This is a genomic window from Nevskia soli DSM 19509 (assembly GCF_000711955.1).
GTDB classification, from domain to species: domain Bacteria; phylum Pseudomonadota; class Gammaproteobacteria; order Nevskiales; family Nevskiaceae; genus Nevskia; species Nevskia soli.
On record NZ_KL543999.1, the window covers coordinates 113,957 to 171,120 of the forward strand.

51 protein-coding genes and 1 tRNA gene (2 of these 52 running past the window's edge) are annotated in these 57,164 nt (G+C 65.1%); 18 read left to right on the forward strand and 34 right to left on the reverse strand.

Going from position 1 to position 57,164, the window contains the following annotated elements; translation table 11 throughout:
• A protein-coding gene (locus tag BP26_RS0124760) for a zinc-dependent alcohol dehydrogenase family protein (RefSeq protein WP_029923232.1) crosses the window boundary here: on the reverse strand, positions 1-920 show its 5' portion. 220 nt of this gene lie to the left of the window's left edge; only the first 920 of its 1,140 coding nucleotides appear in the window; its start codon is at positions 918-920; its stop codon lies beyond the left edge, outside the window.
• Positions 917-1,351 (reverse strand): acyl-CoA thioesterase, encoded by a 435-nt coding sequence (locus BP26_RS0124765; protein WP_029923233.1) that lies wholly within the window; start codon positions 1,349-1,351, stop codon positions 917-919. The genes BP26_RS0124760 and BP26_RS0124765 overlap by 4 nt, the downstream gene beginning before the upstream one ends.
• 232 nt (positions 1,352-1,583) lie before the next feature.
• On the opposite strand from BP26_RS0124765, the gene BP26_RS0124770 reads away from it, so the two are divergent.
• A complete protein-coding gene (locus tag BP26_RS0124770) occupies positions 1,584-2,654 on the forward strand; it encodes an AraC family transcriptional regulator (protein WP_084183429.1) in 1,071 nt (356 codons plus the stop codon).
• A gap of 242 nt (positions 2,655-2,896) precedes the next feature.
• Here the strand turns inward: BP26_RS0124770 and BP26_RS0124775 are convergent, their stop codons facing one another.
• The 13 genes from BP26_RS0124775 to BP26_RS0124840 all read right to left on the reverse strand — a co-directional run bounded on the left by BP26_RS0124775 (position 2,897) and on the right by BP26_RS0124840 (position 19,621).
• Positions 2,897-5,713, reverse strand: coding sequence for an efflux RND transporter permease subunit (locus tag BP26_RS0124775; protein WP_051749451.1), 2,817 nt, complete (start codon positions 5,711-5,713; stop codon positions 2,897-2,899).
• A gap of 105 nt (positions 5,714-5,818) precedes the next feature.
• Positions 5,819-6,901, reverse strand: a complete 1,083-nt coding sequence (locus BP26_RS28090; RefSeq protein WP_169740781.1) for a WD40/YVTN/BNR-like repeat-containing protein — start codon at positions 6,899-6,901, stop codon at positions 5,819-5,821.
• A gap of 167 nt (positions 6,902-7,068) precedes the next feature.
• Positions 7,069-8,685, reverse strand: a complete 1,617-nt coding sequence (locus tag BP26_RS0124785) for a DUF1329 domain-containing protein (protein WP_051749456.1) — start codon at positions 8,683-8,685, stop codon at positions 7,069-7,071.
• A 70-nt stretch (positions 8,686-8,755) separates the two neighbouring features.
• Positions 8,756-10,942 carry a DUF1302 domain-containing protein gene (locus tag BP26_RS0124790; RefSeq protein WP_029923238.1) on the reverse strand — a complete coding sequence of 729 codons (2,187 nt, stop codon included), beginning with the start codon at positions 10,940-10,942 and terminating at the stop codon, positions 8,756-8,758.
• A gap of 203 nt (positions 10,943-11,145) precedes the next feature.
• A complete protein-coding gene (locus tag BP26_RS0124795; RefSeq protein ID WP_051749458.1) occupies positions 11,146-12,180 on the reverse strand; it encodes a hypothetical protein in 1,035 nt (344 codons plus the stop codon).
• Entirely contained in the window at positions 12,180-12,398 is a 219-nt protein-coding gene (locus BP26_RS0124800; protein WP_029923240.1) for a hypothetical protein, read from the reverse strand. The genes BP26_RS0124795 and BP26_RS0124800 overlap by 1 nt, the downstream gene beginning before the upstream one ends.
• 192 nt (positions 12,399-12,590) lie before the next feature.
• Entirely contained in the window at positions 12,591-12,941 is a 351-nt protein-coding gene (locus tag BP26_RS0124810; protein ID WP_029923241.1) for a DUF2834 domain-containing protein, read from the reverse strand.
• 35 nt (positions 12,942-12,976) lie between these two features.
• Entirely contained in the window at positions 12,977-13,768 is a 792-nt protein-coding gene (locus tag BP26_RS0124815; RefSeq protein ID WP_036517987.1) for an alpha/beta fold hydrolase, read from the reverse strand.
• Positions 13,765-14,976, reverse strand: coding sequence for an acyl-CoA dehydrogenase family protein (locus BP26_RS0124820; protein ID WP_029923243.1), 1,212 nt, complete (start codon positions 14,974-14,976; stop codon positions 13,765-13,767). Before BP26_RS0124820 ends, BP26_RS0124815 begins: the two co-directional genes overlap by 4 nt.
• Positions 14,977-14,986: 10 nt before the next feature.
• Positions 14,987-16,282, reverse strand: a complete 1,296-nt coding sequence (locus BP26_RS0124825) for an acyl-CoA dehydrogenase family protein (protein WP_029923244.1) — start codon at positions 16,280-16,282, stop codon at positions 14,987-14,989.
• A gap of 120 nt (positions 16,283-16,402) precedes the next feature.
• A complete protein-coding gene (locus tag BP26_RS0124830) occupies positions 16,403-16,903 on the reverse strand; it encodes an SRPBCC family protein (protein ID WP_029923245.1) in 501 nt (166 codons plus the stop codon).
• Positions 16,904-17,040: 137 nt separating this feature from the next.
• Positions 17,041-18,471 carry an MFS transporter gene (locus BP26_RS0124835; RefSeq protein ID WP_029923246.1) on the reverse strand — a complete coding sequence of 477 codons (1,431 nt, stop codon included), beginning with the start codon at positions 18,469-18,471 and terminating at the stop codon, positions 17,041-17,043.
• Positions 18,472-18,526: 55 nt separating this feature from the next.
• A complete protein-coding gene (locus BP26_RS0124840) occupies positions 18,527-19,621 on the reverse strand; it encodes a glycosyltransferase family 4 protein (RefSeq protein WP_084183432.1) in 1,095 nt (364 codons plus the stop codon).
• A 268-nt stretch (positions 19,622-19,889) separates the two neighbouring features.
• Here BP26_RS0124840 and BP26_RS0124845 point away from each other — a divergent pair, with 268 nt between their 5' ends.
• Positions 19,890-22,088: an amylo-alpha-1,6-glucosidase gene (locus BP26_RS0124845; protein ID WP_029923248.1), complete on the forward strand. Its 2,199-nt coding sequence runs from the start codon at positions 19,890-19,892 to the stop codon at positions 22,086-22,088.
• On the opposite strand, the gene BP26_RS0124850 is transcribed toward BP26_RS0124845, so the two are convergent.
• Genes BP26_RS0124850 through BP26_RS29940 form a run of 4 tightly spaced genes read right to left on the reverse strand, consistent with a single transcriptional unit; the run spans position 22,082 to position 26,495 of the window.
• Positions 22,082-23,419, reverse strand: a complete 1,338-nt coding sequence (locus BP26_RS0124850; protein ID WP_084183433.1) for an MFS transporter — start codon at positions 23,417-23,419, stop codon at positions 22,082-22,084. The two genes, BP26_RS0124845 and BP26_RS0124850, sit on opposite strands and share 7 nt — an antisense overlap.
• Positions 23,420-23,438: 19 nt before the next feature.
• Complete coding sequence (locus BP26_RS29075) at positions 23,439-24,203, reverse strand: PRC-barrel domain-containing protein (protein WP_084183434.1); 765 nt, start codon at positions 24,201-24,203, stop codon at positions 23,439-23,441.
• On the reverse strand, positions 24,200-25,972 hold the full coding sequence (locus tag BP26_RS0124860; RefSeq protein ID WP_051749460.1) for an ABC transporter ATP-binding protein: 1,773 nt from the start codon (positions 25,970-25,972) through the stop codon (positions 24,200-24,202). The genes BP26_RS29075 and BP26_RS0124860 overlap by 4 nt, the downstream gene beginning before the upstream one ends.
• A gap of 40 nt (positions 25,973-26,012) precedes the next feature.
• A complete protein-coding gene (locus BP26_RS29940) occupies positions 26,013-26,495 on the reverse strand; it encodes a hypothetical protein (RefSeq protein ID WP_157572758.1) in 483 nt (160 codons plus the stop codon).
• Positions 26,496-26,513: 18 nt separating this feature from the next.
• On the opposite strand from BP26_RS29940, the gene BP26_RS0124865 reads away from it, so the two are divergent.
• On the forward strand, positions 26,514-27,296 hold the full coding sequence (locus tag BP26_RS0124865; protein WP_029923252.1) for an SDR family oxidoreductase: 783 nt from the start codon (positions 26,514-26,516) through the stop codon (positions 27,294-27,296).
• A 24-nt stretch (positions 27,297-27,320) separates the two neighbouring features.
• Here BP26_RS0124865 and BP26_RS0124870 read toward each other — a convergent pair whose 3' ends face one another.
• Positions 27,321-27,737, reverse strand: a complete 417-nt coding sequence (locus tag BP26_RS0124870) for a winged helix-turn-helix transcriptional regulator (RefSeq protein ID WP_029923253.1) — start codon at positions 27,735-27,737, stop codon at positions 27,321-27,323.
• 71 nt (positions 27,738-27,808) lie between these two features.
• Here BP26_RS0124870 and BP26_RS0124875 point away from each other — a divergent pair, with 71 nt between their 5' ends.
• A complete protein-coding gene (locus tag BP26_RS0124875; protein ID WP_029923254.1) occupies positions 27,809-28,165 on the forward strand; it encodes a nuclear transport factor 2 family protein in 357 nt (118 codons plus the stop codon).
• 47 nt (positions 28,166-28,212) lie between these two features.
• Here BP26_RS0124875 and BP26_RS0124880 read toward each other — a convergent pair whose 3' ends face one another.
• Positions 28,213-28,773: a cytochrome b gene (locus tag BP26_RS0124880; protein WP_029923255.1), complete on the reverse strand. Its 561-nt coding sequence runs from the start codon at positions 28,771-28,773 to the stop codon at positions 28,213-28,215.
• A 161-nt stretch (positions 28,774-28,934) separates the two neighbouring features.
• Between BP26_RS0124880 and BP26_RS0124885 the strand changes: the two genes are divergently transcribed.
• Both BP26_RS0124885 and BP26_RS0124890 read left to right on the forward strand, forming a co-directional pair.
• Positions 28,935-30,377: a glycosyltransferase family 2 protein gene (locus tag BP26_RS0124885; RefSeq protein ID WP_029923256.1), complete on the forward strand. Its 1,443-nt coding sequence runs from the start codon at positions 28,935-28,937 to the stop codon at positions 30,375-30,377.
• A gap of 157 nt (positions 30,378-30,534) precedes the next feature.
• Entirely contained in the window at positions 30,535-31,428 is an 894-nt protein-coding gene (locus BP26_RS0124890) for a haloalkane dehalogenase (RefSeq protein WP_029923257.1), read from the forward strand.
• A 9-nt stretch (positions 31,429-31,437) separates the two neighbouring features.
• On the opposite strand, the gene BP26_RS0124895 is transcribed toward BP26_RS0124890, so the two are convergent.
• Positions 31,438-33,249: a long-chain-acyl-CoA synthetase gene (locus BP26_RS0124895; RefSeq protein ID WP_029923258.1), complete on the reverse strand. Its 1,812-nt coding sequence runs from the start codon at positions 33,247-33,249 to the stop codon at positions 31,438-31,440.
• A gap of 251 nt (positions 33,250-33,500) precedes the next feature.
• On the opposite strand from BP26_RS0124895, the gene BP26_RS0124900 reads away from it, so the two are divergent.
• Positions 33,501-33,782, forward strand: coding sequence for a hypothetical protein (locus BP26_RS0124900; RefSeq protein WP_029923259.1), 282 nt, complete (start codon positions 33,501-33,503; stop codon positions 33,780-33,782).
• A gap of 208 nt (positions 33,783-33,990) precedes the next feature.
• On the opposite strand, the gene BP26_RS0124905 is transcribed toward BP26_RS0124900, so the two are convergent.
• Positions 33,991-34,536: an ECF-type sigma factor gene (locus tag BP26_RS0124905; RefSeq protein WP_029923260.1), complete on the reverse strand. Its 546-nt coding sequence runs from the start codon at positions 34,534-34,536 to the stop codon at positions 33,991-33,993.
• Positions 34,537-34,708: 172 nt separating this feature from the next.
• On the opposite strand from BP26_RS0124905, the gene BP26_RS0124910 reads away from it, so the two are divergent.
• Together BP26_RS0124910 and BP26_RS0124915 are read left to right on the forward strand one after the other, a co-directional pair.
• Positions 34,709-34,785, forward strand: a tRNA-Pro gene (locus BP26_RS0124910).
• A gap of 325 nt (positions 34,786-35,110) precedes the next feature.
• The gene (locus tag BP26_RS0124915) at positions 35,111-35,515 is read left to right on the forward strand and encodes a DUF6896 domain-containing protein (RefSeq protein ID WP_036517990.1); all 405 of its coding nucleotides are present in this window, start codon (positions 35,111-35,113) and stop codon (positions 35,513-35,515) included.
• Between the two features lie 49 nt (positions 35,516-35,564).
• On the opposite strand, the gene BP26_RS0124920 is transcribed toward BP26_RS0124915, so the two are convergent.
• Complete coding sequence (locus tag BP26_RS0124920; RefSeq protein ID WP_029923262.1) at positions 35,565-36,554, reverse strand: IS110 family RNA-guided transposase; 990 nt, start codon at positions 36,552-36,554, stop codon at positions 35,565-35,567.
• Positions 36,555-36,970: 416 nt separating this feature from the next.
• On the opposite strand from BP26_RS0124920, the gene BP26_RS29945 reads away from it, so the two are divergent.
• The 9 genes from BP26_RS29945 (at position 36,971) to BP26_RS0124965 (ending at position 48,185) form a co-directional block, all read left to right on the forward strand.
• The gene (locus BP26_RS29945; protein WP_157572759.1) at positions 36,971-37,156 is read left to right on the forward strand and encodes a hypothetical protein; all 186 of its coding nucleotides are present in this window, start codon (positions 36,971-36,973) and stop codon (positions 37,154-37,156) included.
• A gap of 177 nt (positions 37,157-37,333) precedes the next feature.
• The gene (locus BP26_RS28095) at positions 37,334-38,704 is read left to right on the forward strand and encodes a lysozyme inhibitor LprI family protein (RefSeq protein WP_157572760.1); all 1,371 of its coding nucleotides are present in this window, start codon (positions 37,334-37,336) and stop codon (positions 38,702-38,704) included.
• Between the two features lie 268 nt (positions 38,705-38,972).
• Positions 38,973-39,191, forward strand: a complete 219-nt coding sequence (locus tag BP26_RS0124935; protein WP_029923264.1) for a hypothetical protein — start codon at positions 38,973-38,975, stop codon at positions 39,189-39,191.
• Positions 39,192-39,545: 354 nt separating this feature from the next.
• On the forward strand, positions 39,546-40,337 hold the full coding sequence (locus BP26_RS29950; protein ID WP_157572761.1) for a hypothetical protein: 792 nt from the start codon (positions 39,546-39,548) through the stop codon (positions 40,335-40,337).
• A gap of 85 nt (positions 40,338-40,422) precedes the next feature.
• Positions 40,423-41,172, forward strand: coding sequence for a hypothetical protein (locus tag BP26_RS29955; protein WP_157572762.1), 750 nt, complete (start codon positions 40,423-40,425; stop codon positions 41,170-41,172).
• A gap of 699 nt (positions 41,173-41,871) precedes the next feature.
• The gene (locus BP26_RS0124950) at positions 41,872-42,198 is read left to right on the forward strand and encodes a hypothetical protein (protein ID WP_029923266.1); all 327 of its coding nucleotides are present in this window, start codon (positions 41,872-41,874) and stop codon (positions 42,196-42,198) included.
• Between the two features lie 171 nt (positions 42,199-42,369).
• Positions 42,370-43,503, forward strand: a complete 1,134-nt coding sequence (locus BP26_RS0124955; RefSeq protein ID WP_084183436.1) for a serine hydrolase domain-containing protein — start codon at positions 42,370-42,372, stop codon at positions 43,501-43,503.
• A gap of 447 nt (positions 43,504-43,950) precedes the next feature.
• Positions 43,951-47,031 (forward strand): efflux RND transporter permease subunit, encoded by a 3,081-nt coding sequence (locus tag BP26_RS0124960; protein ID WP_036517992.1) that lies wholly within the window; start codon positions 43,951-43,953, stop codon positions 47,029-47,031.
• 143 nt (positions 47,032-47,174) lie between these two features.
• On the forward strand, positions 47,175-48,185 hold the full coding sequence (locus BP26_RS0124965) for an efflux RND transporter periplasmic adaptor subunit (RefSeq protein WP_169740782.1): 1,011 nt from the start codon (positions 47,175-47,177) through the stop codon (positions 48,183-48,185).
• 27 nt (positions 48,186-48,212) lie between these two features.
• On the opposite strand, the gene BP26_RS0124970 is transcribed toward BP26_RS0124965, so the two are convergent.
• The 10 genes from BP26_RS0124970 to BP26_RS0125015 all read right to left on the reverse strand — a co-directional run.
• Positions 48,213-49,028: a hypothetical protein gene (locus BP26_RS0124970; protein ID WP_029923270.1), complete on the reverse strand. Its 816-nt coding sequence runs from the start codon at positions 49,026-49,028 to the stop codon at positions 48,213-48,215.
• 272 nt (positions 49,029-49,300) lie between these two features.
• Positions 49,301-49,723: a MerR family transcriptional regulator gene (locus tag BP26_RS0124975; RefSeq protein ID WP_029923271.1), complete on the reverse strand. Its 423-nt coding sequence runs from the start codon at positions 49,721-49,723 to the stop codon at positions 49,301-49,303.
• A complete protein-coding gene (locus tag BP26_RS0124980) occupies positions 49,707-50,003 on the reverse strand; it encodes an integration host factor subunit alpha (protein WP_029923272.1) in 297 nt (98 codons plus the stop codon). Before BP26_RS0124980 ends, BP26_RS0124975 begins: the two co-directional genes overlap by 17 nt.
• Before the next feature lie 14 nt (positions 50,004-50,017).
• On the reverse strand, positions 50,018-52,390 hold the full coding sequence (gene pheT, locus BP26_RS0124985; protein WP_029923273.1) for a phenylalanine--tRNA ligase subunit beta: 2,373 nt from the start codon (positions 52,388-52,390) through the stop codon (positions 50,018-50,020).
• Between the two features lie 27 nt (positions 52,391-52,417).
• Positions 52,418-53,404 (reverse strand): phenylalanine--tRNA ligase subunit alpha, encoded by a 987-nt coding sequence (pheS, locus tag BP26_RS0124990; protein WP_029923274.1) that lies wholly within the window; start codon positions 53,402-53,404, stop codon positions 52,418-52,420.
• Between the two features lie 198 nt (positions 53,405-53,602).
• Positions 53,603-53,962, reverse strand: coding sequence for a 50S ribosomal protein L20 (gene rplT, locus BP26_RS0124995; protein WP_029923275.1), 360 nt, complete (start codon positions 53,960-53,962; stop codon positions 53,603-53,605).
• Between the two features lie 77 nt (positions 53,963-54,039).
• The gene (rpmI, locus tag BP26_RS0125000; protein ID WP_029923276.1) at positions 54,040-54,237 is read right to left on the reverse strand and encodes a 50S ribosomal protein L35; all 198 of its coding nucleotides are present in this window, start codon (positions 54,235-54,237) and stop codon (positions 54,040-54,042) included.
• A gap of 55 nt (positions 54,238-54,292) precedes the next feature.
• The gene (gene infC / locus BP26_RS0125005; protein WP_084183438.1) at positions 54,293-54,817 is read right to left on the reverse strand and encodes a translation initiation factor IF-3; all 525 of its coding nucleotides are present in this window, start codon (positions 54,815-54,817) and stop codon (positions 54,293-54,295) included.
• A 110-nt stretch (positions 54,818-54,927) separates the two neighbouring features.
• Positions 54,928-56,106 carry an EAL domain-containing protein gene (locus BP26_RS0125010; protein ID WP_051749465.1) on the reverse strand — a complete coding sequence of 393 codons (1,179 nt, stop codon included), beginning with the start codon at positions 56,104-56,106 and terminating at the stop codon, positions 54,928-54,930.
• A gap of 124 nt (positions 56,107-56,230) precedes the next feature.
• Positions 56,231-57,164, reverse strand: partial view of a DUF748 domain-containing protein gene (locus tag BP26_RS0125015; protein WP_029923279.1) — the 3' portion only. It continues 2,765 nt past the right edge of the window; only the last 934 of its 3,699 coding nucleotides appear in the window; its start codon lies beyond the right edge, outside the window; it ends in the stop codon at positions 56,231-56,233.

Consider the following 57,164-nt stretch of genomic DNA (forward strand, 5'->3'; position numbering starts at 1 on the left):
ACCGAGAACATCTTGCTCGGATGGGGCAGCCCGGCGGTGACCGTGGTGCCGCCGCGCCGCGTGGCCGCATAGGCCTGTCCCAGTACCACTTCGCTGCCCACCGTCTCGATCGCATGGTGCGCGCCGCCGCCGGTGGCGGCCTTCACCGCGGCCACCGGGTCTTCGTTGCGTGCATTGATCACATGCGTGGCGCCGAGTTGCCGCGCCAGTTCCAGCTTGGCCGGCAACACGTCCACCGCGACGATGGGGTGCGCACCGGAGGCATGGGCGCCGAGCAGGGCGGCGAGGCCCACGCCGCCCAGGCCGAACACCGCCACGCTCTCGCCGGCGGCCACGCGCGCGGTGTTGACCACGGCGCCGACGCCGGTCATCACCGCGCAGCCGAACAGGGCGGCGATCTCGGGCGGCAGGTCCGCATCCACTTTCACCGCCGAGCGGGCCGAAACCACCGTCATCTCGGTGAAGCCAGACACGCCCAGGTGATGATGCAGGGTGCCCTCGCCATCGCCATGCCAGTAACGCTTGCCGGACAGCAGCGTGCCGGCGGTATTCGCCGCCGCGCCGGGCTCGCACAGGGCAGGGCGCCCGGCCGCACAGGGGTTGCAGTGGCCGCAGGAAGGCACGAAGGAAAACACCACCTGTTCGCCCGGACTGAAGTCCGCCACGCCGGGCCCGCATTCCAGCACCTCGCCGCTCGCTTCGTGGCCGAGCACCATCGGCATCACCCGCGGGCGCGAGCCGTCGATCACCGACAGGTCGGAATGGCACAGCCCTGCCGCCCGCACCCGCACCAGCAATTCGCCGGGGCCGGGCGGATCCAGTTGCAATGTCTTGATGCGCAGCGGCTTCGACACCGCATACGGTGCCGGCAGCCCCATTTGCCGCAGCACCGCACCACGCACTTCCCGGCGGCCGCTCATGCCGGCTCCCCAGCCACCAGCAGCCGCTCCAGCGCGGTGCGCAGGGTCCCGGCGATGGCCTGGGGCCGGCGTTCGGCGCGGTCGACGAAAACGTGCACGAACCAACCCTCCGCCGCGGGCGTTTCGGCGCCCTCGCGGAACAGCCCGATCTCGTAACGCACGCTGGACCGCCCCAGCTTGGCCACCCGCAGGCCGGCATCGACGCTGTCCGGGAAGGCCAGGGAATCGAGGAAGCGGCAATGCGATTCGGCGCAGACGCCGATGGTGTCGCCACCGTGGATGTCCAGGCCGCCCTGGCGGATCAGCCAGGTATTGATGACCGTGTCGAAGTAGCTGTAGTACTCGACGTTGTTGACGTGGCCGTAGATGTCGTTGTCCTTCCAGCGCGTGGTGATGGTCTGGAAATGCGGGTAAGCCTGGCGGGCGTTCATGGCTTTCTTTGAAGGTTTGGGGCGGGGGAATCCCGGTCGCGCGCGGAAAGTGGCGATGGAGTCAGCTTTGCCGCAGCGCACAAATTAGCTTTATGATTAATCTTCCACCGTAAAGGGCTGCTTGTAACGGGGCATTGACCCTGCGGTGTTTGCCGCATGGCGCTCCGGCAAACTATAGTGCCGGATACGATTGGCCGCAGCGCCACAATTTGACGAAGGAGAGGGAGAGAGGATGCGGGATTCAGGAGTCCTCCTGCAAATCATTCACGCCGGCATGGTCAAGGCCGGCCTGGATGTGGCAGCGATCTACACCCGGCTGGGCTACCACGCCGACAAACTGACGCAAAAGGACTTGCGCACCCCCCATCGCCTGCAGGCTTTTTTCTGGGAAATCGTCGAGGCCGTCACCGGCGATCCCGATATCGGCCTGCACCTGTGCCCGCACCTGCCGGTGTATCGCGGCGAAGTCATCGAATACCTGTTTTTCAGCAGCCCCACCTTCCGCGACGGCTGCAACCGCGCCCTCAAATACCTGCGCCTGGTCAGCGACGCGCTCGAAGTGCGCCTGGTGGAGGACGAAAAAGGCCCGCGCTTCACCGTCATCGGCGCCGCGCTGCAGGCGCCGCAGCTGCGCCACACCGAGATCTGCATGGTCTACGAGGCCATGCAGTTCGCCCGGTCCGTCACCGAAAGCAACTACAAGCCCCTGCGCGTGCGCCTGCGCTGCACCCAGCGCGCCGAAGTCTCGGAATACGAAAAAGTCTTCGGCTGCCCGGTCGAGTTCGAAGCCGAGCAGAACGAGATCTACTTCGATCCGGCCCTGCTCGAATACCGCTCGCCGCGCTGGGACCCGGACCTCCTGCGCCTGCACGAGGAACTGGCGGAAAAGCGACTGTCCAGCATCGAGCGGCAGGACCTGATCGAGCGCATCCGCACCGTCTTCTCGCAGAAGCTGGAACTGGAGCAGTGCGACCTGGAAGACGTGGCGCAGGAGCTGGATGTCCCGGCCCGCCGCCTGCGCTTCGAACTGGCCCGCGCCGGCACCAGCTTCAGCCAGCTCCTGTCGGATTTCCGCTACGCCCTGGCGCGCAAGCTGCTGCGCAGCACCGAGGAGCCGATCGAACACATCGTCTACCTCACCGGCTTCTCCGAGCCCAGCACCTTCTACCGCGCCTTCAAGCGCTGGTCCGGCATGACCCCGGTGCAATACCGCGAGCAGAAACGCGCCGCGGCGCGTGAGCAGAACGGCAAGGCCACCGCGGATACGCTCAGCGCCATCGTCGGCGCCACCCGCAAGGCCTAGACGCGCGCCCCTTTAAGTGCCTTTCCCCCTCTCCCTACGAAGTGGGGAGAGGGCCGGGGTGAGGGGCGCGCAGCCGGAACTTCACGACTCGCTTCGGTCATCCTGCGAACCTGAAAAAGCTCCTGTAGATCGGATCAAGCGCAGCGGATCCGACAGCGCCCTGCGAACCCGTCGGCTCCGCCTGCGGCCTGAGCCGGCCTACGAACCGTCTCCATGGGGACGCGACGCGGCCGGCATCATCTTCAGCCATGCTCCGAATGCTGCGGAATCCGCGTCGAAGGTTCCGCGCCCTTGTTGGGCGAGCGCTCCGGGTGCAGGAAGGCGGCAATCGCCGGCAGCACCAGGATTGCGCCGAGCATGTTTGCCGTGAACATGAACAGCAGCAGCAAGCCCATGTCGATCTGGAATTGCAGCTGCGACATCAGCCAGGTGGTGACCGAGGCGGCGAGGGTGATGCCGGTGAAGATCACCGCCTTGCCGGTACCGCGCAGGGTTTCGAAGTAGGCCTGCCGCAGGGATTTGCCCTCGGCCAGGCCGCCGGCCATGACGCCGTAAACATAGATGCCGTAGTCGACGCCGATGCCCACCGCCAGCGCCAGCACCGGCAGGGTGGCTACCTTCATGCCGATGTCGAGCGCGGCCATCACGGCATAGCCCATCAGCGACACCAGGCCCAGCGGCAGCACGATGCAGACGATGCCGCGCCAGCTCCTGAAGCACAGCCACAGCAGCAGCAGGATCACGGCGTAGACCCATAGCACCACGCGGCCTTCCTGCGCCTCGACCACCTCGTTGGTGGCCGCCATCACGCCGACATTGCCGGTGGCCAGGGCGAAGTTGACCGGGCAATCCTTGGGCATGCCCTCGTACTTGGTCTGCAAATCCTTCTGCCGCCCCTGCGCCTCGGTGAGCTTGGCGGGGTCGGGCGCTTCGCCGGATTCGCCGAACCTGATGATGTCGTCCTGCGCCTTCTTCAGGCCCTGGAAGGTGGCGTACTGCGCATCGCAATAGGCCGCGTCGACATCCTTGGTGCGGGCGAAGAAATCCTTGCGGTTCTGCTCGTTGAAGCGTTTCACCTCGGCGACGATGGTGGCCACGGTTTCGGCCTTGTGGTCCTTGGTGAACATGTAGACCGCGATGGCGTCGCAATCGTCGTTGAGCATGCCCGAACTGGTCGGCACCAGCGCCGTGGCCTGGGCCAGGGCGAAGTGGTTGCGCGGCAGCACCAGCGCGTTCAGGCGGCCTTCGGACAGGCCCTGGTAGGCGAGCTTGGCCAGGGTCAGCATCGACAGCGAGGAGGCCACACCCGGCGTGTTGTCCATGTCCCAGGAGAAGCGATCGACCTGGTTCATCAGCTGGTAGTCGACGCAGCCGTTGGGCTTGGATTCGGCCACCACCTTGAGCTGGTCGACGGCGATCTGGAAATTGTTGGTGATCGCGTTGAAGTCCTGGTTGAAGCGCGAGTCCGGACGCAACTCCGGCACGCCCTTGATGGCATCGCCGATCTTCAGGTCCTGCTTGCCCCACAGGGCCCAGCCGAGCACCGCGCCGCAGAAGATCAGGATGACGCTGGCCACGCCCGGTTTGGTCACGCCGGACAGCCACCACCAGACCTTGTCCAGCACCGCGTCCTTCTTGTTCTGGCGCTCGATGAACGCGTCCACGTTCTTCAAGCGGATCATGGTCAGCCATATCGGCACCAGCATCTTGTTGGCGACGATGATGGCCAGGCCGCCGAGCACCGCGTTGATCGACATCTCGCGGATGGTTTCGATCTTGATCAGGTAGATGGTGGCGAAACCGGCCACGTCGGTGAGGAGGGCGATGGTGCCGGCGATGGCCAGGCGGCGGAAGGTCTCCAGCGAGGCGTCGTAGCTGTTCTTGCCATGGTGCACCTCGTCGACCCAGGCGTTGACGTACTGCACGCCGTGCGACACCGACACCGCCAGGATCAGGAACGGTACTAGGATGGCGAACGGGTCCATGCCGAAGCCGAAGCAGCGCAGCGCGCCCATCTCCCAGATCACCGCGACGATGGACGAGCCCAGCGGGATCAGGCCCAGTTTGAACGAGCCGCAGTAGATCCACAGCAGGATGCCGGTGATGACCAGGGTCAGCATGAAGAAGCCGGCGACCTGCATCGCCGCATTGGTCATGTCGTGGACGATCTTGGCGAAGCCGATGATATGGACGTGGATGCCGTCCTTCTCGTACTTCGCGCGCAGCTTCTCCAGGTAGGCGCCGACCTTGTTGTAGTCGAGCTTGGTCGGGTCGCTATGCACGCGCAGCACATTTTCGCGGAAGTGCTCGATCGCCGCCTGCGTCCTGTCCTGCGTCGCCAGGGTGATTTTCTGGCTGTAGTCGGCGGCGGGCGCCGCTGCGGCGTCTGTTGCGGCTCCCTCCGCCCGTGCCTGGCCGGCAGCCGGCGTTGCATCGCTCCCGCCGCCACTACCGTCACCATCGGCCGCGGGCGTGGTCGCCTGCTCCGCCGGAACCCGCTCCAGCAGTTCCGTCATGATCAGCGCGCCCCGCTGGTCGTTGGTGACGAAGCGGCCGATGGCCTGGGCCTTGGCTACGTTGGACTTGACCTTCTGCAGCACTTCCGGCGTCGGCGCGTAGTCGTGCGGAATCACCGTGGAGCCGGACAGGCCGCCTTCCACGTTCTCCACGTAAAGCAGGTTCGGGGTGAAGATCGACATGACGCGGGCGCGGTCGGCGCCGGGCAGGAAGAACACGTCGTCGGTGGCGTGCTGCAGCGCGTCCATGAACTGCGGGTTGTAGATCTCGCCCTTGTCCTTGTCCTGGATCAGCGCCACCAGCACCGTGTTGGCGCCGCCGAAGTCCTTGTAGTACTGGCGGAACTTCTGCATGTAGGGATGATCCATCGGCACCGTCTTGAGCCAGCCGGCGTCGGGCTCCAGGCGCATGGTCTGCACGAAGAAGAACAGCGTCAGCACGATCAGGATGATGTGCGTGAGATGCCGCCGCGTGTAGATGATCGGCTCGACCGCGCGCAGAATGGCGTCCGCTACGGGTCCCGTGATTGCCTTGCCTGCCATGCGCCGTACTCCCTGAATCCTTGTAGCGTCTGTTCCCGCTGCCGGACCCGGATCGGGGCCTTGCGCGTGGAACGATTTTTTTGGTCTGTGCTTGCTGCGATGCTGTTACTGCAAGGTCACGCGCCTGATCCCGGAAGTCCCCACCGTGACCAGCGCCGCGCCGTCCATCAGGGCCGCGTTCATGTTGATGTCGGTATCCACCGTCATCCGCTTGAGGGCGCCCCCGGTGAGATCCGCTTGCATGACGCGGCCGTTCTGTCCCACCAGCAGGATGTTGCCGTCGGGTCCGGCCACCCCGCCGAACAGCGGCTCGGTGTCGTCGTGTTTCAGATGCGTCCAGCCGGCGACTTCGCTCACCGGGTTCTGGTTGTTGCCGGCATTCTCGGCATCGGAAGCGGCGGCCTGCATCGCCGCCAGCTCCTTGGCGCTGAGCGGAGCCGCCTTGGCGACATCGGGGGCATAGAAGGCGTTGCCGCGCAGGCCGAAGATCAGCACACCGGCCTTGCCGGTGGCCAGCGCGCCGAAGTACGAGCCCGTGTAGGGCGACTTGAGGCGCGTCCAGTTCGCGCCCTTGTCCATCGAGCGCGCCAGGAAACCACGCTCGCCGGCCAGCAGCAGGCTGCCGTCGCCGAGCGCGATCAGGTTGTACAGGTTGGGGGAATCGGCGAACGCATCGCTGTTCACCGCGTCCCAGGTCTTGCCGCCGTCGGCCGTTTTCTTGAGTGTGCCGTTGGCGCCGGCCAGTAGGCCGTTGCCGGCATCGAAGAACAGGATGTCGAAGTAGGGCTTGCCCCAGGCCGCGTCGAACTGCTGCAGCTTCCAGCTCTTGCCGCCGTCCTCGCTGTCCAGGATGGTGCCGTCGTAACCGACCGCCCAGCCGTGCACGGCATCGAGGAAGCGTACGCGGGTCAGCGTGGTATCGGCCGGCGTCGGCACCTGCTGCCACTTGGCGCCGTCCGGCGACACCAGGATGTTGCCGCGTTGCCCGACCGCCACCCAGCCGGAGCCGGCGCGGGTCAGATCGAGTAGCAGGGATGATGCGGCCCGCGCTGCGGGCTTGGAAGGCGTCGGAACCAGGGTGGTGTCGGCTCCGGTGTCATCACTGTTGTCTTCGGTCTGGGAGAAAGCCGGCTGGCAGAACATCAGCGCGGCCCCCGCCGTCACCGCCAGCACAGTCCAACGATTCATTCCACGCTTCATTGCACATGCTCTCCGCTAACGGACGCGCTGCCTTGTTAACAGCTCCATCGTCATGCCGGCGAAAGCCGGTATCCAGGGCCCGGTGCGTTGCACCCGCGACCCTGGATACCAACCCATCCCGTCAGGACGACCTGCCTTTCGGCGATGGGACGCCCTTACTTGGTCTGCGACTTGTGATTCAGATTGTTCGGCGAGAAATAATCGTCCTTGAAGTCCACCTTGAAGTCGGAAATCTTGTCCTCGTTGGACAGGGCGGTGATGAAATAGCGGCCGCTCTGCAGGTCGTAGATGATTTCCGGAATGCCGGTGACGGTCGGCACGAAGGGCACGGTGATCAGCTGCGCTTCCTGCACCTTCCACAGCTGGTCGCGGTTGTCGTAGTCGTCCACCGCTGCGATGGCCCAGCTGTCTTCGTCCACGTAAAAGGTGCGCCGCTTGAACTGGTGGCGCAGGCCAGCCTTCAGCGTGGCGTCCACCACCCACACGCGATGCAGCTCATAGCGCGCCAGGTTCTGGTTGATGTGACCCGGGCGGATGATGTCCTTGTACTTGATCAGCGGCGCGTTGATCAGGAAGGAGTCGTAGGCGATGTACATGTCCTTCTTGCCCAGCAGCTTCCAGTCGTAGCGGTCCAGCGCGCCGTTGAAGACGTCGACCTGGTCGTTGAACTGTTCGCCGTCGGTGCCGATGTAGGGGTTGTCGTAACCAACGTCCGGCGCGCGGTTGACGCGGCCCAGGCCCGGGTTGTAGATCCACGCGTCGCGGCCGCTGCCGCCGGCGCCGGAGCTTTCATGCACCAGGATCAGCTGGCCGGCCACGCGCGGCGGCGACAGCACCTCGGAGAGGTAGTACAGCAGGATCTTGGTACCCGGATTGGCTTCCTTCAGGTTCGAGTACTTGAACTTCACATCCTCGACCAGCTTGGTGATCTTGTAGGAGCCGTCCTGCTTGACGATGGCCTGGTTGTTGTAGCGACGCACCGCGGCCCCGCGGTAGCGCATCTTGTGGTTCCACAGCACCTCGGCGCCGGTCTTCGGGATCGGGAAGGGGAAGCCCAGCACCGCGCCCTCGACGTCGTCGGTGCCCTTGAGGCTGGCGCTGGTGGCGTTCTTGATGGTGGCCTGGTTGATCTGGTCCGGAAAAAAGGCGCTGCGCACCGTCGGATACACGATCATCTTGTAGTCCGGGTACTTGGCGAACATCGCCTTCTGTCCCGCGGTCAGATGGTCGCCGTACTTGGCCAGGTTGTCCTTGGTGATGATGAACTGCGGCGCCTCGAACTTGCCGCCGCCGCCGATCTGTTCGCGCTGGCGCTTGGCCAGTGCCTGGAGATTGCCGTCAGCGGGGAAGCCCGGCACTTGCTTGGCCGCCGCTTGCTGGTCGGCGCTCAGCTCGGACACGCTCTTCGGCAGCTTGCCGATGATGGTGTCGATCTGCTTGGAGATGGCGGGGTAGTCGGCCAGCGTGAAGCTGTCCAGGTACTTGAGCAGGGCGTCGAAGTCCCCCGGGCTCTTGGTGCGCACCACCTCGAACTGCTGGCGCAGGATTTCCAGGCTCTGCGGCGTCTGCGTCTTGATGTTGTCGTCGAAATTCTTGCCGCCGATCCAAGCCGGGATGGTGCCGTCGCCGTTGCCTGCCGCAGTGGCGCCCACCGCCGTCAGGTCCTTGCCCAGCCGCGCCGCTTCTTCAGCGGTGGCCGTGGCGTATGCCGCCGAGGACAGCGCAAGGCAGGCCGTGCCGGCCGCCAGTGCCACCCATTGTCTGCTGTTCATGCCTCTTTTCTCCTGTCTGCCGCTCGAAACCCGATCGATGAAAATGCCGGCACCGCAGCCGCGGTGCCGTTTAGAAGGTGTACGAAATCGCCATGCCGATGACATCGCGGTCGCGCTGCGTGTTGACGGTGCCGCCACCGGTGGAGCCCTGGTAGAACACCTGGCCGCTCCATTGCTGGCCGCTCTCGATGACGGTACCGACCACGTAGGTCTTGGTGCCGGCGATGAAGTTCTGCACCGGCTGCGGCGAGATGCCCGAGATGTCCTGCTGCCATTGCAGCGAGGGCTTGAAGTTCAGATCCCAGAACAGGTTGTCGTACTCGAACTGCGCCAGCAGGCGGTAGCCCCAGGCGAAGCTGGAGGCGAAGCCGGAATGCTGCTGCGTCGGATTGAGGCGCCGCGTGTCGGTCTGGCCGCCGCTGCCGGTGCCGTCGGCGCCGGGGCTGGCGTGGGTGTCGTTGTTGTCGCCGCCTTCCAGCTGCAGCCGGCTGCGATTGGGCATGTTCCAGATATGGGTGAAGCCCACTTCGGTGAGGATCAGGATCTGGTCGGCGCCGATGGGGTTGTCGCTGCTGCCGATGGCGCGAATGCCGGTCAGGTCGAGCTGGTCCACCACCATGCGCTCGTAGCCGTGGATGAGCTGGTTGGGCTGGGTGGTGAAGCCGCGGTAGTTTTCCAGGTAATCGGGCACCGCCGAGCGGCGGCCGGGGATGGTCACGCCGCCCTGGCCGACGGCGCCGAGGATCGCCGGCAGGCCGTTGAGCAGGGCGGTGGCGTCCTGCAACAGCACGGTGGGGTTGGTCACCGGCAGATTGCCGATCACCTGGCCCAGTGAGGCGACGGTCTGCTGGATGGTGGCGGCGTTGAGGCCCAGGTTCAGATCCTGCTTCGGAAACGCGGGCTGCAGGCCGGCGAAGATCAGGTCGGTCACATCCACCTGCACCGGCATGTTGGGGCGGATCGAGTATTCCCCGGCCAGCGACCACTTGCCGATATTGGTGTTGAAGCTGGTGCCGAACATCTGGATGTCCTCCGGATACTCGGCGAAGATCTTCAGCGTGTCGATCGGCAGCGGCTCCTTGCCGGACGCCGGATTGAGGCCGATGAAGCCGTTGCAGGAGACGAAGGCGTCGACGAAGCTGGTGGAGTCCGCCATGCAGGACTGGTCGGCGGCGATGGCGCTCAGGTAGGGCAGCTGGCTGTGGTAGTTGAGCGCGTAGAAGCTGATCTCCGTGCCGCCGTTGAGGTTCGCCGCGTAATAGGTCAGCTTGCCGCCGAACTGGCCCTGCTTGCGCGGCTGGCCATACTTCTCGTTCAGCACCTCGGCGGTGAGCGAGGTATTGGAGATGGCGTTGCCGGGGAAGGGCAGGCGCGCCTGGCCCAGCGGATCCTCATGGAACTGGCCCAATGAAATCAGCGCCGTGTTGGACTTGAGCACATCGAGGAAGGAATAGAAGCTGCCGTTCGGCTCCGGGATCGCCTTCTCCCAGCTCAGCTCGTAGACCAGGTCCAGCGACAGGTTGTCCACCAGCTGCGTGCCGAGCAGGACCGCCGGGGTGGGGCGGAAATACTCGTTGATCGGCGTGCCGGGCTGGTGCAGCAGCACCGAGCTGGGCGGGTTGATCTGGCTGATGCTGTTGAGCGCGTTGAAGGTCGATTCGCCCCAGCGGATGTGCTGATAACCGACGCTGGCGGTGAAGTCGTGGTCGATGACGTTGAACTTGCCGGTGACGAACGCGTCCTTCAGCTGCCAGTCCTGGCCCAGCTGGTGCGCCACGGCAGGGTCGCGGATGGTGGTCGCGGGCTGGAAGGTGGTGTCCGGGTGGTACTCGGTCTTGCTGTAATTCACCGGGTCGAAGAAGCCGAAGGCACTGAGCTTGAGCGTGACCTCCTTCCACGACAGCGTGAAGTCCTCGCTCAGCTTGGATATGCCGGAGACCAGCCCCCAGCGCCGGTAGTTGAGGTCGCCGTTGTCCTTGTTGGAGCCGAAGTAGGCACCGGGCGCGTTGACCAGCTTCTGATTCTGCGAGGCATCGCCGGAAAAGGAGATGCAGTCGCCGGGGCCGCACAGGTTGGGATTGAGGTTGAGCTTGCCGATCAGGCTGGCGTCGGGGTTCTCGGTGCGCACGGCAGCACCGACCGACAGGCGGCTCTTGATGTTCCCGGTGAAATCCCCGAACTCGAAATCCTGGGCCAGGGCACCGCCGCTAACCGCAACGGTACCAAGCACAATCCAGCGCAGACGCAGTCTCCGCATTGTCTTCTCCTCCCGCATGACCCATGGCTTTTTTCTGGCTCGGGCATTCCGCTGTGGCGGGATGCTGGGCTGGCCAGTGCCTTGTTTGGAACGATCATAGCGCCAATTGCTGCCCCGGCGCATGAAACATTGTTCAATGTTACATCATAAAATGGCAATATCGCCCGCGCCGCCGCCTGGCGATTCATGGCTGCGGGTCCGGCTCAAGCGTGCGCGGCCGGCTTGGCCGGCGCGCGCAGGGATTCGGTCAGGCGCGCCGCCATCTTGAGGCCTTGCGACTCGGCAATGCGGGCGGCACGGGCCTGGCCGGCGTTGTCCATCAGCGCCACCAGGGGCAATAGCTGCGTCCACAGGTCCGCGGAGTCGACCGCCTGGATGAAAGCGGCCAGCACCGCCTCGTTTTGCAGCACCGGCAGATTGATCAGCCGCCGCTGGCTGTCGATGGTCATCATCGACACCACCGGCAGCATCGCCGGCCACAGTCCCTGGACCTGGGTGCTTTCGATCATGCGGACGATGGCGGCTTCTTCCAGCTCGGCCGCCAGGTTGGCCATTTGCCTCCGCTGCGGTTCCTCGATGCTGTTGATCATCGCCAGGGCTTCCGGCCACAGTTCCGCGTCGCCGCCCGCGGCCACCCGCACGATATTGAGCAGCCGTTCGCGCGGCAGCAGGTCGAGGATGTCGCCGAGGCGCTGCTTGTCCTCGACGAAGAAGCCGATGCGCAGCAGAACCTCGTCGTCGCGCAGGTCTTCCATGACGGCGCGGATGGCGTGGTCGTCCAGGCAGTCGACGAAACGGGCCATGGTGATGTATTCCTTGCGCCGCGCCAGTTCGCGCGACACCTCCACCACCCGGCCCACCGGCATCGCGGCGATCACGTCGCTGGCCGGGCGCGGATCCAGCTCGAGGCACAGGTCGGCGAGGAAGCCGGTCTTCAGGCGTTTCGAAATCTCCACCGCCCGCTCCGGCGGCAGCAGGCCGGTGGTGCGGGCGCACAACAGCGGCCCGATGGCTTTCTCGGCGATGATCGCGATCAGCGGCGCCGGCAGCAGCCTGGTGGCGGCGGCGACGCGCTGGAACAGCTTGCGATCGGCGTCGAACAGCGCCGCGCTGGCCTGCTCGCGCAGGCGGCGGATCACATTCGCATCGAGCTTGTGCAGGTATTCCAGCTGGCTCGGCGGTACACCGAGGACACGGGCCAGTTTCAGGACTTCGGCGCGTTGGGCGAGCGTGCTCATCAGGGCAGCAGGATCTTGCGGACCGGCCCGCGCAGCAGCATCGGGATATGCCCCAAAGCGCTTTCGAACGCCCGTTGCAGTTGCTCCTGCTGTGCCCGCCGGGCGCGGCGCAGGGACTGGGTGAGGGATTCGATCTCGGCCATGTTCAGGGCCGAGAGGTCGGGCGGAGACTTGCCGCCCAATTCCTTCGCCAGCGCCGCCAGCTGCTTTTCGCTCACTACCCCTCCCGCGTGGCCATGCCCTGGACCGGCACGATGGCGGCGACCGTACCTGCGGCCGCCTGATTCTGTCTGATTTGTTGCAGACTATCGGTGCCATCGGCCGCTGGCATTGACTGCACACGCCGTGTGCGCTGTCATTTGGGCCTATCAAACCATTAAACGAACGGGATGTTCATGCCTGCCCGGGCCTTACCCCGGCTTTCCCGGGCGCGCCAGCCGCAGCTGCCGCGCGATCAGGAACAGCGGCACCATCACGCTCACCGCCACCATGATCGACAGCAGGATGTAGACCCAGACATGGCGGATACCCAGCCGCCGCGCCTCCGCCAGCATGAAGGTGAACAGCGCCAGGCAGACGAACAGGATGTCGTTGGCCAGCGAGGTCGCCGCCGGATTGGCGTAGGCCATGCGGATGAAGCCCAGCGCGCCGCCGTTGCCCGGCAGCGCGAAGAATGCGAGGTTGTGCGACCAGGTGGCGAGCAGGGCGCCCACGGCAAGGGCGGCGTAAAGAATGATCAGCGATCTGTCGGTGCCGCTCATCCGCATGCTCCCAGTTGTTCCGTTGGAGAATCGGCTCAAGCCGTGCCTTCCAGGATCAGCCGCGCCACTTCGGGCGGATCGTCCCACATCGGCACATGGCCCCAGCCCCTGGGCCGCAGCCAGCGGGTGTGGGCGGGCAGCTCGTCGCGCTGCTGGCAAGTCGCTCGCGTCAGCAGCCAGTCCCGGGTGCCGAAAGCCACGGTCACCGGCACATCGATCCCGGCGCAACCGCTGACCGGCACCAGGGAGTCGAAGGTCTCATCGAAGGCGACGGCGCCGCTGAACGTCTGCGCCGCACCCACCGCTTCTTCGACCGTCATGCGCCCGCAGCGCGAGGACATCGGCACCGCCATCAGCACCGTGCGCAGCGGCTTGACCCGCATCAGCGCCAGGCTCAGCCGCGGAAAGGTGCGCAGGTTCCAGCGCAACATGGCAAAAATCATCTTCAGCCGCGGCGGCGTCTCCCCTCGCCACAAGCCACCGGGAGACAGCGCCACCACGCTGCGCGCCAGCCCTTGCCGGGCGGCCTCCAGGGCGAGCATGCCGCCCATGGAATTGCCGGCGATATCCACCGGCCCGGCGATGCCCAGTTGGCGCAGCGTATCGAACAGGGCCGCAATCAAATTCGCCTGGTTGGGCAGCGTGCCCGCCGGCAATGGCGGCGTCCGGCCGAAGCCGGCCACATCGAAAGCGAGCACGCGCCGTTCTTGCGCCAGCATGGCCAGTACCGGCTTCCACGCGGCATGCGACATGCCGATGCCATGCAGCAGAATCAGCGGCCGCCCGCTGCCCTGGTCGACGTGATGCCAGGCGGTCGCGGCATTCATCGCAACTCGGCCGAAGTCTTGCCCAGCAGGCGCCGCGCCACGATCAGCAACTGGATCTGCTGCGTGCCCTCGAAGATGTCGAGAATCTTGGCGTCGCGCGCCCACTTCTCCAGCAGCTCGTTTTCGGAATAGCCGATGCTGCCGCACAGCTCCACGCATTTCAGCGCGATGTCGACGCAGCTGCGCCCGGCTTTTGCCTTGGCCATCGAGGCCTGCAGCGAATTCGGCCTGCGGTTGTCCGCCATCCAGGCCGCCTGCATGGTCAGCAGGCGCGCCGCCTCGTAGTCCGCCTCCATCTTCAGGAATTCGGCGACGGCGGCATGCTGGGTCAGGGCAGGGCGGTCATAGTCGATCTTCACCCCGGCCTGTTCCAGGATCTTGCGCGTTTCCTCCAGGCAGGCGCGGGCCACGCCCACCGCCATGCCGGCCACCAGCGGCCGCGTATTGTCGAAGGTCTGCATCACGCCGCCGAAACCCTTCTCGACGTCGATCTTCGGATCGCCCAGCAGGTTGGCCCTGGGTACGCGGCAATTCACCAGCGCGAACTGGGCGGTGTCGGACGCGCGGATGCCGAGTTTGTGCTCCAGCCGCACCAGCTCGAAGCCCGGCGTGTTCTTCTCCACCACGAAGGACTTGATCGCGGCGCGTCCGGCCGCCTTGTCCAGCGTCGCCCATACCACCACCAGTTCGGCGCGCTCGCCGGAGGTGACGAAGATCTTCTCGCCGTTGAGCACGTAGTCGTCGCCGTCGAGACGCGCCGTGGTGCGGATCGCCGCCGAGTCCGAGCCGCAGTGCGGTTCGGTGATGGCCATTGCCGCCCAGCGTCCCTTGAAGCGCTCCAGCTGCTCCTCGTTGGCCACCGAGGCGATGGCCGAATTACCCAGGCCCTGGCGCGGCATGCTCAGCAGCAGGCCGACATCGCCCCAGCACAACTCCATCACGCCGAGCACGGTGGAGAGATTGCTGCCATTGCGGTTGCCGGACTCGCCGTCCTTGCTGTCGCGGCGCACGCCCGCGGCGCCGGCCCCGCCGTTGCCGCCGGCGGAGTTCATGCCGTCGAGCAGGGCGGCGAGCATGTCCAGCTCTTTCGGATAACTGTGTTCGGCCAGGTCGTACTTGCGCGAGTTCGGCCGGAAGATCTCCGCCGCCACCTGGTGCGCCTGGTTGACCAGCGCGGAGAACTTCTTCGGATTTTCGAGATTGATCATTTGAATATCCTCAGACTAGTACCACGCCTTCCATCAGGCCCGCCGCGCGCAGGTCGCGGTACCAGCGTTCCACCGGATGCTCCTTGACGTAGCCATGGCCGCCGAGCAGCTGCACACCGTCATTGCCGATGGCCATGCCCTTGTCGGCGCACAGCCGGCGCGCCAGCGCCGTCTCGCGCGAGAAGGGCAGGCCGCGCTCGGCGCGTCCGGCGGCGCGCCAGGTGAGCAGCCGCATGCCTTCCAGCTCGACGGCGATATTGGCGACATTGAAGGCCACCGCCTGGCGATGGCTGATCGGTTCGCCGAAGGCGACGCGTTCGTTGACGTAGGGAATGACGTAATCCAGCACCGCCTGCGCCGTGCCGGTGGCCAGCGCGCACCAGCCCAGCCGGGCCAGGTTGATGCAATTCGTATAGACGCTCGCCTCGGCATCGCCGAGCAGGGCCGAAGCCGGCAGCCGCACGTTGTCCAGGATCAGCCGCCCGGTGGACGCGGCGCGCAGGCCCATCGCCGGCTCCGACTCGATCGACACGCCCTGCGTGGAAGATTCGACGATGAACAGCGCCGGCCCCTGATCTTCCAGGTGAGCGGCGACGATGAACAGCTCCGCCTCGGCTGCGCGCGGCACCAGCGACTTCACGCCTTCCAGCACATAACCGCCGCCGCCCGCATAGGCGCGCGTCGTCAGCACCATCGGATCGAACAGCGGCCGCGGCTCCAGCACCGCCAGCGCGGCGGCGGGGCTCTTCTCGCCGACGAAGGCCGGCAGGTACTTCGACTGCTGCTCGGCATCGCCCCACAGCACCAGCGCGGTACTCACCGCCGAGGGCGCCAGGCAGGCCACCGCCAGGCCCAGATCGCCCTGCGCCAGGGCTTCCGCCACCAGCACATTGGTCACGGCTGAACGCTCGCTGCCGACGCCGCCCAATTCCTCCGGCACACCCATCAGGGCGATGCCCAGGTCCGAACTCTGCTGCAGCAGCTCGGCCGGTGCGGCACAGGCGCTGTCCGCCGCCGCCGCATGCACGCGCAACTGCTCCAGTGCGAAGCCCTGCACCGTATCGCGCAGCATCTGCTGCTCGTCGCTCGGCGCCAGGTCGAACAGCTCCGGCGCGCGGCTCTGCGGCAGGCGCGCCGGCTTGAGCAGCTTCTGCGTCGCGCTGAAGCCGCGGTTGAGCGCGCCGATGGTGCGGAAGCCGGTGCGCGTCGCCTGATACAGCACCTGCTCGGCCGGCTTGCGCAAACCCAGGCGGTCCACCACCGGCAGTCCGGCGAAGCGGTTGAGTACACGCAGGCCGAAGCCCATCGCGTCATTGGCCAGGCTCATGTTTTTTGACTCCCGTAGCGGGATGTTCTGATTCGGCGTTCCACGAAGGAACTCATTGGCTTGCCGCAAGCAATCCTGACAGGAAAGCCGCTTGCCTGTTCAGGCGCGTTTCTTCGGCGCTTTGGCGGTCTTGGCATGGACCAGGGCGTCGCGAGTGTCTTCAAGAAAGGTGTCGACCAGGCGGGTGAACTTGCCCTGGATGAACGGCGGCGCCACCACGCGGTAGAGCAGGGGTACCGGCACATCGCGCAGCTCGCCGCGCACGCGGAAGGTCAGCCGCGTGGCCTCGCTGTCCGCCGCGATGCGGAAGTAGCCCTCGATCGTCGCATTGCCCTTGTTCGGCACCGGCTTCCAGCTCAGCTCGCCGCGCGGCAGGTCCAGCTTGTAATCCGCGCCGTAGGAAACATCGTGCGCGATATTGGCGATGCGCGAACCGATGGTGCGCATCTCCCAGAAGTAGCTGTTGTCGCCCAGCCTGGTCAGCTTCTTCAGCTTGGGAAAGCGGCCGATGGTGCCTTCCAGATCCGTCAGCAGCGGTTCCACCTGCTTGTAGGGGACAGGCACCACGGTGCTGCGTTCGATTTCGATGTTGACCTTCATGCGCCGCCCCGCGAGACAGATTCCGATGCCGGCAGAGTGGCAGCGGAGCGGCGTCCTGGCATTGCCCGGCTGGCCGCCGGCGCACTGGCTGTGCGGTCAATCCCCGAAATGACACACCCTGTCCGGGCGTTTGCCGCCTAATCCAGCCTGGACATCAGCGCCGTCACATCCTCCAGCCCGCGATTTTCTCCCTGCACGCCATAGCGCCATGCCACCACCGCGGCGACCAGCATCATCCCCGCACCCAGCACATAGCCCCAGCCGAGCGAAGCGTGCTCCCCATTCGCCACCAGCGCACCGAACAGCGCCGGCCCGCCGATACCGCCCAAGGCGGTGCCGAGCGCATAGAACGTGGATATGGCCAGCGCGCGCACCTCCATCGGAAAGCTCTCGCCGATGGTCAGGTAGGCCGAACTCGCCGCGGCCGAGGCGAAGAAGAACACCAGCGTCCAGGCCAGCGTCTGCGTCGCGGCAGTGAGCAGCCCGGCGACGAACAGCGCCGTGGCCAGCAGCAACAACACGCCGGATGCCGCATAGGTCAGCGCCATCATCGGCCGCCGTCCCACCGAGTCGAAGTAATGCCCTAGCAGCAGCGGCCCCAGGAAATTGCCGACCGCGAACGGCAGCAGGTACAGGCCGACATGCCCGGGCGCCACGCCGAAAAAGCGGCCCAGCACCAGCGCATAGGTGAAGAAGATCGCGTTGTAGAAAAACGCCTGTGCCGTCATCAGCGTCAGCGCCACGGCGGTACGTTGTGGATAGAGATGAAACAGGGCGCGCAGCAAGGCCGGCACACCGCTCCCGGCGGCCCGGGGATGCAGGCGGGTGCGCTCGCTGCCCGGCACGGCGGAGACGCCGCCACGCGACTCGATGTCCCGCACGATCGACTCCGCTTCATCCAGCCGTCCCTGGATCATCAGCCAGCGCGGACTCTCCGGTACCGAACGCCGCAGCAACAGGATGCCGCAGCCGAGCACCGTGCCGACGCCAAAGGCCATGCGCCAGCCGATGCCCGGCGGCAGCAGGCGTGCATCGAGCAATACCGTTGCCGTCACCGCCCCCAGCGCCGCGCCCAGCCAGAAGCTGCCGTTGACGATCAGGTCGGTGCGCCCGCGGTAGCGCGCCGGAGTGAACTCCTGGATGGCCGAACTGATCGCGCTGTATTCGCCGCCGATACCGGCGCCGGTGAAGAAGCGGAATGCCGCGAACCAGCCGTAGTCCGGCGCCAGCCCGCTCAATGCCGTGGAGGCGAGATACAAGCCCAGCGTGGTCAGGAACAGCGGCTTGCGTCCATAGCGGTCCGCCAGCCAGCCGAACAGCAGGGCGCCGAGCACCGCCCCTGCAAGGTAGGCGCTGGCGGACAGTCCCACCTGTGCATCGCTCATGTGCAGCCCGGTCTTCAGCGCACCGGCGACCGAGCCGGCCAGCGTCACCTCCAGGCCGTCGAGCATCCAGGTGATGCCCAGCGCCACCACGATACGGCTGTGGAAACGGCCCCAACCGAGCGCATCCAGCCGCGCCGGGATATCGATTTCGATGATCCCGGCCGACCGCTCCTTGCCCGGCATGTCGCGGCTCACGCCCGGCGGTTGCTGCCCGCCGGGGATGTCCACCGCTATCCCGTCATGCCGCCGCGCGGGCGGCGCCGAACGAACCCGTGCCCTGCAGGGGCAGCGGCTTGCCTTCGCGCTTCGCCGCCGCCAGCCGCTCGTACTGCGCCACGTAGTTTTCAGCCATGCGGTGCGCGGTGAAGCGGCGCTCGAACTCGGCGCGGATGCGCTTGCGGTCCAGCGTGCCGATCCGCGTCGCCGCCTGCGCCGCGGCCAACTCGCTCTCCGAGATGAAGCCGGTGAGGCCGTCTTCCAGCACCTCCGGCACCGAGCCGTTGCGGAACGCGATCACCGGCGTGCCGCAGGCCATCGCCTCGATCATCACCAGGCCGAAGGGCTCGCGCCAAGCGATCGGAAACAATAGTCCGGCGGCATTGCCGAGGAACTCGCTCTTCTCGTGCTCGCCGATCTCGCCGATGTACTCCACATGCGGTTGCGCCAGCAGCGGCTCGATCTTCTCCTCGAAATACTTCTGGTCGGCGCGGTCCACCTTGGCTGCGATCACCAGCTTCATCCCGGCCATGGCCGCGATGCGGATCGCCGCATCCGGCGCCTTCTCCGGAGAAATGCGGCCGAGGAAGGCGAGATAGCCGCCGGAGCCATTGCCGGGCTTCAGCAGGTTTTCCGGCAAGCCGTGATACACCGTGGAAATGTAGTTCGCATGCGGCAGCGGCACGCGCTGCGCGTCCGAAATCGAAACCACCGGCACATCGTTGTACAAGCGGTACAGCGGCTGCAGCTCCGGCATGTCGAGGCGGCCGTGCAGCGTGGTCAGCGACGGAATGCCGCCGAGCCGGCCCAGCAGCGGATAGCCGAAGTAATCCAGATGCGAGTGGATCACGTCGAACTCGTCGGCGCGGCGCGCCATCACTTCCATCAGCATGAACAGCGGCGCCAGGTAATCGCGTACCGTCGGGTCCAGGCGCAGCGCGCGCGGCCAGATCGCTTCCAGCTGGGCCTTGGTCAGGCTGTCGCCGGAGGCGAACAGCGTCACCTCATGCCCCAGCTCGACCAGGGCGTCGGAAAGATAGGCCACCACGCGTTCGGTGCCGCCGTAGAGTTTCGGCGGCACGGCTTCGGTCAAAGGTGCGACTTGCGCAATTCTCATTACTCTTGCTCGCTCTAGGTTGAGGGGAGCAACCCCGGCTTGCCGGGTCCCTGTATGTCATATCCCGTCCTCGTGCCGCTGCCGCCATCAGGCGGCACCCGCGTATACGAAAGGCAGGACTCGCACTCCATTGCTGCCGATCCTGGCCAGACCGCACCGGAATACACCGGAAAATCCGGTCAACTTCCCCCAATTTCAATCTTCGGTGGAACGGATCGCCTCAAACGGACTCTATATCCCTACAGAAAGTTCCTCAGGAGGTTACGAGATGCCCTCAGCGGCGCAGCCGGAGAAGGCGACGCAGTCCACGCCGGAGGAGAACCAGTCCCCCGATTTCCACATCGCCGCCAGCGTTTCGCTGCAGGAGCGGCAACCGCACACGCTCAAGCACGGCGACACCTTCGCGGTATTCGACCATCGCGGCGACATCGGCGCCGACCCGCGCAGCCCGGAGGGCATCTACCACAACGACACCCGCGTCCTGTCGCGCCTGGAACTGCTGCTGGAGGGGCGTCCGCCCCTGTTGCTCAGTTCGATGAACCAGGACGACAACGCCGTCTTCACCGCCGACCTGTCCAACCCCGACTTCGTCGCCGACGGCAAGATCGCGCTGCGCCGCGAACTGATCCAGCTGCATCGCCTCAAGTTCGTGTGGAATGCCGCCTGCTACGAACGCGTGCTGGTACGCAACTTCAGCGAAGAGCCACAGCGCCTGCGCCTCACCTTGCGTTTCGCTGCCGACTTCGTCGATCTGTTCGAAGTGCGCGGCACGCCGCGCAAGCGGCGGGGCCGGGTGACCACCCGCCGCGACGGCGATGCCGCCGTGACCCTGCGCTACCTCGGCCTGGACGAGGTCGAACGCCTCACCGCGCTCAGCTTCGATCCGGTGCCAGCGCACCTGGATACAGCCTCCGCCGAATTCGATCTGAGCCTGGAACCGCACGAATCCTGCCGCATCTTCATCCGCATCGGCACCCCGGCCCCCGCCGCCGAAGCCTGGAGCGGCCGCAACTTCTACCGCCAGATGCATGCCGCCCGCACAGCCCTGCGCCGCTCGGTCGGCCGCGCCACCCGCATCGACAGCTCCAACTCCCTTTTCAATGAAGTGATGCGCCGCTCCGTGTCGGACCTGTACATGCTGGTCACCGACACCCCGCAGGGCCCCTATCCCTACGCCGGTACCCCCTGGTACAGCACACCCTTCGGCCGCGACGGCATCATCACCGCCCTGATGACCCTGTGGCTGGACCCCGGCCTGGCCCGCGGCGTGCTGCGCTTCCTCGCCGCCACCCAGGCCACGCGCCTGGAGCCGGAGCGCGACGCCGAGCCCGGCAAGATCCTGCACGAGATGCGCCGCGGCGAAATGGCGCGCCTGCGCGAGGTGCCGTTCGAGCGCTATTACGGCAGCGTCGACGCGACGCCGCTGTTCGTGCTGCTGCTCGGCGAGTACTACCGCCGCACCGGCGACCTCGACACCGTGCGCGAACTGTGGCCCAACGCCGAGGCGGCGCTCCACTGGATCGACAGCCGCAGCAACGCCGAAGGCTTCCTCGAATACTTCCGCATGACCGACGACGGCCTCGCCAACCAGGGCTGGAAAGATTCGCAGGACGCCATCTTCCACCAGGACGGCCGCGCCGCCACCGGGCCCATCGCCCTGTGCGAGGTGCAGGGCTACGTCTACGGCGCCAGACAGCTGGCCGCGGAGCTGGCCGTCGCGCTGGGACTGGAAGCACGGGCGAAAGAACTGAACCAGCAGGCCGAAACGCTGCGCCGGAAATTCGAGGACGCCTTCTGGTGCGAGGACCTGTCCATCTACGCCCTGGCCCTCGACGGCAGCAAGCAGCCCTGCCGCGTCATCTCCTCCAACGCCGGCCAGGCCCTGCTCAGCGGCATCGCCAGTCCCGAGCGCGCCCGCCGCGTGGCGCAGACCCTGCTCGACCACGGCAGCTACTCCGGCTGGGGCATCCGCACCGTGGCCCTGTCGGCGCAGCGCTACAACCCCATGTCCTATCACAACGGCTCCATCTGGCCGCACGACAACGCCCTCATCGCCATGGGCTTCGCGCGCTATGGCCTGAAGGATTCCGTGCTGCCGGTGTTCAGGGGCATGTACGACGCCGCCAGCTACATGGAGCAGCGGCGCCTGCCCGAGCTGTTCTGCGGCTTCGTCCGCCGCCGCCGCAACGCGCCGACGCAGTACCCGGTCGCCTGCGCTCCCCAGGCCTGGGCCAGCGCCACCATGATGGCCCTGTTGCAGGCCAGCATCGGGCTGGAGATGCGCGGCGGCGCCGGCGAGATCCGCTTCGATCATCCGCAACTGCCGGACTTCATCGACGAGCTATGCCTGCATGGCCTGCGCGTCGGCGCAGGCTCCGCCGACGTGATGCTGCGCCGTCACGGCGACGACGTCGCGGTCACGGTGACCAATCAGATCGGCGCGGTAAAGGTCATCGCCCTCTACTGAGCCTTGATCGGGGCAGCCTGCTTGGCCGCCATGCCCAGCCGCGATGCCGGGCCCACGCCCGGCCCGGTGCCCGGAGCGGGCACACCGGGCGTCTGCGGCGGCCGCGTCTCCGGCATCAGCGTCAGCAGCAGCAAGGTCGCCGCAAGGCCAACACCGGCCAGCGCCAGGAAGGCGATCTGGCTGCCGAAATGGTCCGCCACCCAGCCCGCCGCCGTGGTGCTGACGGTGGCGCCGATGCCGATGGCGAAGCCGACCACGCCCAGCGACAGGGTGTAATGCCCGGAGCGCCCGGCGACATCGCTGGTGATCAGCGGCACCATGATGCCGAAGCAGGCCGCCGCCACGCCGTCGAGCGCCTGGATCGCGACCACCAGGGTCGGCGAGGGCAGCGTGGCGAACAGCAGCCCGCGCAGCGGCAGCATGCAGAAGCCCAGCAGCAGCAGCGGCCGGCGGCCGCGCAGATCGGCGATGCGGCCCACCGCCGGCGATGCCAGGGCCACGATCACCTGCGGCAGCACGATGCAGGCCCCGATCAGCAGGCTGGCCAGATGGCCCACCTTCGTCGTCAGCGTGCTGGCCGCCAGCGGCAGCATCGGCGCGTTGGCGAAAGTGAAGAGCATGGCGCAGGCGCTGAAGATCAGCAGGCGCCGGTCGAGCAGCACCTGCATCACCGCCGCATACTTCGATCCGGCGGGTTTGGCAACTGCCGCTGGCTCAAGCTTTTCCGCCACCACCTTCGAGCCGACCCCGCGCAGCGGCAGCAGCGCGAACACCGCCGGCAGGGTCACGATCGCGGTCAGGAAGAACACCGCCCGCTCCGACACATAGGAACCACAAGCCCCCATCAGCGCCGCGCCGACGCCGTTGCCGATGGACGCATAACGGGCATTGCGCCCCAGCCGCGTGCCCATGGCGGCGCGCCCCGCCAGTGCCAGGCTCATCGCGGCCACTGCCGGCCCCAGCGTGCAGCTGGAAAAGCCGTGCAGGATCTCCGCCAGGTAAACGAACAGGGGAATCGGATAGATCGCGAACATCAACGCGCTGGCGGTGAAGGCCAGCACGCTGATGAAGGCCACCGTGGCCTTGCTGCGCAAGGCATCGACCAGGGCGCCGGCCGGCACCTGGCTGGCCATCGCGGTGACCGTGCCGATGCTCAGCGCGATGCCGATCGCCGTCTGCGTCCAGCCCTGGCTCACCAGGTACACCGCCACGAAGGGGCCGAAGCCGGTCTGGATGTTGGCGACGCACAGGTTGAACCAGTCCAGGCCGCGGTTGGCGGCGCGGTTGGTGTCCGCTACAACGGCAGCACCAGTCTGGTCGGTGGGGGACAAGGGCAGGGTCCGGTCACTGTCAATGCGGCGTCGTCGCAGCTTTGGCGGCCGGATCGCTGACGATCGCCTGCTCCGGATGATCCGATTCCTTGAACTCCGGCGCGGCGTTGATCTGCTCGCGGCTGAGGCTGAGGATCACGGGCTTGTCGACGTTGGCAGGCTGGATCTGCAGGGTCCGCCAGTCCACCGCCACCTTGCGGTTGCCCACGCCGAGGAAGCCGCCGAAGTCGATCACGGCGGCGCGCGGGCGCCCATCGCGGCCGGCCAGTATGTCGACCACGCGCCCCATGTCCTCGCCGTCGCGGCCGAACACCTTCTTGCCCAGGATCGAGATCATCGCCGGGCCGCCGGCCTTGTCGTCGGTCAGCACTTCGGCGGGAGCCGGCGCCGGCTGTACCGGCGCTGGTGCGGGTGGCGGCGTGTCCTTGCGCACGGTCTTGCGCGGCGGCGCCGGCTTGGGCCGGTCGTCGTACGGCACACAGACGAAAGCGTAGGGCTTGCCCTGCGTCGCCGGTGCGGCGGGCTGCGTGGTGCCGCCGGCCGCGGGCGGGTTATCCGGCGAGGGCGGCAGATCCGCGGTATCCGCCGGCACCTCGTCGGTGGGCTGCGGCTGAATGGTCGTCGTCGCCGGAGCAGGCGGCTGCACCGCCGTACCCGTGTCGGGGTTGTCATGCGTGCCGTGCCCCGCACAAGCCGACAGCGTCAACAGCACCATGGCGGCGGATGCCAGCCGTAGCGATGCGAGCGCCTGCTTGCCCGAAATCCAATTCTGTACGTGTTTCATCCGAGTGCCTGTTGGTCCATCGGGGTGAGCTGACGGGAATACATGCGGCTGTAGACGCCACCCTTGCGTCGCAGCAGCATGGCCGGCGAGCCGTCCTCGACGATGCGGCCCTGGTCCAGCACCACGATGCGATCGAAGGAATCCAGGGTCGACAGCCGGTGTGCGATGGCGATCACCGTGCGCCCCTTGAACAGCCGCGCCAGGCCTTCCTGGATCGACTGCTCCGACTCGGTATCGAGCGATGAGGTGGCCTCGTCGAGCAGCACGATCGGCGCATCGCGCAGGAAGGCGCGGGCGATGGCCAGGCGCTGGCGCTGGCCGCCGGAAAGCTTCATGCCGCGCTCGCCGACGATGGTGTCGTAACCCTGCGGCAAACGGTTGATGAACTCCGTGCAGCGCGAGGCCTCCACCGCGCGGAACACCTCCTCGTCGGTCGCGTCGGGCCTGCCGTAGCGCAGGTTCTCCAGCAGCGAGCGGTGGAACAGCGAAATGTCCTGCTGCACCACCGCGATGGAATTGCGCAGGCTCTCCTGCGTCACATGGGCGATGTCCTGCCCGTCGATCACCAGTTGCCCGGAGTTCGGATCGTAGTGCCGCTGCAGCAGCGCCAGGATGGTCGACTTGCCAGCACCCGAGCGTCCCACCAGGCCGATCTTCTGCCCCTGCGGCACCTCCAGGTTGAACAGCTTCAGCACCGGCTGGCCGCTGGGGTAACTGAAGGAAACCTCGCGGAAGGCGATGGCGCCGCCGCTGACCCGCAGCGGCTGGGCATCCTCGGCATCCTGCATCTCGTGCGGCAGGCCCAGCACCTGCACCGCCTCGCCCAGCTTGGCGAACTGCTGCACCAGGTCCACCAGCGCCATGGCGAAATCGCGCGAGGCATGCAGCACGGTGAAGCCCAGCGTGGTGGTCAGCACCACGTCGCCGGTGCTGATCTGCCCGCGGCGCCACAACTCCACCGACCAGCCCAGCACCCCCGCGGTGACCGCGAACACGGTGAATGCATGGAACAGGCGCAGGCGTTCCAGCGAGCGCAGGCTCGCGCGCTGCGCCTTCATCTCGCTTTCGATCTTGCGCTCCAGCCGCGCCTGCTCGCGCGCCGCCGAGCCGAAGGCGCGCACCAGCCCGATGTTGGAGACGATGTCGGTGAGATCGCCGCTGACGCTGGCCGCCTTGCTGGCGAAAGCCTGGTGCAGGTCGCGGCCGCCGGCGGCCAGCCTGCCGATGATGGCGCCGAGCACGATCACCACCAGCACCAGCACCGCGGTCAGCTTCCAGTTGATGATGCTGAGCAGGGCGATGCTCGAAAGCACCGCGATGCCCGGCGGAATGGTGTTCCAGGTCAACGAGCTTTCGATGGTCCAGGCCGCGGTGGCCGCGGCGGTGATGCGGCCGGCGAGGGCGCCGGGAAAGCGCTCGACGAAATAGCGCGTGCCATGCCCGGAGAGGTGATTGAACAGCTCCAGCCGGATATCGCCGCCCACCACCACGAAGGCATAGGTGGAGACCCAGCCGGCCAGCCGCCACAGCAGGTTGTCGCCGGCCACCAGGCCGAGCAGCAGTCCCACCGCGCTCCACAGCTGGAAATCGGTCGGCTTGCCCATGCCCAGCGTGTCGACCAGCAGTTTCACCGCATACTGCGAGCCCACGGCGCAGCTCACCGCCGCCAGCACCGACACCAGCACGATCGAATGGCTGACGCCCCTGCGGCTCACATAGTGAAACAGGAAACGGCTGGCGCCGCGCGAGGCATATCGGGGAAGGGACATGGCTTAACGTCCCGCCATACGAGGGGTGGGTCCGGTGACGCTACGGGAGCGGAAACGATTCCCTTGTCCATGTGCCTTCATGGTGCGGGCCAATCTCGCCCGCGCGCATCTCCCGGCATCGCCGGGCACCGAGGTCCGGTCTGCATTCATTGTGATCTTCCTTGAGCACTCGCGCTTTGGACAACCGGAAATCCATGAAGTTTTCCCGCATTTCGCCACGTGTTTCGAACGAATTGCTTCCAAAAAGCAAAACACCCGTAAACATTGCGCGAATAAGGAAATCCGCGCCGCTGACCGGATATGTAAAGCACAGGCCAATACCGGATGTGGCGGGCGGTAACTTACTTTTTTGTGCGTACTTGAAGTCGATCGGGAAGCCGCTACCCTCGAAGGACTGTTGCACCACCTTGACCTGATCCCGGCTGGCAATGTGTCGATATGGCAACACCGCGATCGACTCTGGTGCAGCGTCCCCGGCAATTGCATGCCGCGGCTTTCTGCCGGCGCTGCCCGGTTTATCCAAAGATCTGGAGATCGAAGCATGATCGAAACACGAGAATTCGAGGGTCGTTCCTTTCTCGTCACCGGCGGCACCAAGGGCATCGGCGCGGCCGTCGTCAGCCGTCTGCGCGGTGCCGGCGGCAAGGTGTTCACCACCGCGCGGTCGGTACCCGAAGACCTGCCCGAACCGGATTACTTCATGGCCGCCGATGTCGGCACTGTGTCCGGCGTCAAGTCCGTTGCTGCCGCCGCGCTCAAAAAGCTGGGCCGCATCGACGGCCTGATCAGCGTGGTGGGCGGCTCTTCGGCTCCCGCCGGCGGTTTCGCCCGTCTCGACGACGAAGCCTGGGACCGCGAACTCTCCATGAACCTCCTCTCCGCCGTTCGCTTCGACCGCGAGCTGGCCCCCGCGATGATCGAGCGGGGCAGGGGCGTCATCATCCACATCAGCTCGATCCAGCGGAAGATGCCGCTCCACGATTCCACGCTCGCCTATGCCGCGGCCAAAGGTGCCCTCTCCACCTACAGCAAGGGCCTGTCGAAAGAACTGAGCCCGAAAGGCGTGCGCGTCCTCAGCGTGGCCCCCGGATTCGTCAAGACCGAAGCTGCCGAACGTCTGATCGACCGCCTCGCCGCGCAAAGCGGCGGCGACCGCGAAGTGGCGCTGGGCAAGCTGATGGACTCGCTCGGCGGCATCCCCATGGGCCGCCCGGCCGAGCCCGCGGAAGCCGCCGAACTGATTGTTTTCCTCGCCTCGGACCGCGCCGGCTATCTGAGCGGGTCTGAATTCACCATCGACGGCGGCTCCGTGCCGACCGTCTGAGCAATACTCCGTGCCCGGAACAATTCAGGTCTCGTCCTGCGCCGGCAGCGCCGGAGAATCCGCCGAAGTGGGCTCGCCTTTCCAGCGCTGCGCCCAGAACAGCAGCTCGTCCAGGGCCGGGCACAATTCCTCCCCGGCAGCCGTCAGGCTGTATTCCACTTTGGGCGGCACCTCCGCATGGACCACCCGGGCGATAACGCCGTCGCGCTCCAGGCTGCGCAGTTGCTGGATCAACATCTTCTGCGTGACCTCAGGGATCGCCCGTTCGAGTTCGCCGAAGCGTAGCGTGCGCCCGCCGAACAGCTCGAACAGGATGGTCAGCTTCCAGCGCCCTTCCAGCACCTTGAGCGCCGCCTTGACGCCGGTGGCCGCGATCTCCGGCGTGATGCCCGGATACACGCTTTTCTGCGCGCGGGCCGCGTGTTCGTCGGTCTGTTCCATTGCCTGACCTTACCCAATATCAACCCTGCGAGGTAGGCCCCCTGGTCACGCTCGCCCCCAAGGAGATCATCATGTCCGAGAAGCTTGCCGCACCCGTAGCCGGATACATCCGCGCTACCAACGCCTTCGACACCGACGCCATCCTGTCGACCTTTCACGACGACGCGCTGGTCAACGACGTCCAGCGCGAATTCCGCGGCAAGCCCGCCATCAGGTCCTGGATCGAGCGCGAGATCGTCGCCGTCAAGGTGACGATGCAAGTGGTCGAGGCGTTCGAACACCACGGCGACAATATCGTCAGTGCGAAGCTCGACGGCGAATACGACAAGAAAGGCTTGCCGGATCCCCTGATCCTGACCTTTTATTTCAGCCTCGATGGCGACCGGATTTCCAGGCTGATCATCCTGCACAACAAGGCCGTAACCTGAAATCGCGATGTCCGCCCGAAGTCCGGGAACAGCACGGTGGAAGAAGCCTACAGGCCCATGCGTTCGAACTCGGGCTCCCGGTCGATGTACTGGTGTTTCAGCGCGCCGAGCAGATGCAGCGCCACCAGCACGTAAAGCACATAACCAAACGTCGTATGCCAGTCGCCGAACAGGTCGTGCAGCATTTCCTTGTGCTCCCCCTCGATGCTGGTGATCCAGCCGATGCGCGGCCAGGGGATCAGACCATACAGCGTCATCGGATGCGTGGCCGCATCCTTCCAGGCCGAATCGTGCATCCAGCCGGACAAGGGCAGGGCGAACATCAGGGCGTAGAGCAGTCCGTGCGCCAGGTGGGAGGCATGCCGCTCCCAGCGCCGGTAGCTGGAGGGCAGGGCGGGCGGCGGATGCGACAGCCGCCATAGCAGGCGCATCAGGGCCAGGCCCAGCACCGTGATCCCGATCGACTTGTGCGTGTCGATGACCGGACGGTCCCAGTTGTCCGGGAACAGGTCGATGGGCAGCACCAAAGCCACGTTCACCGTCATCAACGCGGCGATGATCCAGTGCAGGGCAATCGCGGTCTTGCCGTAGTAAAGGGTCTGATTCATCCGGGACGATTCTCGGGTGGTTCGGCGGCCGACGCATTTAGGGGATTGCAACCAGTCCGCCCGCTGCAGGAACGTACCGTTGCGAATAACAGTCTATTCGAGCCGGTCTGATTCCTGCACGGCCTTTCATCCGTGGCGATCCGCTCCCCACCATCGTTTCCATGAGCTCCCTGACAACAGCCCTGATCACCCATTCGCCGCGGTTCCAGCCGCCGGCAACGCCGCTGGCCAGCATCCTCATTCATGGCAGTGTGCTGGGCTTGTGGCTGCTGCTGTTCGCCGCCGCCTTCAGGCTCGGCGGCGTGCTGGCCTGGGGAGTGGGCATCGCCTATATCGTCTACGACACCCTGTTGCTGCTGTTCGTCGCCTGGCAGTCGCGCCTGCTGCTGCGCCCTCCGGCGCCACAGGTGGCGGGGCCACGCCTCACGCTGGGCGTGATCGTCGCCGCCCACAACGAAGTGGCGGCATTGCCGGTCACGCTCGATGCCCTGTTGCGCCAGACCGATGCGCCAGACCGCATTGTCATCGCCGACGACGGCTCCGACGACGGCACCGCCGAATTGCTGCGCAACCGCTACGGCCTGCAGGCGCTGGAGCCCGGCACGGCGGATGCGCCCGGCAGCGCCCATCCCACGCTGCGCTGGCTGCGCCTGCCGCACGGCGGCAAGGCGCGGGCGCTGAATGCGGCGGCGTTGCGGATCGACACCGACATCCTGCTCTCGGTGGATGCCGACACCCTGCTCGAGCCCGGCGCCATCGCCGCCTTTCGCCTGGCCTTCTCGGCCGAGCCGGAACTGGTGGCGGCCACCGGCGTGCTCACCCCGGTGTGCGGCGGCGCGCCGGGTGCGCGCATCCTGCAATGGTTCCAGACCTACGAATACATCCGCAATTTCCTGTCGCGGCACGCCTGGATGCGGCTGGACAGCCTGTTGCTCATCTCCGGCGCCTTCGCCGGCTTCCGCCGCGAAGCACTGCTGGCGGTGGGCGGCTTCGATCCGGAGTGCATGGTGGAGGACTACGAACTGATCCACCGCCTGCGCCGTTACGGTCAGGCGCAGGGCCGCTCGTGGCGTTTTCGCGTGCTGGGCGCCGCCCAGGCGCGTACCGACGCCCCGGCCACCATTCCCGCCTTTCTGCGCCAGCGTCGCCGCTGGTTCGGCGGCTTCCTGCAGACCCAGTACTGGTATCGCTCGATGGTCGGCGACCGCCGTTTCGGCTGGCTCGGCATGCTCATGCTGCCGGTCAAGGCGGTGGATACGCTGCAGCCGCTCTACGGCCTCACCGCCTTTTTCCTCCTGCTGGCTTACGCCGTCACGGGACGCTTCGGCATCTTCGCGCCGGTGGCCGCGCTGATCGGCCTGAAGATCGTCATCGACCTGATCTTTCACCTCGCCTCGGTGCGATGGTACAGACGCTGGGTCGACGACCGGCTGCGCGCCAGTCTCGGCGGCGCCCTGCTCGCCGCGCTGGCGGAGCCCTTCTCGTTCCAGTTGCTGCGTCATACCGGCGCCGCCCTGGGCTGGTGGTCCTGCCTCGCCGACCGCCGTAGCTGGGGCCGTCAAAGCCGGCAGGGCGTGCTGGAAGCCGCAAAAGCCGAATCCTGAGCGCTGCCATCTGTGCCATGAGTGCCGACGGCCGCGCTCCACTTTCAGCATAAACTTCGATGCACAAGCGGGAAACACCGCGAATCCATTTCCTGTGCCTGTTGCAGGTAACGATTCGGGTCGATTCGCACACACAACCGCAATCGAGGAGAGCGCCATGGATCTGTTGAGAACGCCGGAAGACCGTTTCGCCAATCTGCCGGATTACACCTTCGCCCCGCATTACCTCGAAGCGCTCCCGGGCGATGGCGGCCTGCGCATGCACTACCTCGACGAAGGCGCGCCGGACGCACCGGTGGCGCTGTGCCTGCACGGCCAGCCCACCTGGAGCTACCTCTACCGCAAGATGATCCCGGCCTTCATCGCCGCCGGCATGCGCGTCATCGCCCCGGACCTGTTCGGCTTCGGCCGCTCGGACAAGCCGGTCGACGAGGCGGTCTACACCTTCACCTTCCACCGCGAGTCGCTGCTGCGCCTGGTGGAGCGGCTGGACCTGCGCAACATCACCCTGGTCTGCCAGGACTGGGGCGGCCTGCTCGGCCTGACCCTGCCGATGGACCTGCCGGACCGCTTCACCCGCCTGATCATCATGAATACCGCCCTGGCCACCGGCGACCAGCCGCTGGGCGAGGGCTTCCTCGCCTGGCGCGCCTTCAACAACCGCAGTCCGGACATGGACATTGCCGGCCTGATGAAGCGCTCGGTCAAGGGCATCAGCGAGGCCGAGGCGCAGGCCTATGCCGCCCCGTATCCGGACGCGCGCTACAAGTCCGGCGTGCGCCGTTTCCCCAACCTGGTGCCGGACAATCCGGATGCCGAAGGCGCCGCCCTCTCGCGCCGCGCCCGCGACTGGTGGAGGACGCAATGGTCCGGCCAGAGCTTCATGGCCATCGGCATGCAGGACCCGGTGCTGGGTCCGCCGGTGATGCGGGCCATGCGCCGCCTCATCCGCAACTGCCCGGAGCCTTTGGAACTCGCCGATGCCGGCCACTTCGTGCAGGAAGCGGGCGCGGTCATCGTGGAGCGCGCCCTCGAATCGTTCCGAAGCTGATGCGGATGATCAGAAGCGCAGTTCGCCGCTCTGAATCTGCTTGAAGATCTCCGCCGTCAGCGGCTCATAGCCGCGCTGCGCATCCAGCAGCACATACAGCGGCTCGTCGATCTGCCCAGGGTCGAAGCCGGCGCGCTTCAGGTCCACCTTGCGGTACTTGAAGGTGGCCGTGGTTTCCTGTTCCGCGCGCAGGCGCAGGAACAGCGGCACCGCGTACACGGGCAGCTTCTCGCGCATCTGCCTGGCCAGTGCAGCGCCGTCGAACGCCTCGCCCACATAGCTCAGCGCCGCCATGCCGGCGCGGCCATCGGCATTCGGCACTTCCACGCCGTAGGCCACCGCCTGCTCGATGCCGGGGAAGTGGTTGAGCGCGCCTTCCACTTCCGTGGTCGCCACGTTCTCGCCCTTCCAGCGGAAGGTGTCGCCGACGCGGTCGACGAACTGGATATGCCGGTAGCCCTGGTCCCGCACCAGGTCGCCGCTGTTGAACCACACATCGCCCTTCTTCAGCACATCGCGCAGCAGCTTGGCGTCGCTGGCCTTCTTGTCGGTGTAGCCGTCGAACGGCGCCTTGTCGGTGATCTCGGTGATCAGCAAGCCCACTTCGCCGCGCTTCACCTTGCGCATGAAGCCGTTGGCCGCCCGGTAGGGCTGCTCCGCTTCCGCGTCGAATTCCACGATGGCGAAGGGCAGGGGGCAGAAGCCCGCCGTCTTCGACAGCCCGAAGGCGTTGACGAAAGCCAGGTTGCTCTCGCTGGCGCCGTAGAATTCATAGATCTGCCGGATGCCGAAGCGCTGCTGGAACTGCTCCCAGATCTCCGGCCGCAAGCCGTTGCCCACGATCATCCGCACCAGGTGCTCGCGGTCCTGCGGCGTGGCGGGGCGATTGAGCAGATACCGGCACAGCTCGCCGATGTAGCAGAAGGCCGTCGCGTCGTAGCGGCGGATCTCGTCCCAGAAACGCGAGGCGCTGAACTTGCGCCCCAGCGCGAAGGTACAGCCGGCACCCAGCACCGCGCCCCAGGTCACCGTCAGTGCATTGTTGTGGTACAGCGGCAGCGGACAGTACAGCGTGTCGTCCGGCTTCAGCCGCATCGTCATCTGGCCCAGGCCGGCCATGCCGCGCAGCCAGCGGTAATGCGTCATCACCGAGGCCTTCGGCATGCCGGTGGTGCCCGAGGTGAAGATGTAGAAGCAGGGCTGCTTCGGCAGCACCCGCTGCGTCTCCAGCGGATTGTCCGCGGACTTGCCCGAGGTCTCCGCCTCCAGGTCGCGGTAGCCGGCCGGCGCCTTGCCCGGGCCGGTCCACAGGTAGATGCGCTTGTGATCGCTGGCCGGGTTGAAGGGGGTGGACTCCAGCGCCTCGCGGCATTCCCCGCCCACCACCACCAGTTTCGGCTTGGTCAGCGTCAGGCTGAACTCCAGCACCTCGCCGCGCTGGTTGTGGTTGAGCATGGCCGCGATGCCGCCGAGCTTCACCGTCGCCGCCACGCAGGCCAGCACCTCCGGCCGGTTCTCCATCAGGATGGCCACGGTATCGCCGCTGCCCAGCCCATGCGCACGGAACACCGCCGCATAGCGGTTCACCCAGGCATTGAACTCCGCGTAGGTCCAGCTGCGCTCCTCGAACAGCAGTGCGACGTGCTTCGGGTCGCGCTGCGCGATCTGCTCCAGCTGCAGCCCGATCGAGCCGGCCTTGTCCGGCGTGAACCGCGCCAGGTTCCACAGTCCCTTGTTGAACGCCAGCGCATCCGGCAGCGCCCGCAGGATGCCGCGCGCCAGATCGCCCAGATGGACTTCATCGCCTTGGTTCTTGCTCAAAACGGCCTCTCTCCATGATTCAAAGCCCGCACAATCTGCGTGCTCGGCGCCGCCACGGCAAGGGCTGGGCGGACAGGCAGCCCTGGCCGGGGAGCGCTTACCAGCCCCGCGCCTGCCTGCGATCCGGTCGCGGCTCCCATTTTCGCGCACTGCAAATGTCGTATCACCGCGGGCGAATCCGTATGTAGGGATAGAGGCAAACGCCTCCCGGCGCCAATCCCGGTGCCGTGCCGCGGCTTGGGAGAATCTTAATGAACCATTCCGCAGCATTTTGCCGCAGCTTCGCCGTCGCCCTGCTGGGCCTCGCCGCCATCGCATCCCCGGCCCACGCCGATCCGGCCACGCCGGACCCGGCCGCCAACGGGCAGCCCGCTGCCGGCACCGCCAATGCGGTCGGCCAGGCCGCCGCCGACCAGGCCAACCGCCAGAAGGATCGCGTCACCAGCAACGTCGAGAACCAGGCCCAGAACAAGGCCGACAGCGCGGTCGACAAAGCCGTCGACAACGCCCTGGGCAAACTCTTCGGCCGCTAGCAATCCCTATCAATTATCGTCATCCCCGCGCAGGCGGGGATCCAGTTTTAGCTTCTCGCTTTTTAGCAGGCCGGCAAACCAACCCGGCCTCCCGCCTGCGCGCGGACGCCCCCCGCTGTCATCCTGAGCGTAGCGAAGGATCTGGCCGCACCCTCCACCACAATCACCCCAATCGCAGCCAAGGGCCGCCAGACGCCGCAGCCCACCCCTAAGCCTCAGGCTCCAACTCCTGATAAAGCCAAGCCTTCGCCTTCAGCCAATCCCGCTGCACCGTCCGCGTACTCATCCCCAGCAGCCGAGCCGTCTCCGCATCGCTGTAGCCGGCGAAGAACCGGCACTCCACGATCTTCGCCAGCCGCGCATCCAGCTGCTCCAGCCGCCCCAGCGCGAAGTCGATCCCCACCACCTGCGGCGCCGGCTCCCCCAGCAGTGCCGCCACCTCGTCCAGCGACTCCGCGTCCTGCCAGCCCCCGCGCTTGGCCGCGAGATGGGCGCGGGCATAGTCCACCAGCACCTGCCGCATCACCGTCGCCGCCGTATTCAGGAAATGGTCGCGGGACTTCCAGCCGCTCTGCCGCGACAGCTTCAGGTAAGCCTCGCTGACCAGCGCCGTCGTCTGCATCGTCTCGCCCACGCGCAGCCGCCCGCGCTGCGCCCGCGCCAGCCGCTTCAGGTTGGCGTAAAGCTCCTCCGTCAGCAGCCGCACGTTTTCCGCGCAGGCCGCCGTCTCGGCTTCCGATTCGTGGTTCGACATTCCCTGATTGTCCCCGAGTACCGCGCCCCCAACTGAGACCGAGTTTACGGAACATTACAATCGACGGACGCCCCCGAAAAGCGGCTGAAATCCCCTGTCAAGATGCCAAGTCCCGGCAAAACCTGAAAATTCCTGCAGCAATACCGCGATCCAGCCGGTATAATTACCGGATCGGGGCGTAGCGCAGTCTGGTAGCGCACCTGCCTGGGGGGCAGGTGGTCGCAGGTTCAAATCCTGTCGCCCCGACCAATTAAATCAAGAAGTTGTGTGCAAGGACGCTGCCTGAGAGGGCGGCGTTTTTTGTTTAGGGCTACGAATAGGGGAACACTGGCCTATATCGTTCTACTGTTTATTTGGCCCTGGGCAGGGGCTTCATTGCTCGCACCTGCCGCGGTTGGCCTTATTCACTTGATTTCCTCGAACAATGCCCATGAGCCGCGCAGTCAAAGTTCAAACTGAGGAACTACCCGGCGGCCCATTGCGGTCGGCTATGAGCGGCCGTACATGGATGCCCCCAGTTTGCCAAGCATTCGGCTAGGCTATTTGCAGGCAGTTTGGGCATTGCACAAGATCAATGGACGAGGGGCTTCGCAAGCTTATTGATGACTATCTCTCTGCCGTGCAGAGGGCAGTGAGCCTGATGCAGCGAGCTGGAATCCGCTTGCCTGAATCTAACACCGCTTGGGCTTGTAACACGCTAGAGCAAAGAGGCTTCCTCCCAGACGGCGCGAAGTATTTCAAACATGGGTATGGCTGCGCGGTTCATCTGGACAACGCGGTAGTCGACTTTGACTTCGGAGACAAAGGCCAGATTAACGGCTTTGACGTGTGGCGACTGACGCGATTTGCCGATGGAAATTTGCCAGCCTACGGTTTCGAGTCTGTAGAGGCTTTGAAGTCGAGCTTCGACCGGGCGAAGCGCGATGGTGCCATTTTGGATTCGGGCTACATACTTCACTACTTAGGCGCGCGGGTGTAAATCGGCCCGAAGCTGTCCCTGGTGAGCAAGCAAGATACCGTCTTGCTGGTCAAGCCCGATGAGAGACCAGAGCGGGGTTATAGGGCTGGCCGGTTTTGATGATGCCATAGGGAATGTGGACCAGCTTGCGCATCAGCACACCGAGTGCCGCCATCTTGGCTTTGCCGCTCTGGACGAAGTGGTCATAGATACGGCGTAGCTGCGGGTTGTGCCTGAGCGCTGAGACCGAGGCCATGTACAGCACCTTGCGCAGCCTGGGATCGCCCTGCTTGGACAGCCGCGGCGGCTGGTGCACGCTGGTGCCAGAGCGGTGATGGACCGGGATCAGACCGCTGCACGCGGCGGCCTGCCTGGCGCTATCGAAGTGCTTTGAGCGCAGCAGACAGAGCAGCTGATTGGCGGACTTGTCGCCCACCGCGGGGATGGTCTGGAGCAGATCGCGCTGCTGCTTCAGGCCAGGGTGCTGGTCGTAGTGATCGTCGATGGCCTGTTGCAGGCGCTTGCGCTCGTCCTGGAGCGCTTGGATGGTGCGCTCCAGCGACTCGAGCACCAGCGCCGGGGTGGCGGTGGCTCGGGCCTTTTCGCGCCGGTTGTTCTCCCGCTGCAAGTCCTCCTCCACCGCAGCCAGACGCGCCACCAGAGCCCGCAGGACGCGAATCTCCAGTGGCGGCGGCTGCCAGGGGATCACCTCAGCCTCGGCCCCATAGCGGGCCAAGGCGCGGGCATCGACCGCGTCGGTCTTGTTGAGAATGCCGTGGCCGCTGGCGAAGTCCCGCACTCGCTTGGGGTTGGCCAGCACCACCTCGGCGCCGGCCTCGAAGGCGGCTTCAGCCGCCAGCTCGTGATAGATCCCGGTGGCTTCCAGCACGATGCGGCAGGCATTGATCGGAGCTCCAGATTTGGCCTGTGCCCAGTGCAGCAGCTTCTGCACGCCAGCCACGTTGTTATCCGCTCGCAGGGCGTACCACTTGCGCCCCTCCGGTAGCCACAATGCCGCATCCAGCTTGAGTTTGGAGACATCGATACCCAAGACGACCATCAGCCACCTCCTTGTGCGCGAGTCCGTGCCCAATAGGCCAACGTTTCCTTGTGCATGCAGACTCACGGATGATCCGGGTCTTGGCTACCGTCCAGTTTCAACAAGGGCACTAAAGGGACAAGGCGGGACTGATCTACGCCGCAGACTCATGGTCTCAGGGTGCGCCCAGTGTGCCCGCCTTGTCCTGTACCCGTCGCGTTTCGGGTACGGGGATAAGATACAAGGGTGCGCACCGCGCACGCGGATGTGCCGACGTCTCAAGGTGTAACGCGTGCGCAGTGCGCACCCTACGCTTGCTATCGGCCCTAACCTGCCGCTTGCGACCGTCAGCTTTGCGGCATCGTACGACCATGTCTAACCACGCAACAAGGGTACGCTGCGCAGTATGGAACTAAAGGGTACCTATGGAGTTGTGTATGAAACAAGTATCTCTTTCTGAAAAAGATTTGATGATGATTGTCGAGTGCATGAAATTTAGGCTCGACTGGTACAACAATCGAATTGGCGAGCTTGAAAATGATGACAATGCTCAATCTGAAGCTGTAAATGACGCTTGCTTCTTGGACAATCTAATAGGCGCTTTAGAGGCCAAGCTCAAATAGGGGCACGATTCCGGCCCGGAGCAGCCGGTTGCGAACGGCGGCTTCCCGGTAGGCTAACGGCATAAAAGCACGCGACGGCGGCCTGTACGAGTTCCACAGGAACTGCACATCTCCGACACGTCAGTGGCACCGGAAGAACGTACCCTGCAGCACAAGATAATCCAACCAGGGATTGTGATGATTCTCCGCAGTCTTCTCATCACCATCAGCCTTATCCCGTCGACGGTCCTGGCCCAGGGCCTCCGCTGCGACAGCAAGGCCTTGAGCGCGACTGAAACCACCATCTGTGGGGACTACGATCTCAAGGCGCTGGACCAGAAACTCAACATGGCATTCCGGGCGGCCACGAAGGTGTCGGCGGACGCCCCGGGGCTGAGGGGCTCGCAGCAGACGTGGCTGAAAGCGGTCCGGGATCAATGCAAGGACAAGGCCTGTTTGATGCCGGCGTATCAACAGCGAATCGCCGACCTGGACACCGCGTTCCTCGACCAAGCAAAAGTCATCGATACGGCATTGGATGGTCGTGAAGTGGCTGAACTGTGCCGATCCGTCGCGGCGGCAGCCGACCAGGGGCGCATCCAGGAATTTGCCGTCCCCGGCGTTGCGCCGAACACAGTGACCGACGGCAGTACACAACGGTGGGGTCTTACCAATAAGGACGTGGAGCAACTGCCGCGTGACTCCGGCGAGTTTGAAGAGCTTTATCGGCTGCGGCCAAGCCGGCAACGTCCGCCGGAGCGCTTCGCCCGAGTCTTCACCGGAGGGACCTGCGCGGCTTACAACCTAGTCAACGTCGAGCGCCATCTGCGAGCCGGTCCTGACGCCCGTGATGTCGAGGATGTGGACGATCCCGACGAGGAAATCCGATGGGCTTATTGGGGCGGCGGCGACTTCCCGATTTTCTACAAAGGCAGAAACCTGGTGATCACCTCCGATCTGTCCGATCCTAACAAGGTAAACATGGTGTCCTGGATCCAGCCCGATGGAACCCAGCGCCCCCTCTGCCTGCTGGAGGTTACGAACACCCAACGCACAGTAACCACGGCCAGGAATCCCGCGCTGTGCTCCGGAATTGCCGGGGGAACCATCAAGCCGCTTGGCTGGGAAAGGATCACGGAGCGACTTCCACTCAGTCACGACACTGCCACCTACCGGGAGGACTTTGTCCGGCGCTACGGCGATTACGCCGATGACGTGTCCCTCCTACGGATTGACATCGACGGCAGCGGCACCCAGCAGAATATCGGGGCGTTTGAATACGCCTCCGGCGCCGGATGCGGTTCTGACCACGGGTGGCTGCATGTGATTTCCGATGACTTCGGGGCAATCGTTGACAACCCGCTGAACACCGTCCTCGGCGGCTTTTCAGGTTCGTTTGACGTGTACCGGTTTCAGGGTGGTATCTACCTGGGGGATCAAGATGGCCGGCACGTCGATGAAGTAGTCAGACTCAAGGGCGACCATGTTGAGCAAGTGTGCGCATTCGGGAAGAAAGTCACCACGAGCGTGAAACGATTGTTCCCCCTGGCAGCAGGCGGGACGCAATGACGAAGTGAACTGAATCGCAGCCGGAGCATGACCTCTTGTCCAGCCGCTTTCTGGCGATGAATTTCAAGGGTTGAACGACCGCAGTTGGCACAACTGTGATCTGCGTCACAATCAGTGGCCGCTTCGGACCAACAAGCGGTGCTCTGTGCCAGGTCTCGGCCCATGGACTGCCTGTCATGCGTGCCCGCTTTCCGGTAGCCTGAAGAGCCTCGGGTGTCACACTAAATAGGCATGAGGCACGACAACTCATTGTTTTGCGGAGGAACCCATGGCAACTGTTTATATCGAAGCCCGACCCAAGGGACGCCCCCAAGGCGAACGCATCGACGACTATGTTGTCGAGGACCACGCGGACCACGTGCTGCACACCTCGCGCACTCAAGAGGAGGCGATCGCCTGGGCGCAACGCAACGGCCACCACCCGCATGTCGCGCGTGTCCGGCACCTGAACGACAAGAAGAAGCCGGATTACTGGCGCGCCGTGTAAGCGACATACCCTGCACCGGCGCGGCTCTATTCTGCGTGGACCGTCGCTTGCCGGCCCGATGCTGTCGTTTATGACCAGCAGCTATTGGGTAGCGAGCAGCAAGCAAGGGTGCGCACCGCGCACGTCTACAGACCGCTGCCGGCCGAGGCTGTGTGAAAACCTATTTTGAGACTTACATTTTCGGTCCGTACTGAGCAGAGCAATAATAATTGGCCCGATCTACACAATTATCGTGGCACACAAAAGTGCTTTTTTTGGATAGTTTGTTTGATCAAGATCCGGCTCCTGGCGTTTTCACACAGCCTCGGCCCATACTGGTCGGTCGTGAACGGCTGCTTTCGAGTAGGCTAGGTTATGGACCCCCGCACCATCGTCTCTCACCTCGAAAAGCCACTGGCGGAATACGTCCCGGCGGTGGTTTCCGTATGGGATATTGTTTTGGCAGGCTTGCAGTGGCCAGGAGAGTATTGGGCCGGACTGGCGGTGTCCTGGTTGGAACAAGGAGCGCCCTTGGATTCCAGCGTCGCAGATGAACTGGACAAGCTGTCGTCAAACGCAAGCCTCTCGCAAGGCTTGAGACATCGGGCATTTGGGCTTGCGCGTCGTTTCAATGCGCAGCAGCCGTTTAAGGAGTTCGACGTGGTTCGTGTCGTGGCCTTGAACGGGAAACGCAACTACGACGGGACCGAAGGTTCGAAGCGACATCCCCAAATTGGGGATGTCGGCACGGTAGTCCACGTCCTAAAAAACGAGCAGAAGGAGAGCCCCGCCGCGTTTACCGTTGAGGCGGTGGCACCGAATGGAGATACTTTATGGGTTGCGGACTTCGCGAAAAATGAATTGAAGCGAGAGCAGCAAAGCGAAGCCACGGCATCAGAGCGAGCAACTTTTTCTGTAGTAGACCACTTTGAAATTGCCGGACGCGGCGTTGTCGTGCTCGGAAGCATTCTCAGCGGAACGTTCAAGGCAGGAATGCATGCAGTCGGAGCAGAGGGGTATGCTCCACTAAAGATTTCAGGCGTTGAGTTCTTACGTGGAAGTAACCCAAATGCTTCGATAGGCATCGTGTTTCGTGAGCATGCTGGCCTTCAGGCTCTACGAGGTCAATTCCCTTCAGGCAACATCTTGGTTGGAGAGGAAGCGTAGGGTGAGCGGCTTACGCCGTCCGTGGGTAGCAGTCGGCCCATTCCAGTCGGTCGTGAACGGCGGCTTTCAGGTGGGGAATATTCGAATGTTCAAAAAGCTGTTTGGAAACTCGACGACTACGCTGGCTCAATCAAGCGAGCCTACGACATCACCACGCCCGCCTGAACCTGCGAAATCGGCAGGACTCGAACCGCAGGGACAAACGGACCCTCTTGCTGGCGCCAAGGCTGGAGGCAAAGAAGTTCTCCGCCTCTTGCTTGTCGGTATGAAGAGCGAGCGAGGCGTACACATTGAGTCTTTACTCTGCGCCCTCGGGGCATTGGCAGGGTATGCCTGCCAAGCAAATCTCCGCACTCAAGCAACTGCCAAGGGAATGAATCCCGATGCTCCGTTCCAGGTGGTCGCCACTAAAGACGGCAAGAAGTACTACTTTGGCGATCCTCTGAACAAAACCCTTGCGGAAGGGCATCTATCGGTATGGAGCCTTGTCGCTGGCGCCGCCAAAAGAGCGGGGGCCCAGACACTACCTGATCTCAAAGAGATATTTGCGCGCACAAGTGCGACCCTGGGCTCGCCTCAATGGGGTCAACTCAAGTACCCCGAGGGGCACGCCGCTGGGGATGCTCCTATCAACTATTTAAAGACACTCTGGCCAAAATTGCTGCCCATCGTCACAAAGCTGGCAGGCCAACCCATGCTGTGGCCGACCGTTTATGCATTCGCGATTCAAGAGACAATACAGTTGGCAAAAAACACTATCGAACCAGGGTTGGCGTTGTTGATTGTTATGGAGGCTGCAATTCCGATGTCGAAGGTTAATCTTGACGAGAGCTAAAGAATGAAACCTCTTCGAGCAACGCCGGATGAGCTTAGGCGCTGCCCTATCACTCATCTGTCCGCTTTGTGGCGGTGAATCTCGAGGGTTGACCGGCAACTCCTGGCACTGAGGAGCCAGTCATTCTTCGTCCCTTCGGTGGCGCCTCTACTATAGCTGCCAATTTCGGCAGTAGCAGATCGTCAATTCCGCCGGTCTGGGCATCTACTGGTCGGGCTTATTCTGTTCCTGCGCTGGATCTCATCACCCCAAATTCCCGATGGAAATAGTGCGACGGATAGTTCCAGCAATGCAGTTGGCGTAAACAAAGTGGATTGCTCCGCCGGTCCAAATGCAAGGGATGCAATTCGCAAAAGATGCTGAGCGCCTTGAAAGCCCCTTGATTTCATGCCGTAAAAGAGGGAGCCGCGGCGGGGAAGATGGTGCTAGCCCAACCGTGGAGGCTGCGCCACCACGCAATCCGGGTAGCCCGATTTGGTGTAACGTTACGCTCCCCGGCTACTTACGGCCGGCTTTAACGGATGAATCCCATGGCAGTAACCAGGAAGGAAGCGGCTCTGGCCGCGAAGCAGGCCCGCAAGGACAAGAAGAAGGCCGCGCGCGCCGCTGCGCCGAAAAAGGGCTGATAACCCTTCGCCTCCGTCCTCATCGCCAGCTCGATGAGGACGGATGTCCGCCCCGGCGCCACAGGAGAACCGCTTGACACAGAAGGACGAACTGCGCGGCATCTACGCCGAATCGGTCGCGGAAGCGCAGATCAGCAGCATGATCGCCGAGAAGATGCTCGTCCTGGTGCCGGACCGGCAACTGGCGATCGAGGCCGCCCAGGAAGCCATCGCCGAATTCGAAGCCACCGTGCTGCCGGAGATCGACGCGGACATGCGCCCCCACGCGGAAAGCATCATCCGCAAGCTGCGTGAACGCTATGTACCCCGGCCGCCGGCCCAGCCCGGCAGCACGCCACCGGTGCGCCTGCGCCTGGTATCGAAAGCCCCCAAGGATCCAGAAGCCGGCCCGACGGAGTAGGCATTTCCGACCTCAGGCTGAACAGTCCCGGTAGCCCGGGAAGCGCGCAGCGCTACCCGGGGAGCCTTACGGGCATCCGCCGGAATTCCGGACAAGACACACACGCCATGCCTCGCGGATACTGGTCGCCCCCAGGAATCCGTTGAAGGACCGTCGGTGAAACATTTCTCGATGCGCAATTCCGCAGACGGACAGGCAACGCTGAATTCCTTGCGAAGCAAGGGGTATGGTCGATACGCCTCCCGTTTCGCCTTCCGCACGATTGCTCTGGGCCTCCTCTCCCTGTGCCTGTCCGCGCCGGCTTTTGCGGCAGCCCCCAGGTGGCCCGCCGCCTCGGCGGAATCGTCGGGCATCGATCCCATAGCGCTGGATTCCTTGTATGAGGACCTGTCGAAGGATCCCCACGGGGATCTGAAAGGCATCGTCGTTCTCCGCCACGGCCATCTGGTCAGCGAGCGTTATTTCAACGGCGACGGGCCGGACACGCTGCACGATATACGCTCGGCCACCAAGAGCATGACCGCCACCCTGATGGGCCTGGCGATCGACCGCGGTTACATCCGCAGCATCGACGATTCCATCGCGGACTACCTGCCCGGCATGCCCAGGGACGGCAAGGAGAAGATCAGGCTCCGGGATTTGCTGACCATGCGTTCCGGGCTCGATGCCGACGACGACGATCCGGCCACGCCCGGCAACGAGTCGAATCTGGATCAGTCGCCTGACTGGATCAAGGCGGCCTACGCGGTGCCGGTGAAAAGGCCTCCCGGAGAGCAATATCTCTACTGCTCCATCAACGCGTTTCTGACCGGCGCCATCGTCGAAAACGCGACCAAAATGCCCCTGGATGCCTTCGCCAGGAGGAACCTGTTCCATCCGCTCGGCATCGACAGGTTCGAATGGCGGCATGTCCCGGTCGATCGCACCACCGGGCAGGGCAACCTCCAGATCAGCGCCCGCGATGCGGCGGCGTTCGGTGAGCTGTACCTGCAAAAGGGCAAATACCACGGCCGCCGGATCGTGAGCCAGGCCTGGGTCGAGCAGAGCATGACCGGCCAGGTGCCGATTTCAGCCGCCGATCCTTACGCCGATTTCTACAGCAACATGTGGTACACCAAGGCGGAGCCGGTCGGCGACGGCTCCATCCTCGTGCACTTCGCCTCCGGCAACGGCGGCAACAAGATCTATATCGTGCCGTCCCTCGATATGGTGGTCGCCATCACCTCCAGCGCCTACAACCACGGCTACGGCCAGAGGCGATCGCAAGACATCTTGCTCAGGTTGCTGTCGATCACCAGGCCATAGTCATTTGCGGGTTTGCCCCGCATACCGGGCAGGAGAGAGCCCCCGGCGATGCGCCTCCGTGCGTTTGTATCCGAATTCACTAAAGGCGCTAAAAACCCGGAAGCGCCCAAAAAGCCCACCGCCGACCCGGCGGAATAACCGCTTCATCCCCAGGTTTTCCGGAACGTCGGCACTTCGCACTGCCCGGACCTGCTCCGGATTGCGAAAAGCATGTGTAACTCACTGTAATAACTGGTAAATGCGGTGTATCCGCTCTCGTAGAGCGGCGTTTTGCGCACCTCGCTCGCCGCATGCGTGCCAACAACAAACCTTGGCACGCATGGCACGCATGGCATTCCATGGTGAGCGGCCAAGCCCTTAAACCAGCCGCCCGCCTGCGGTATCCAACTGCAACATCGAGCACCGCAAAGCCGCGGTGCGGGTCGTCGCCGCGGGGGGAAAGGGGCTATGCGTCTGACCGAGTTGTCGCAAACCAATCCGGCCGCCATCGTGGCCGGCGCCTTGATCCTGTTGCTGTTCGGCTCCCTGGCCCTGATCCAGTTGCCGATCCAGCTCCTGCCGAATACCACCCAGCCGCGCATCAGCGTGGTCAGCGGCTGGCGCGAAGCCGCCCCGGCGGAAGTGGAGCAGGCCCTGGTGGAGCCGCAGGAGAACGTGCTCAACGGCATGTCCGGCGTCACCGAGATGCGCAGCTTCATCCAGCGCGGCTTCGGCATCATCAACATCACCTTCGAGCTGGGCACCGACATGACCCAGGCCATGATCGATGTGCTCAACCGGCTCAACCGCGTCTATCCCACGCCGCCGGTGGACTCGGACCGGCCGCAGGTCATCGGCGGCAACGGCAACTTCAACCAGGACGTGGCCGCCTCGCTGCTGCTGCGCCCCCTGCCGGGCAACGAGGTCACCGACCTCGCGCGCTACCAGAAGCTGATCACCGAGGTGATCAAGCCGCGCCTGGCGCAGGTGCCCGGCGTCTCCAACGTCAACATGCAGAGCGAGCGCCCGCGCCAGGTGCAGGTCGACTTCGATCCCTTCCGCGCCGCCGCCCTCGGCGTGTCGGTGGACAAGATCACCACCGCGCTGTCGCGCGCGCAGGATTCCTCCGCCGGCTTCAGCGACGTCGGCCGCCGCCAGCTCACCGTGCGCTTCACCGGCCGCGAAGCCGTGCCGGACCTCGGCGGTCTCATCCTCGGCTGGAGCAACGACCGCCCGATCTACCTGCGCGATCTGGCCGAGACCACGGTCGATCTGGCCGACCAGCACAACTTCACCCTGCGCAACGGCGAGCCGGCGTACTACATCACGCTCTCGCGCACCAACCAGTCCAACACCGTCGCCATCATCGACGGCGTCAAGCAGGCCCTGGCCGAACTCAACGACGGTCCGCTCAAGGCCGACAAGCTCTACCTGGAACTGTCCTGGGACGCCAGCGTCTACGTGCGCCGCGCCATCGGCTTCGTCCGCGACAGCCTCATCGTCGGCGTGCTGCTCGCCATCGGCGGCCTCTGGTACTTCCTGCGCGGGCCGCGGGCGCTGACCGTGATCGCCGCCACCATCCCGCTGTCGCTGGCCTTCGCCGTCATCACCCTGCACATGCTGGGCCGCACCCTCAACGTCATCTCGCTCGCCGGCCTGGCCTTCTCCACCGGCATCGTCACCGACGCCGCGCTGATCGTGCAGGGCAACATCATCCGCTACGTGCAGGCCGGGCGCGGCGGCCTCAAGGCCACCAGCGAAGGCGCCAGCGAAGTGATCCCGGCGCTGTTCGCCTCGATGCTCACCAGCATCGCCATCTTCCTGCCGGTGCTGTTCATGAAAGGCGTGGAAGGGCAGCTCTTCGCCGATCTCGCCATCACCATGGCGGTGGCGCATGCCGGCTCGCTGCTGGTGGCGGCCACGGTGATCCCCGCCGCCAACCGCTGGGCCCTGGCGCGCGCCATCCCCGATGACCAGCACAAGCACTGGTGGAGCAACATGGCCGGCCTCGCCATGCGCATGACCGACACACCGATCCAGCGCGGCGCCTGGATCGGCACCCTGGTCTGCGGCAGTGCGCTGTTCTGCTATCTGTTGGTGCCGAAGGTCGACTACCTGCCGGTGGCGCCCACCGACAACCTCCAGGCGCCGTTCCAGGTCGCTGCCGGCAGCAACATCCGCACCATCCGCGACGAGCTGGGCAAGACCATCGTCGCCCGCCTCAAGCCGCACATGCAGGACGGCAAGCAGCCGGAAGTGAAGTACTACAACCTGTACATGGACGACTCCGGCAACAACCAGCTCACCGTCTACCCGAAGAACCCGGGCGAGGGCGCCGCGATGCAGAAGACCCTGCGCGACGAAATCCTCGCCGGTCTGCCGGACACGGAAGCCTACGTCAGCCGCGGCTCGCTGCTCTCCGTCGACGGCGGCAACGGCCGCGGCATCTCGCTCGACCTTCAAGGCTCCGATATGCCCGGCCTGCTCGCCGCCGCCAAGGTGGCGCAGCAGGAAATCACCGCGGCCCTGCCGGGCACCTATCCGCAGCCCACGCCGCCACTGTCCCTGGCCGAGCCGGAATTGCAGCTCAAGCCGGAAGAGTGGCGCATCTCCCGCGCCGGCCTCGACCGCTACAGCGTCTCCTCCGCCTTGCGCGCCCTCACCGGCGGCCTCTACATCGGCGAATACTTCGACGGCAACGAGCGCATGGACATGATTCTGCGCGGCCCACGCTGGCGCTCGCCGGAAGAACTCTCCGAGTTGCCCCTGGTCACACCGGCTGCCGGCGTGCAGACCGTCGGCGATCTTGCCGAGCTGAAGCAGACCGTCGGCCCCACCACGCTGCTGCGCCTCAACGGCCGCCGCACCGTCGACATCTTCTTCGAGCCGCCGGAGAACATGACCATCGCCGACGCGCAGAAAGTACTGCGCGAGAAGGTCGAGCCGCAGGTGCGCGCCGTGCTGCCCGCCGGCGCCACGCTCAGCTACAACGGCACCGCCAGCGATCTGAAGAAAGCCCTCAAGACCATGACCAGCAACTTCGCCCTGGCCATCGCTATCCTGTTCGCGCTGATGTCGGCGCTGTTCCGCTCGGTGCGCGACAGCTTCATCGTCCTGCTGGTGCTGCCGGTGGCCATGGCCGGCGGCGTCGCCGGATTGCGCTTCCTCGGCCTGTTCCACTTCCAGGCGCTGGACCTGCTGACCATGATCGGCTTCATCATCCTGCTCGGCCTGGTGGTCAACGCTTCCATCCTGCTGGTGGACCAGACCCGCGCCCGCGAGCGCGCCGGCGTGCCGCGCCGCGAAGCGGTGGCGCAAGCGCTGGAAACCCGCGCCCGGCCCATCGTCCTCTCCACCCTTACCGCCGTGCTCGGCATGCTGCCCCTGATGCTGGCGCCGGGCCTGGGTGCCGAGATCTACCGCGGCCTCGCCACCGTCACCGTCGGCGGCATGGTGCTCGGCACCGCCTTCACCTGGTTCCTCATGCCCAGCCTGCTGCGCCTGGGCGAAGCACAACCTTCCATCGCACTCAACGAGGTTCCGGCATGAAGTCCCCCAGGAACATGTCTTTCACCCTCTCCCTCCGGGAGGGGGGCAGGGGTGAGGGACCGCGCTATTGTTTCGGGAAATACCTTGATGGGAAGGGTGCCGGTGCATTGCTGGGATTGACGGCAGGTCTCGTCATCTCCTTATTGGCAAGTCAGAGCGCCCTGGCCGTGGCGCAAACGCCTTCGGCCTCGGTGCGCGTGGTGCCGGCGGAGTTGCGTCAACTTTCGCCGAGCATCTCGGTGTCGGGCCAGGTGCAGAGCCACAGCACCGCCAGCCTCTCCGCCTCGGTGGAAGGCAATCTCGCCTGGATCGCGGACGTCGGCACCGTGGTCAAGGAAGGGCAGGTGGTGGCGCGCCTGGATACCGCGCAACTCTCCCTGCAGCGGGCCGAGCTGAAAGCGCGTGTCACTCGCGCCGAGATCGCGCTGAAACAGGCGCAGCACGAGTTCGAACGCCTCTCCGCCGCCGGCGACGCCATCACCCGCGAACAACTCGACTTGCAGGAAAACACGCGCGACCTCGCGCGCAGCGATCTCGAAATCGCCAAGGCCACCCAGCACGAACTGGAGGAGCGCCTGTCTCGCATGGAATTCCGCGCCCCGTTCAGCGGCGTGGTGGTGGAGCGGGTCAAGCGCGCCGGCGAGTACGCCGCGGTGGGCGACGTGGTGGCGCGCCTCGGCGGTAACGGCGGCATGGAGATCCACCTGTTCCTGCCGCTACGCCATGTGCGCGCTATCCGTCCCGGCAGCGTGGTGACGGTGCATGTCGACGGCGCCACCACCAGCGCGCCGGTCAAGGCCATCGTGCCGGTGGGTGACGCCCTCTCGCAAAGCTTCGAAGTGGTGCTGGACGCGCAACATATCGTGCCGCTGCCGGCAGTAGGCGCGCTGGTTCACGCCGAACTGCCGTTGGGCACACCGCAGCAACTGCTGGCGGTACCGCGCGACGCCCTGATCATCCGTGCCGAAGGCATGACCGTATTCCGCATCCGCAACGAAAAAGCCGAACGCGTCGCGGTCAAGCCCGGCATCGCCGACGGCGACTGGATCGCCGTGGATGGCCTGCTCACCCCTGGCGACAGCGTGGTGATCCGCGGCGGCGAATCCCTGCACGACCAGGACAAGGTCCAGATCGTCGCCGCGCCTCCGATCTGATTCCCCAATAACCGGTCCGCGCGCGTCTTACCGCTGCGGTCCCGCCACCGGCGCCATCTGGTTGTGCGCCGGATTGTGCTGCGCCTGGGAAACCGGAGGCGGCTGCTGCGGATGCGGCAAGGGGTAGTTCGGGCCGATCTGATGCTGCCCTTGCGCGTTGTTGTGCCCGGACTGTTCGTTGCGGTGATACCCGTAACCGTTGCCGTAGCCACTGCCCGGGCGATAACGCCCGTAGTTCTGCTCGAGGATGATCACCTGGGGCGCTGGCGCGGCAACTTCCGGCTGGACTTCCGCGGTGGTATCCGCAGGCGCCTGCGCCGGCTGTTGCGGCGCCGCCTGGCCATAGGCGGGCAGGGTGCCGGTATCCCAGTTCCGCGCATGGGCGAACTGCGCGTAGCGGTTGCAGGCCGTGGCCTGCAATTCCGGGTACTCGCCGTTCTGGTTGTTGTTCGCCGCCTCGTAGCAGTTCTTCTGCAGGGCGTAGTAGGTTGCCTGATCCCGCGCGAACGCCGCCTGCTCCGCCGCCGCCTGTTCTTCCGCGCGCCGCGCGGCCAGGTTCAGTTCCTCCGCCGACGGCTGCGGCGAATTCATGGCCTGCTGAGCGTCCGGTGATGTCGCCTGGTCCGCGTCCGTGGGCGGTGCTTCGGTTGCATCGACGGGCGGAGGGATTGCGGGCGCCGCGGCGGCGACCTGTGGTGCGGCAGGTTTCGGTCGCATCAGGCGTTGCACGCCGAAGGTGGCACCCGCGACCAGCGCCACGCCGGACACGGCATAAGCAACGTAGTCGATACCCTTTTTCACGCCGGGACTCACCAGCAGCTCCAGGCGGCCTGCCGCCGCCATGCAATTCGGCACACGCCTCCAAACATGATGCGGGCGCAAACCGTGCAGGGCAAGCGCCGCGGCGACTCATGGCTGGAAGGGAACCTGGTGGCCGCGGCGGAGGAATTCGGAGAAGATCACCGGGGACGCTGTACGCATCCCGAACCTCCGCGGCGGCCGAGGTAAAGACCGGCTATACGGGGTGGGGTTCCGCCGGCCGAAGAAACTTTACCCGCTTATTTGAATAGTCCGATCAGGGATGATCGGTGCTTGGACAGGGATGTCTATGCTATCTATACAGGCCAGCGTTGCAGCAGGTTTTCCAGCTCGGAGCGGATGTCGTGCAGTTCCTTCTGCTTGCGCGAGGAGGAAACCGGCGGCGCGGCAACCACGATATCGTTGCTGACCGGCATCGGCTGGATCGCCTTCAGGCGCTCGGCCTTGGGCTGGTCCTTGAGGCGCTGGCGGGCGCCACCGATGGTGAAGCCCTGCTCGTAGAGCAGGCTGCGGATATGGCGCACCATCAGCACGTCGTCGAGCTGGTAGTAGCGGCGGTTGCCGCGGCGCTTGATCGGCTTGAGCTGCGGAAACTCCTGCTCCCAGTAGCGCAGCACATGCGGCTTCACCGCGCACAGGTCGCTGACCTCGCCGATGGCGAAGTAGCGTTTGCGCGGAATCTCCGGCAGGGGTGCCAGCAGTTCAGCCGCTATTTTCATCAACACTCACTCGCAGGCGCAGCTTCTGGCCCGGACGGAAGGTGACGACGCGCCGCGCCGAGATCGGAATTTCCTCTCCGGTCTTGGGATTGCGGCCCGGACGGCGGTTCTTGTCCCGCAGCTCGAAGTTGCCGAAACCGGAGAGCTTGACCGGCTCGCCGCTTTCCAGCCGCCCACGAATCTCCTCAAAGAAGAGATCCACGAACTCTTTGGCTTCGCGTTTATTAAGACCCAGTTCATCGAACAGGGCTTCAGCCAGTTCTGCTTTGGTCAGCGCCACGCTCTCGACCTCAACTATCCTCGGACAGAGGCCCCCAGTTGGGCGGACACGCTTGCGGTTACTTCCCCAACCGCAGCGTCTATTTCCTCAACGTTAAGGGTGCGTGAATAGTCTTGAAAAATCAAGCCTAAGGCCATGCTTTTAAACCCTTCCTCTAAACCCGGACCGTGATACATGTCAAATATGTGTACGGATTTGAGCAGCGGACCGCCCGCGGCACGGGTCACCGCGACCAGTTGCTGCGCGGTAACGTCCTCTTTCAGTACCAGCGCGAGGTCGCGCCGCGATGAGGGGAACTCGGATACCGGGCCGGGCTTCGGCAACTGTGCCGCGCACATCGCCTCGGCGTCCACTTCGAACAGCAGCAGCGCATCGCCGACATCCAGCGTCTGGGCCAGGCGCGGATGCAGGGCGCCGAGCCAGCCCACCGGCTGCCCGTCACGCAGGATGCGCGCGCAGCGTCCGGGATGGAGCGCCGCATGCTCGCTGCGCTCGAAGCTGAAATCCGCGGCCGAACTGCCCAGCAGGGCCACCAGGTCGGCCTTGACGTCGAAAAAATCGGCTGCGCGTTCGGGCTTGCTGCCCCATTGCTCGGGCAGCGCGCTGCCCGCCACCAGTCCGGCCAGCTTCTGCGTCTCGCGGGTGCCGCTGCCGTCCGGGAAGTAGGCGGCGCCGCATTCGAACAGGCGCGCGCGCTTCTGCTGGCGCTGGCGGTTGTAGAGCCAGACCGGCAGCAGGCCGCTCCACAGCGTGGTGCGCATCACCGCCATGGTCTCGGCGATCGGGTTGTCCAGCGCCACGGACGGTGCGCCGGGGTTGAGCTGCGCCTGCAGCTTCGGATCGACGAAGCTGTAGGTCACCACTTCCTGGTAGCCTCGCGCCACCAGGCTGTCCTTCAGGACGTCCAAGGGCCGTTGCGTCTCCGGCGTGGAGAACGGTACCAGCGAGGCGGCGTAGGCGCGCGCCGGGATGCGCTCGTAACCGTAGAGGCGGCCGACTTCCTCCACCAGGTCCGCCTCGATGCGCAGGTCATAGCGGTGGGTCGGCACGCGCGCGCGCCATGCGCCCGCGTCCTCGGCCTGGGTCTCGATGCCGAGCCGACCGAGCAGTACCGGCACTTCGCGCACCGGCACCGGGCAGCCGAGCAGGCGCTCCACCCGGCTGTGGCGCAAGCGGATGGTGGTGGCGTACTGCGGCGCGCGCCCGACCTCGACGATGGGACCGGCTTCGCCGCCGCAGATCTGTTCCACCAGCTGGGTGGCGCGCTCCAGCGCACGCCGCTGCAGCGCCGGATCGACGCCACGCTCGAAGCGGTAGCGCGAGTCCGACAGCAGCTTGTGGCGCCGGCCGCTGGTGGCGACGCTGACCGGATCGAAGCAGGCGGCTTCGAGGAAGATCTGGGTAGTGGTTTCGCTGACGCCGGAAGCGGCGCCGCCCATCACGCCGGCCAGCACCAGCGGGCCATTGTCGTCGGTGATCAGCAAATCGGCCGGCACCAGTTCGATGGTCTGCTCGTTGAGCAGCGCCAGCTTCTCGCCGGTACGGGCGCGGCGCACCCGTACCGGGCCCGCGAGCCGCGCGCAGTCGAAGCCGTGCATCGGCTGCCCCAGTTCCAGCAGTACATAGTTGGTGATGTCCACCACCGGGTGGATGGCGCGGATGCCCGAGCGGCGCAGCCGTTCGCGCATCCAGTCCGGAGTGCGCGCCTTGGGATTGAGCTTGGTGACGACGCGGCCGACGTAATGCGGGCAACCCACGGCGTCCTCGACGATGACGTCCTTGCTCGGCAGGGCGCTGACCACCGCCGGGCGGATGGTCGGTGCCTTGGCCGGCAAGCTGTACAGGGCGGCTACTTCGCGCGCCAGGCCGGCGATGCTGAGGCAGTCGCCGCGGTTCGGCGTCAGCTCCAGGTTGAGCAGGTTGTCGCTCAGCGCCAGGTGCTTTTCGATCGGCGTGCCGGGCCGGGCATCGCTGTCGAACTCGAGCAGGCCTTCGGACTTCTCGGCGAGGCCCAGCTCGGAGGCGGAGCAGAGCATGCCCGCGGATTCGACGCCGCGCAGTACCGCGGCTCCGATCTCCTTGCCGCCGGGCAGACGCGAGCCGGGAAGGGCGGCGGGCACCAGGATGCCGGCGCGCGCGTTGGCCGCGCCGCAGACGATCTTGAGGATTTCGCCGGTGCCGGCATCGACGTCGCAGACGCGCAGGCGATCCGCCTGCGGATGCGGCTCGGCCTTGAGGATGCGGCCCACCACCACGCCGCTCGGCATGTCGGGCGTCAGCGGCTCGGCTTCGCACTCGAGGCCGGCAAGATTGAGTTTCTCGGCCAGGGCGGTCGCGCTCACCGGCGGATTGACCCACTCGCGCAACCAGTTTTCGGAAATTTTCATGGCTTACGTTGCTTGCGGTTCGGGGGCTTAACGGAACTGTTCGAGGAAGCGCAGATCGTTGTTGAAGAACAGGCGCAGGTCGTCGACGCCGTAGCGCAGCATGGCCAGGCGCTCCACGCCCATGCCGAAGGCATAGCCGGTATAGCGCTCCGGATCGATGCCGACGGCGCTCAGCACGTTCGGATGCACCACGCCGCAGCCCAGCAGTTCCAGCCAGCGATCGCCCCAGCGCATGTGCACATCGGCGCCCGGCTCGACGAAGGGGAAATAGGACGGACGGAACAGCACTTCCGCATCGCGCTCGAAGAACAGCGAGAGGAAGCGCATCAGGTCGTGCTTGAGGTCGGCCAGGCCGACGTTCTCCGCTACGTACAGCCCTTCCACCTGGTGGAACATGGGGCTATGGGTGCGATCGAAGTCGACGCGGTAGACGCGGCCGGGGCAGATGATGCGGATCGGCGGTTTGCGCTGCTTCATGGTGCGGATCTGCACCGGGCTGGTATGGGTACGCAGCAGGCGCGAACCGTCCAGTGCATAGAAGGTGTCCTGCATCGCGCGCGCCGGGTGCGACTCGGGAATGTTGAGGGCCTGGAAGTTGTGCCAGTCGTCCTCGATCTCCGGGCCCTGCACGCTCTCGAAACCCATCGAGTTGAAGATGCGCTCGATGCGGCGGATGGTGCGCGTCACCGGGTGCAGGGCGCCGACGTCTTCGCCGCGGCCGGGCAGGGTGACGTCGATGGTTTCCGAAGCCAGCTTGCGCGCCAGCTCCGCGTCGCCCAGCTGCTGCGCCTTCCGCTCCAGGGCCGCCGACAGGGTTTCCTTGACGCGGTTGACCTGCTCGCCGAAGGCCTTGCGCTGCTCCGGCGCCATGCCGCCGAGCTGCTTCAGCAGCTCGGTGACGCGGCCCTTCTTGCCGAGCAGATCGACGCGCATCTGCTCCAGCACGCGCGGATCGGTGGCGCCCTCGATTTCGGCGGCGGCCTTGCTGCTCAGTTCTTCAAGATCGTTTGACATAAGTGAACTGGAGGCTTCTTTGCTTGTTTGAACAGTCCGGTCACGGATGACCGGTTCTTGGACGGGATGTCCATTATCTCCGGTCATGGATGACCAATTGTTGGACGGGAGTCCATGAATTCGCGAAACCAATAAAAAAGGGGAGTGGCGCTAGCGCCGCTCCCCCTTGCTCAAGGGTACTGCTGGTCCGGACGCGGATCAGGCGGCGAGCTGGGCCTTGGCCTGGGCCACCAGCTGCGCGAACGCGGGCTTGTCATGGATCGCGATGTCGGACAGCACCTTGCGATCAAGCTCGACGCCGGCGCGAGCCAGGCCGTGCATAAATCGGCTGTAGGACAGACCGTTCTCGTTGGCGCCGGCATTGATGCGCTGGATCCAGAGCGCGCGGAATTCGCGCTTCTTGACGCGGCGATCGCGGAAGGCGTACTGGCCCGACTTGATGACCTGCTGCTTGGCGGCGCGGAAGACGCGTGAGCGGCCGCCGTAATAGCCCTTGGCTTTCTTCAGCAACTTCTTGTGGCGGGCGCGTGCTGTAACGCCTCTCTTGACTCGTGCCATTTCTCAAATACCTCTTGGTTGATAAGTTCGCTGTTGCGAATCTTTTGGTGGGAAAGCTGCTGTGCGCCTTGAATTACTCAGGCGTACGGCAGCAACTGCCGGACTTCTTTATTGTCCGATCCATGCACCATCTGAGGCCCACGCAGATCGCGGATGCGCTTTGCGGACTTCTTGGTCAGGATGTGGCGCTTGTGCGAGCTGCTGCGCTTGAACCCGCCCTTGCCGGTGCGGGCGAAGCGCTTGGCGGCGCCACGGTTGGTCTTCATCTTCGGCATCGTTGTAACTCCAGGTAAAACTCGTTTTGCAGCTTTGGTTGTGCAGCGTTACGTCTTAATGCTTGCGCGGCGACATCACCATGATCGCCTGGCGGCCTTCCATCTTCGGCGACTGCTCGATCAGCGCCACTTCTTCCAGGTCGGCCTTGATGCGGTCGATGAGCTGGAAACCCAGCTCCTGGTGAGCCATTTCACGGCCCTTGTAGCGCAACGTGACCTTGACCTTGTCGCCTTCTTCCAGGAAGCGCAGCAGGGCGCGCAACTTGGTCTGGTAATCGGCTTCTTCCGTGGTCGGGCGGAATTTCACTTCCTTGACCTGGATCTGCTTCTGCTTCTTGCGCGCCGCCTGCTGCGATTTGTCCTTCTGGTAGATGTACTTACCATAGTCCATGATCTTGCAGACCGGCGGGTCGGCATTCGGCGAAACTTCAACCAGATCGAGACCTTCGCCTTCGGCCTTGGTAATCGCATCCCGCGTCAACATGACGCCAACCTGCGAGCCATCTGACCCGATCACGCGTACTCGTGGTACGTTGATCTCCTCGTTACGGCGATCCTGACGTTCTGCGCTGATACGCAAACCCTCCGACGGGCAATAGAAAAGCCGGCGCCTATCGCAAGGCCCCGACAGAAAAGACAACCATTATAGCGGCGCATTCGGGCGAGGCACAAGTCACAACTGCCCTGCCATTACAGGGACTTGCGCACGATTTCGGCCGCTCCCGCCAAAGGCTCGGCGCGGCCGAAGTGGAAACCCTGTCCCAGATCCGCTCCCAGTGTTCGCAAGGCGTCGATTTGTTCTTGTGTTTCAAGGCCTTCCGTAATCACGTCCATGCCCAGCCGATGCGCCAGGCCGACCACCGCGGCGACGATTTCGGTGCCGGCCGCGTTCATGCCCAGCTGCAGGACGAAGGAGCGGTCCAGCTTGAGCGTGTCGACCGGCAGGCGGTGCAGGTAGGACAGCGAGCTGTAGCCGGTGCCGAAATCGTCCAGCGAGATCTTCAATCCGCGCGCGCGGCATTCCTGCAACAGCCGCAGCCCTTCATCCAGCCGCTGCAACAGCAGGGATTCGGTGATTTCCAGCTTGACGCAGGCCGGGTCCACGGCGTGCCGCGACAGGGCCTGGTCGATGGCGGGCAGCAGTTCGGGGTCATCGAACTGCCGGCTGGACAGGTTGATGCTCATGAACAGGTCCAGTTCCGGTCGCTCCGATCCGAACTGGGCCAGGGCGGCGCAGGCGCGATCCACGATCCAGCGACCGATCGGGCTGATCAGGCCGGATTCCTCGGCCAGGGGGATGAATTCCGCCGGCGACACCATGCCGCGTTGCGGATGCCGCCAGCGCAGCAGGGCCTCGAATCCGGCCAGGCGCAAATCCGACAAGTGCACGATCGGCTGGTAGTGCAGCTCCAGCTCATCGCATTCCAGGGCCAGCGTCAACTCCTGCTGGGCATGCACGCGCGCATGGGCCTGTTTGCGATCCTGTTCGTCCTGCCATCCCGCCGCCGCCGGTATCTCGCCGGTCTTGCCGGTGAGCAGTTCGCGGCAACGGGCGGTGAGGGTACGCAGCAAATGGCGTAGCGTCGGACTCGCGCCCTGCAAGTGCTCGCCCAGGTATTCATGGCTGACCACGGTCAGGACGGTCGGCTCGGTGGCGCGCGCGCCGGCCGAGCGGCGGCCTTCACCGAACAGGGCCATCTCGCCGAAGATATCCTGGGGGCCGAGTCGCGCCACCACTCCGCCGGGTTGGCGCGGGTCATGGCAGATTTCGATGGTTCCGGATTCGACGATATAGGCACAGTCGCCCCGGTCCTGTTTTTGGAAAAGGACTTCCCCCGCCGACAGACGACGCTGAAACCGCTCGTTCATGCTCCCCTCGTGGCCGTCGAGCCGTCGTGGATCATCGACGCCGACGTGCTTCGCGTGCCGTTCCCGGATTGTTCAGCAAGCCCGGCCGCGCTTCAACGTATGGGGAGATATTTCCCATGCCCCCCTACTTCAGGGTGAACTCGACGCGGGTCGACGGCCCCTTGTCCTGGATGCCGCTGGCGTCCATCTTCGGCGCCACGGTGAAGATGCGCCCGGCGGCGATCTTGCCGGCGAACCACTGCTGTACCACGCTGGCGCGTTGCTGGGCCAGGTTGGTGAGATCGGCTTCGCTGACCGTGGTGCTGTCCAGCAGCAGCTTCTTCATGTCGGCGGCCGGGATGGTCTTGGCGATGCCGACGAAATTGCGCGGCTTCTTGATGTCGGCGGCGCTGTAGGCCTTGGCCAGGTACTTGTCGTAGTCCGCCGGCTCCAGCGTGATGCTGTCGATGTCGACGCTTTCGCCCTTGCCGGTCATGTCCTTGATCTTCTGGCGCTTGACCTGGCGGTCCACCGCGGCTTGCTTCAGCCCCGGTGTATCCAGAGCCGGATCGACCCGGCCGGTGAGGTCGAGCTTCACCCCCGGCTTGTCGGTGAGGGCCTTGCTCAGGGTGTCCAGCTTTTTCGCCTCGGCGGCGCTGAGTGTGGCCGAGCCGGGTTCGAAGGCGACGTAACCCAGTTCCTCGGAACCGCCGAAGGCGCCGGCCAGCAGGCTGAACGGCGAGGTCACCGCTTTCTCGATCAGGTTGACGAAGGCGTGCCAGATCAGGCCGCCGACGCTGAATTGCGGATCATCCAGCGAGCCGGACACCGGGACGTTGACGTCGATCTCGCCGCGCGAGTTCTTCAGCAGCGAAATTGCCAGGCGCACCGGCAAGCCGGTCGCCGTGGGGCTGTCGACGTGGTCGCCGAAGGTGAACTGGTCGATGAAGATGTGGTTGTTCGCATCCAGCTTGTTATGGTCCAGCAGGTAGTGCAGGTCGACATTGAGCTTGCCCTTGACGATCGGGTAGCCGGCGTACTTCAGCGAGTAGGTGGTGAAGTTGGTCAGGTCGACGTCG

Excerpts from the sequence above, each read along its gene's own strand:
- BP26_RS0124875 (WP_029923254.1), top strand. The coding sequence starts at position 27,809 with ATGTCCGAGAAGCTTGCCGCACCCGTAGCCGGATACATCCGCGCTACC.
- BP26_RS0124775 (WP_051749451.1), bottom strand. The coding sequence starts at position 5,713 with ATGGCAGGCAAGGCAATCACGGGACCCGTAGCGGACGCCATTCTGCGC.
- pheT (WP_029923273.1), bottom strand. The coding sequence starts at position 52,390 with ATGAAAATTTCCGAAAACTGGTTGCGCGAGTGGGTCAATCCGCCGGTG.
- BP26_RS0124770 (WP_084183429.1), top strand. The coding sequence starts at position 1,584 with ATGCGGGATTCAGGAGTCCTCCTGCAAATCATTCACGCCGGCATGGTC.
- BP26_RS0124955 (WP_084183436.1), top strand. The coding sequence starts at position 42,370 with ATGCGCAATTCCGCAGACGGACAGGCAACGCTGAATTCCTTGCGAAGC.
- BP26_RS0124840 (WP_084183432.1), bottom strand. The coding sequence starts at position 19,621 with ATGAGAATTGCGCAAGTCGCACCTTTGACCGAAGCCGTGCCGCCGAAA.
- BP26_RS0124815 (WP_036517987.1), bottom strand. The coding sequence starts at position 13,768 with ATGAATGCCGCGACCGCCTGGCATCACGTCGACCAGGGCAGCGGGCGG.
- BP26_RS0124935 (WP_029923264.1), top strand. The coding sequence starts at position 38,973 with ATGGCAACTGTTTATATCGAAGCCCGACCCAAGGGACGCCCCCAAGGC.
- BP26_RS0124880 (WP_029923255.1), bottom strand. The coding sequence starts at position 28,773 with ATGAATCAGACCCTTTACTACGGCAAGACCGCGATTGCCCTGCACTGG.
- BP26_RS0124900 (WP_029923259.1), top strand. The coding sequence starts at position 33,501 with ATGAACCATTCCGCAGCATTTTGCCGCAGCTTCGCCGTCGCCCTGCTG.
- BP26_RS0124905 (WP_029923260.1), bottom strand. The coding sequence starts at position 34,536 with ATGTCGAACCACGAATCGGAAGCCGAGACGGCGGCCTGCGCGGAAAAC.
- BP26_RS0124865 (WP_029923252.1), top strand. The coding sequence starts at position 26,514 with ATGATCGAAACACGAGAATTCGAGGGTCGTTCCTTTCTCGTCACCGGC.
- BP26_RS0124960 (WP_036517992.1), top strand. The coding sequence starts at position 43,951 with ATGCGTCTGACCGAGTTGTCGCAAACCAATCCGGCCGCCATCGTGGCC.
- BP26_RS0124830 (WP_029923245.1), bottom strand. The coding sequence starts at position 16,903 with ATGAAGGTCAACATCGAAATCGAACGCAGCACCGTGGTGCCTGTCCCC.
- BP26_RS0124870 (WP_029923253.1), bottom strand. The coding sequence starts at position 27,737 with ATGGAACAGACCGACGAACACGCGGCCCGCGCGCAGAAAAGCGTGTAT.
- BP26_RS0124975 (WP_029923271.1), bottom strand. The coding sequence starts at position 49,723 with ATGAAAATAGCGGCTGAACTGCTGGCACCCCTGCCGGAGATTCCGCGC.
- BP26_RS0124845 (WP_029923248.1), top strand. The coding sequence starts at position 19,890 with ATGCCCTCAGCGGCGCAGCCGGAGAAGGCGACGCAGTCCACGCCGGAG.
- BP26_RS29955 (WP_157572762.1), top strand. The coding sequence starts at position 40,423 with ATGTTCAAAAAGCTGTTTGGAAACTCGACGACTACGCTGGCTCAATCA.
- rpmI (WP_029923276.1), bottom strand. The coding sequence starts at position 54,237 with ATGCCGAAGATGAAGACCAACCGTGGCGCCGCCAAGCGCTTCGCCCGC.
- BP26_RS28090 (WP_169740781.1), bottom strand. The coding sequence starts at position 6,901 with ATGAATCGTTGGACTGTGCTGGCGGTGACGGCGGGGGCCGCGCTGATG.
- BP26_RS0124795 (WP_051749458.1), bottom strand. The coding sequence starts at position 12,180 with ATGAGCACGCTCGCCCAACGCGCCGAAGTCCTGAAACTGGCCCGTGTC.
- BP26_RS28095 (WP_157572760.1), top strand. The coding sequence starts at position 37,334 with ATGATTCTCCGCAGTCTTCTCATCACCATCAGCCTTATCCCGTCGACG.
- pheS (WP_029923274.1), bottom strand. The coding sequence starts at position 53,404 with ATGTCAAACGATCTTGAAGAACTGAGCAGCAAGGCCGCCGCCGAAATC.
- BP26_RS0124765 (WP_029923233.1), bottom strand. The coding sequence starts at position 1,351 with ATGAACGCCCGCCAGGCTTACCCGCATTTCCAGACCATCACCACGCGC.
- BP26_RS0124915 (WP_036517990.1), top strand. The coding sequence starts at position 35,111 with ATGGACGAGGGGCTTCGCAAGCTTATTGATGACTATCTCTCTGCCGTG.
- rplT (WP_029923275.1), bottom strand. The coding sequence starts at position 53,962 with ATGGCACGAGTCAAGAGAGGCGTTACAGCACGCGCCCGCCACAAGAAG.
- BP26_RS0124970 (WP_029923270.1), bottom strand. The coding sequence starts at position 49,028 with ATGGCGGCGGCAGGCCGCCTGGAGCTGCTGGTGAGTCCCGGCGTGAAA.
- BP26_RS0125010 (WP_051749465.1), bottom strand. The coding sequence starts at position 56,106 with ATGAACGAGCGGTTTCAGCGTCGTCTGTCGGCGGGGGAAGTCCTTTTC.
- BP26_RS29945 (WP_157572759.1), top strand. The coding sequence starts at position 36,971 with ATGAAACAAGTATCTCTTTCTGAAAAAGATTTGATGATGATTGTCGAG.
- BP26_RS0124835 (WP_029923246.1), bottom strand. The coding sequence starts at position 18,471 with ATGCCGGGCAAGGAGCGGTCGGCCGGGATCATCGAAATCGATATCCCG.
- BP26_RS0124920 (WP_029923262.1), bottom strand. The coding sequence starts at position 36,554 with ATGGTCGTCTTGGGTATCGATGTCTCCAAACTCAAGCTGGATGCGGCA.
- BP26_RS0124810 (WP_029923241.1), bottom strand. The coding sequence starts at position 12,941 with ATGAGCGGCACCGACAGATCGCTGATCATTCTTTACGCCGCCCTTGCC.
- BP26_RS0124825 (WP_029923244.1), bottom strand. The coding sequence starts at position 16,282 with ATGGGCTTCGGCCTGCGTGTACTCAACCGCTTCGCCGGACTGCCGGTG.
- BP26_RS29075 (WP_084183434.1), bottom strand. The coding sequence starts at position 24,203 with ATGAAACACGTACAGAATTGGATTTCGGGCAAGCAGGCGCTCGCATCG.
- BP26_RS0124890 (WP_029923257.1), top strand. The coding sequence starts at position 30,535 with ATGGATCTGTTGAGAACGCCGGAAGACCGTTTCGCCAATCTGCCGGAT.
- BP26_RS0124885 (WP_029923256.1), top strand. The coding sequence starts at position 28,935 with ATGAGCTCCCTGACAACAGCCCTGATCACCCATTCGCCGCGGTTCCAG.
- BP26_RS0124820 (WP_029923243.1), bottom strand. The coding sequence starts at position 14,976 with ATGATCAATCTCGAAAATCCGAAGAAGTTCTCCGCGCTGGTCAACCAG.
- BP26_RS0124790 (WP_029923238.1), bottom strand. The coding sequence starts at position 10,942 with ATGCGGAGACTGCGTCTGCGCTGGATTGTGCTTGGTACCGTTGCGGTT.
- BP26_RS29950 (WP_157572761.1), top strand. The coding sequence starts at position 39,546 with ATGGACCCCCGCACCATCGTCTCTCACCTCGAAAAGCCACTGGCGGAA.
- BP26_RS0124860 (WP_051749460.1), bottom strand. The coding sequence starts at position 25,972 with ATGTCCCTTCCCCGATATGCCTCGCGCGGCGCCAGCCGTTTCCTGTTT.
- BP26_RS0124785 (WP_051749456.1), bottom strand. The coding sequence starts at position 8,685 with ATGAACAGCAGACAATGGGTGGCACTGGCGGCCGGCACGGCCTGCCTT.